The sequence below is a fragment of the Methylobacterium sp. GC_Met_3 genome (assembly GCF_026540775.1).
Taxonomy (GTDB): domain Bacteria; phylum Pseudomonadota; class Alphaproteobacteria; order Rhizobiales; family Beijerinckiaceae; genus Methylobacterium.
In genome coordinates, this window is record NZ_JALNUL010000032.1 from 1 (window position 1) to 48,420 (window position 48,420).

The 48,420-nt window shown below is 65.9% G+C and carries 54 protein-coding genes, 2 tRNA genes and 1 pseudogene; 30 read left to right on the forward strand and 27 right to left on the reverse strand.

Annotated features, from left to right (window positions below; all coding sequences use genetic code 11):
* From OXS27_RS24265 to OXS27_RS24285, 5 genes and pseudogenes are all read right to left on the reverse strand, one after another.
* A partial coding sequence (locus tag OXS27_RS24265; RefSeq protein WP_267359291.1) for a hypothetical protein occupies positions 1-207 on the reverse strand: 207 nt, incomplete at its 3' end.
* Between the two features lie 204 nt (positions 208-411).
* On the reverse strand, positions 412-639 hold the full coding sequence (locus OXS27_RS24270; RefSeq protein WP_267359293.1) for an excisionase family DNA-binding protein: 228 nt from the start codon (positions 637-639) through the stop codon (positions 412-414).
* A gap of 54 nt (positions 640-693) precedes the next feature.
* Positions 694-1,461, reverse strand: a complete 768-nt coding sequence (locus OXS27_RS24275; protein ID WP_267359295.1) for a hypothetical protein — start codon at positions 1,459-1,461, stop codon at positions 694-696.
* Positions 1,454-2,645: pseudogene (locus OXS27_RS24280) on the reverse strand (integrase arm-type DNA-binding domain-containing protein). Before OXS27_RS24280 ends, OXS27_RS24275 begins: the two are co-directional and overlap by 8 nt.
* A 416-nt stretch (positions 2,646-3,061) precedes the next feature.
* Positions 3,062-5,548: a PAS domain S-box protein gene (locus tag OXS27_RS24285; RefSeq protein WP_267359297.1), complete on the reverse strand. Its 2,487-nt coding sequence runs from the start codon at positions 5,546-5,548 to the stop codon at positions 3,062-3,064.
* A gap of 168 nt (positions 5,549-5,716) precedes the next feature.
* Between OXS27_RS24285 and OXS27_RS24290 the strand changes: the two genes are divergently transcribed.
* From OXS27_RS24290 to OXS27_RS24300, 3 genes are all read left to right on the forward strand, one after another.
* Complete coding sequence (locus OXS27_RS24290) at positions 5,717-7,207, forward strand: ATPase domain-containing protein (protein ID WP_243926934.1); 1,491 nt, start codon at positions 5,717-5,719, stop codon at positions 7,205-7,207.
* Complete coding sequence (locus tag OXS27_RS24295; RefSeq protein ID WP_243926936.1) at positions 7,207-8,247, forward strand: sensor histidine kinase; 1,041 nt, start codon at positions 7,207-7,209, stop codon at positions 8,245-8,247. Before OXS27_RS24290 ends, OXS27_RS24295 begins: the two co-directional genes overlap by 1 nt.
* A gap of 589 nt (positions 8,248-8,836) precedes the next feature.
* Positions 8,837-9,142: a hypothetical protein gene (locus tag OXS27_RS24300; RefSeq protein ID WP_346733087.1), complete on the forward strand. Its 306-nt coding sequence runs from the start codon at positions 8,837-8,839 to the stop codon at positions 9,140-9,142.
* 78 nt (positions 9,143-9,220) lie between these two features.
* Here the strand turns inward: OXS27_RS24300 and OXS27_RS24305 are convergent, their stop codons facing one another.
* Complete coding sequence (locus tag OXS27_RS24305; RefSeq protein ID WP_243926938.1) at positions 9,221-10,105, reverse strand: LysR family transcriptional regulator; 885 nt, start codon at positions 10,103-10,105, stop codon at positions 9,221-9,223.
* 185 nt (positions 10,106-10,290) lie between these two features.
* Between OXS27_RS24305 and OXS27_RS24310 the strand changes: the two genes are divergently transcribed.
* From OXS27_RS24310 to OXS27_RS24355, 10 genes are read left to right on the forward strand one after another with little or no spacing between them, the layout of a single operon-like run.
* Positions 10,291-11,331 (forward strand): ABC transporter substrate-binding protein, encoded by a 1,041-nt coding sequence (locus tag OXS27_RS24310; RefSeq protein WP_267359301.1) that lies wholly within the window; start codon positions 10,291-10,293, stop codon positions 11,329-11,331.
* Positions 11,331-12,392: an ABC transporter ATP-binding protein gene (locus OXS27_RS24315; protein WP_267359303.1), complete on the forward strand. Its 1,062-nt coding sequence runs from the start codon at positions 11,331-11,333 to the stop codon at positions 12,390-12,392. The genes OXS27_RS24310 and OXS27_RS24315 overlap by 1 nt, the downstream gene beginning before the upstream one ends.
* Complete coding sequence (locus OXS27_RS24320) at positions 12,389-13,273, forward strand: ABC transporter permease (RefSeq protein WP_243926945.1); 885 nt, start codon at positions 12,389-12,391, stop codon at positions 13,271-13,273. Before OXS27_RS24315 ends, OXS27_RS24320 begins: the two co-directional genes overlap by 4 nt.
* Entirely contained in the window at positions 13,270-14,085 is an 816-nt protein-coding gene (locus OXS27_RS24325; RefSeq protein WP_267359306.1) for an ABC transporter permease, read from the forward strand. The genes OXS27_RS24320 and OXS27_RS24325 overlap by 4 nt, the downstream gene beginning before the upstream one ends.
* Complete coding sequence (locus OXS27_RS24330) at positions 14,082-15,215, forward strand: FAD-dependent oxidoreductase (protein WP_243926948.1); 1,134 nt, start codon at positions 14,082-14,084, stop codon at positions 15,213-15,215. The genes OXS27_RS24325 and OXS27_RS24330 overlap by 4 nt, the downstream gene beginning before the upstream one ends.
* The gene (locus OXS27_RS24335) at positions 15,196-15,516 is read left to right on the forward strand and encodes a (2Fe-2S)-binding protein (protein WP_267359309.1); all 321 of its coding nucleotides are present in this window, start codon (positions 15,196-15,198) and stop codon (positions 15,514-15,516) included. The genes OXS27_RS24330 and OXS27_RS24335 overlap by 20 nt, the downstream gene beginning before the upstream one ends.
* On the forward strand, positions 15,513-16,910 hold the full coding sequence (locus tag OXS27_RS24340) for an NAD(P)/FAD-dependent oxidoreductase (protein WP_267359311.1): 1,398 nt from the start codon (positions 15,513-15,515) through the stop codon (positions 16,908-16,910). Before OXS27_RS24335 ends, OXS27_RS24340 begins: the two co-directional genes overlap by 4 nt.
* Positions 16,907-17,530 (forward strand): hypothetical protein, encoded by a 624-nt coding sequence (locus OXS27_RS24345; RefSeq protein ID WP_267359313.1) that lies wholly within the window; start codon positions 16,907-16,909, stop codon positions 17,528-17,530. Before OXS27_RS24340 ends, OXS27_RS24345 begins: the two co-directional genes overlap by 4 nt.
* Entirely contained in the window at positions 17,527-18,687 is a 1,161-nt protein-coding gene (locus tag OXS27_RS24350; protein WP_267359315.1) for an FAD-dependent oxidoreductase, read from the forward strand. The genes OXS27_RS24345 and OXS27_RS24350 overlap by 4 nt, the downstream gene beginning before the upstream one ends.
* 26 nt (positions 18,688-18,713) lie before the next feature.
* Positions 18,714-19,058 carry a RidA family protein gene (locus OXS27_RS24355; protein WP_243926958.1) on the forward strand — a complete coding sequence of 115 codons (345 nt, stop codon included), beginning with the start codon at positions 18,714-18,716 and terminating at the stop codon, positions 19,056-19,058.
* Between the two features lie 91 nt (positions 19,059-19,149).
* On the opposite strand, the gene OXS27_RS24360 is transcribed toward OXS27_RS24355, so the two are convergent.
* From OXS27_RS24360 to OXS27_RS24375, 4 genes are all read right to left on the reverse strand, one after another.
* The gene (locus OXS27_RS24360; protein WP_243926961.1) at positions 19,150-19,353 is read right to left on the reverse strand and encodes a hypothetical protein; all 204 of its coding nucleotides are present in this window, start codon (positions 19,351-19,353) and stop codon (positions 19,150-19,152) included.
* A gap of 100 nt (positions 19,354-19,453) precedes the next feature.
* Entirely contained in the window at positions 19,454-20,239 is a 786-nt protein-coding gene (locus OXS27_RS24365) for a YfdX family protein (RefSeq protein ID WP_267359318.1), read from the reverse strand.
* A 231-nt stretch (positions 20,240-20,470) separates the two neighbouring features.
* Complete coding sequence (locus tag OXS27_RS24370; protein WP_267359320.1) at positions 20,471-21,835, reverse strand: ATP-binding protein; 1,365 nt, start codon at positions 21,833-21,835, stop codon at positions 20,471-20,473.
* Positions 21,828-22,505, reverse strand: coding sequence for a response regulator transcription factor (locus OXS27_RS24375; protein WP_243926966.1), 678 nt, complete (start codon positions 22,503-22,505; stop codon positions 21,828-21,830). The genes OXS27_RS24370 and OXS27_RS24375 overlap by 8 nt, the downstream gene beginning before the upstream one ends.
* 570 nt (positions 22,506-23,075) lie before the next feature.
* Here OXS27_RS24375 and OXS27_RS24380 point away from each other — a divergent pair.
* Genes OXS27_RS24380 through OXS27_RS24390 form a run of 3 tightly spaced genes read left to right on the forward strand, consistent with a single transcriptional unit; the run spans position 23,076 to position 27,836 of the window.
* Positions 23,076-23,270 (forward strand): polyhydroxyalkanoate synthesis regulator DNA-binding domain-containing protein, encoded by a 195-nt coding sequence (locus tag OXS27_RS24380; protein ID WP_267359323.1) that lies wholly within the window; start codon positions 23,076-23,078, stop codon positions 23,268-23,270.
* Between the two features lie 34 nt (positions 23,271-23,304).
* Positions 23,305-24,639 carry an efflux RND transporter periplasmic adaptor subunit gene (locus tag OXS27_RS24385; protein ID WP_267359324.1) on the forward strand — a complete coding sequence of 445 codons (1,335 nt, stop codon included), beginning with the start codon at positions 23,305-23,307 and terminating at the stop codon, positions 24,637-24,639.
* A gap of 8 nt (positions 24,640-24,647) precedes the next feature.
* The gene (locus tag OXS27_RS24390; RefSeq protein WP_267359326.1) at positions 24,648-27,836 is read left to right on the forward strand and encodes a CusA/CzcA family heavy metal efflux RND transporter; all 3,189 of its coding nucleotides are present in this window, start codon (positions 24,648-24,650) and stop codon (positions 27,834-27,836) included.
* A 177-nt stretch (positions 27,837-28,013) separates the two neighbouring features.
* Here OXS27_RS24390 and OXS27_RS24395 read toward each other — a convergent pair whose 3' ends face one another.
* The gene (locus tag OXS27_RS24395) at positions 28,014-28,724 is read right to left on the reverse strand and encodes a L,D-transpeptidase (protein ID WP_243921771.1); all 711 of its coding nucleotides are present in this window, start codon (positions 28,722-28,724) and stop codon (positions 28,014-28,016) included.
* A gap of 302 nt (positions 28,725-29,026) precedes the next feature.
* On the opposite strand from OXS27_RS24395, the gene OXS27_RS24400 reads away from it, so the two are divergent.
* The 3 genes from OXS27_RS24400 (at position 29,027) to OXS27_RS24410 (ending at position 31,652) form a co-directional block, all read left to right on the forward strand.
* A tRNA-Arg gene (locus OXS27_RS24400) sits at positions 29,027-29,103 on the forward strand.
* 714 nt (positions 29,104-29,817) lie between these two features.
* Complete coding sequence (locus OXS27_RS24405) at positions 29,818-31,065, forward strand: hypothetical protein (protein WP_267359329.1); 1,248 nt, start codon at positions 29,818-29,820, stop codon at positions 31,063-31,065.
* A 50-nt stretch (positions 31,066-31,115) separates the two neighbouring features.
* Positions 31,116-31,652, forward strand: a complete 537-nt coding sequence (locus tag OXS27_RS24410; protein ID WP_267359331.1) for a hypothetical protein — start codon at positions 31,116-31,118, stop codon at positions 31,650-31,652.
* Between the two features lie 57 nt (positions 31,653-31,709).
* On the opposite strand, the gene OXS27_RS24415 is transcribed toward OXS27_RS24410, so the two are convergent.
* Positions 31,710-32,432, reverse strand: a complete 723-nt coding sequence (locus tag OXS27_RS24415; RefSeq protein ID WP_267359333.1) for a hypothetical protein — start codon at positions 32,430-32,432, stop codon at positions 31,710-31,712.
* A gap of 279 nt (positions 32,433-32,711) precedes the next feature.
* Between OXS27_RS24415 and OXS27_RS24420 the strand changes: the two genes are divergently transcribed.
* Positions 32,712-33,131 carry a hypothetical protein gene (locus OXS27_RS24420; protein ID WP_267359335.1) on the forward strand — a complete coding sequence of 140 codons (420 nt, stop codon included), beginning with the start codon at positions 32,712-32,714 and terminating at the stop codon, positions 33,129-33,131.
* 155 nt (positions 33,132-33,286) lie between these two features.
* Positions 33,287-33,784 (forward strand): hypothetical protein, encoded by a 498-nt coding sequence (locus OXS27_RS24425; RefSeq protein WP_267359337.1) that lies wholly within the window; start codon positions 33,287-33,289, stop codon positions 33,782-33,784.
* Positions 33,785-34,271: 487 nt separating this feature from the next.
* Here OXS27_RS24425 and OXS27_RS24430 read toward each other — a convergent pair whose 3' ends face one another.
* The 4 genes from OXS27_RS24430 to OXS27_RS24445 form a co-directional block, all read right to left on the reverse strand.
* Positions 34,272-34,826: a PAS domain-containing protein gene (locus tag OXS27_RS24430; RefSeq protein WP_267359339.1), complete on the reverse strand. Its 555-nt coding sequence runs from the start codon at positions 34,824-34,826 to the stop codon at positions 34,272-34,274.
* A gap of 429 nt (positions 34,827-35,255) precedes the next feature.
* Positions 35,256-35,381: a hypothetical protein gene (locus OXS27_RS24435; RefSeq protein WP_267359341.1), complete on the reverse strand. Its 126-nt coding sequence runs from the start codon at positions 35,379-35,381 to the stop codon at positions 35,256-35,258.
* A 10-nt stretch (positions 35,382-35,391) separates the two neighbouring features.
* Positions 35,392-35,601 (reverse strand): hypothetical protein, encoded by a 210-nt coding sequence (locus tag OXS27_RS24440; RefSeq protein ID WP_267359343.1) that lies wholly within the window; start codon positions 35,599-35,601, stop codon positions 35,392-35,394.
* Positions 35,598-35,792: a hypothetical protein gene (locus OXS27_RS24445; protein WP_267359345.1), complete on the reverse strand. Its 195-nt coding sequence runs from the start codon at positions 35,790-35,792 to the stop codon at positions 35,598-35,600. The genes OXS27_RS24440 and OXS27_RS24445 overlap by 4 nt, the downstream gene beginning before the upstream one ends.
* A gap of 78 nt (positions 35,793-35,870) precedes the next feature.
* On the opposite strand from OXS27_RS24445, the gene OXS27_RS24450 reads away from it, so the two are divergent.
* Complete coding sequence (locus OXS27_RS24450) at positions 35,871-36,137, forward strand: hypothetical protein (protein ID WP_267359347.1); 267 nt, start codon at positions 35,871-35,873, stop codon at positions 36,135-36,137.
* Positions 36,138-36,195: 58 nt separating this feature from the next.
* Here OXS27_RS24450 and OXS27_RS24455 read toward each other — a convergent pair whose 3' ends face one another.
* The 3 genes from OXS27_RS24455 to OXS27_RS24465 all read right to left on the reverse strand — a co-directional run bounded on the left by OXS27_RS24455 (position 36,196) and on the right by OXS27_RS24465 (position 37,776).
* On the reverse strand, positions 36,196-36,393 hold the full coding sequence (locus OXS27_RS24455) for a hypothetical protein (protein WP_267359349.1): 198 nt from the start codon (positions 36,391-36,393) through the stop codon (positions 36,196-36,198).
* Between the two features lie 174 nt (positions 36,394-36,567).
* Positions 36,568-36,705 carry a hypothetical protein gene (locus OXS27_RS24460; protein WP_267359351.1) on the reverse strand — a complete coding sequence of 46 codons (138 nt, stop codon included), beginning with the start codon at positions 36,703-36,705 and terminating at the stop codon, positions 36,568-36,570.
* 15 nt (positions 36,706-36,720) lie between these two features.
* Positions 36,721-37,776 (reverse strand): GGDEF domain-containing protein, encoded by a 1,056-nt coding sequence (locus OXS27_RS24465; protein WP_267359353.1) that lies wholly within the window; start codon positions 37,774-37,776, stop codon positions 36,721-36,723.
* Positions 37,777-38,064: 288 nt separating this feature from the next.
* On the opposite strand from OXS27_RS24465, the gene OXS27_RS24470 reads away from it, so the two are divergent.
* From OXS27_RS24470 to OXS27_RS24480, 3 genes are all read left to right on the forward strand, one after another.
* The gene (locus OXS27_RS24470) at positions 38,065-38,331 is read left to right on the forward strand and encodes a hypothetical protein (RefSeq protein ID WP_267359355.1); all 267 of its coding nucleotides are present in this window, start codon (positions 38,065-38,067) and stop codon (positions 38,329-38,331) included.
* Positions 38,328-38,534: a hypothetical protein gene (locus OXS27_RS24475; protein ID WP_267359357.1), complete on the forward strand. Its 207-nt coding sequence runs from the start codon at positions 38,328-38,330 to the stop codon at positions 38,532-38,534. The genes OXS27_RS24470 and OXS27_RS24475 overlap by 4 nt, the downstream gene beginning before the upstream one ends.
* A 227-nt stretch (positions 38,535-38,761) precedes the next feature.
* Positions 38,762-39,157, forward strand: a complete 396-nt coding sequence (locus OXS27_RS24480; RefSeq protein ID WP_276592573.1) for a MucR family transcriptional regulator — start codon at positions 38,762-38,764, stop codon at positions 39,155-39,157.
* Positions 39,158-39,209: 52 nt separating this feature from the next.
* On the opposite strand, the gene OXS27_RS24485 is transcribed toward OXS27_RS24480, so the two are convergent.
* Complete coding sequence (locus OXS27_RS24485; RefSeq protein ID WP_267359359.1) at positions 39,210-39,470, reverse strand: hypothetical protein; 261 nt, start codon at positions 39,468-39,470, stop codon at positions 39,210-39,212.
* A gap of 567 nt (positions 39,471-40,037) precedes the next feature.
* On the opposite strand from OXS27_RS24485, the gene OXS27_RS24490 reads away from it, so the two are divergent.
* The 3 genes from OXS27_RS24490 to OXS27_RS24500 all read left to right on the forward strand — a co-directional run bounded on the left by OXS27_RS24490 (position 40,038) and on the right by OXS27_RS24500 (position 41,896).
* Complete coding sequence (locus OXS27_RS24490) at positions 40,038-40,817, forward strand: Crp/Fnr family transcriptional regulator (protein WP_267359361.1); 780 nt, start codon at positions 40,038-40,040, stop codon at positions 40,815-40,817.
* Entirely contained in the window at positions 40,814-41,062 is a 249-nt protein-coding gene (locus tag OXS27_RS24495; RefSeq protein WP_267359363.1) for a hypothetical protein, read from the forward strand. Before OXS27_RS24490 ends, OXS27_RS24495 begins: the two co-directional genes overlap by 4 nt.
* A gap of 81 nt (positions 41,063-41,143) precedes the next feature.
* Positions 41,144-41,896: a Crp/Fnr family transcriptional regulator gene (locus OXS27_RS24500; RefSeq protein WP_267359365.1), complete on the forward strand. Its 753-nt coding sequence runs from the start codon at positions 41,144-41,146 to the stop codon at positions 41,894-41,896.
* A 92-nt stretch (positions 41,897-41,988) separates the two neighbouring features.
* Here OXS27_RS24500 and OXS27_RS24505 read toward each other — a convergent pair whose 3' ends face one another.
* Positions 41,989-42,258 carry a hypothetical protein gene (locus OXS27_RS24505; RefSeq protein WP_267359367.1) on the reverse strand — a complete coding sequence of 90 codons (270 nt, stop codon included), beginning with the start codon at positions 42,256-42,258 and terminating at the stop codon, positions 41,989-41,991.
* Positions 42,259-42,584: 326 nt separating this feature from the next.
* Between OXS27_RS24505 and OXS27_RS24510 the strand changes: the two genes are divergently transcribed.
* Positions 42,585-43,049, forward strand: a complete 465-nt coding sequence (locus tag OXS27_RS24510; RefSeq protein WP_267359369.1) for a low affinity iron permease family protein — start codon at positions 42,585-42,587, stop codon at positions 43,047-43,049.
* Between the two features lie 179 nt (positions 43,050-43,228).
* On the opposite strand, the gene OXS27_RS24515 is transcribed toward OXS27_RS24510, so the two are convergent.
* The gene (locus OXS27_RS24515) at positions 43,229-43,531 is read right to left on the reverse strand and encodes a DUF6522 family protein (RefSeq protein ID WP_267359371.1); all 303 of its coding nucleotides are present in this window, start codon (positions 43,529-43,531) and stop codon (positions 43,229-43,231) included.
* A 1,022-nt stretch (positions 43,532-44,553) separates the two neighbouring features.
* On the opposite strand from OXS27_RS24515, the gene OXS27_RS24520 reads away from it, so the two are divergent.
* Positions 44,554-44,629: transfer RNA gene (locus OXS27_RS24520), tRNA-Cys, on the forward strand.
* Between the two features lie 12 nt (positions 44,630-44,641).
* On the opposite strand, the gene OXS27_RS24525 is transcribed toward OXS27_RS24520, so the two are convergent.
* The 5 genes from OXS27_RS24525 to OXS27_RS24545 form a co-directional block, all read right to left on the reverse strand.
* Positions 44,642-44,902, reverse strand: a complete 261-nt coding sequence (locus OXS27_RS24525) for a hypothetical protein (RefSeq protein ID WP_267359373.1) — start codon at positions 44,900-44,902, stop codon at positions 44,642-44,644.
* An 88-nt stretch (positions 44,903-44,990) separates the two neighbouring features.
* Positions 44,991-45,203: a hypothetical protein gene (locus tag OXS27_RS24530; protein WP_267359375.1), complete on the reverse strand. Its 213-nt coding sequence runs from the start codon at positions 45,201-45,203 to the stop codon at positions 44,991-44,993.
* A gap of 722 nt (positions 45,204-45,925) precedes the next feature.
* Entirely contained in the window at positions 45,926-46,174 is a 249-nt protein-coding gene (locus tag OXS27_RS24535) for a hypothetical protein (protein WP_267359377.1), read from the reverse strand.
* A gap of 679 nt (positions 46,175-46,853) precedes the next feature.
* Positions 46,854-47,291, reverse strand: a complete 438-nt coding sequence (locus tag OXS27_RS24540; RefSeq protein WP_267359379.1) for a response regulator — start codon at positions 47,289-47,291, stop codon at positions 46,854-46,856.
* Positions 47,292-47,321: 30 nt separating this feature from the next.
* Complete coding sequence (locus tag OXS27_RS24545) at positions 47,322-47,837, reverse strand: GAF domain-containing protein (protein WP_267359381.1); 516 nt, start codon at positions 47,835-47,837, stop codon at positions 47,322-47,324.
* Between the last annotated feature and the right edge of the window lie 583 nt (positions 47,838-48,420).

A 48,420-nucleotide genomic window follows, 5' to 3' on the forward strand; every position in this document is an offset into this window, starting at 1 on the left:
CTCACCGAGCAACCCAAGGGCGGCCCTGAACTCGGCCGCCGCGCATTTCATCGTGTATCGGAGCCCGGCATCGTCGCGCAGGACGGCGTAGTCGTTGGCCATGTTGGCGCGCATGGCGACCATCGCCATCAGCTCGGCGATGTGGGCCCGGAGCTTGTCCGGATCACCGTAGGCATAATCGGCGGGATTGAGGGTGGAGGCGCTCATGCGCGTCTCCAGTTCTCAGGCAGATCGAAGGCGTGGGCGGCGATGACTGCCGCGACGGCCGGGCTGCATTTCAGACGCGCGCTAATCCGGCGCGCTTGAAGGTCGACGTGGTGTGGGTTATCTCTGAGATCGTCAGCCGCCAAGCAGACATTTCCCAGAGCCCTCGGCGTACCAGCGCCGGGGGTTCTGACGTTGTAGGCCAATCTATGCGGCCTCCGTCTCAAGAGAGCTGAGATAGCCGCGCAAGCTATCCGCAGGGATCAAGGTACGGTTGCCGACCTTGATGGAGCGGAGCTTCTTCTCCTGAAGTAACAGGTAGATGGTCGAGCGGCTGAGGCCGGTGCTGAAGCACGTTTCGGGTACCGTGAAGCAAAGCTTCTCTGTCGACGCGCGCAGGTCTCCCCGCGGCGCCTGAACCGTGTGAAAGTTCATGGCTGCTGTCCTCTTATGTCCATATGCATGGACGCGGACCGAAGATGCGTTGGTTTAGGAGTCGATCAAACCAAGTTTGCTGCTGTATTTGCTGGCATCGAACTCGGAAGGGTTGGACGCGATGAACTCGTTCTTCTGACCGAGGGCATCTTCCAGATCCGTCTCCTGCCGGCCAAATTTTGCCGACCGCCAAGCGTCTGCAAGCAATCCAACGAATGCACCGCTACGACCATTGATTGATTTTTGATAAATACCACTGCCTTTTTGGGATATGAATGTTGCTCTGAGGGCGCAAATAAAGTGTCTTGCAAGCGGATCTGATCGAGATGGTGAAGGGCGGGAAATAGTGAGATCGTCTTTTGTCTCGTTTCTCAATTTACTCAGTTGTTCAATGCGCTCGACTATCCCAGTAATGTACGCGATCGTAGATAAATCCTGTTCATCCTGGATTGAGTAAGCGATGGACAAGTCGTCTTCTGATATAATCTTCCGATCGTGGAGATAAAATCCTGTTCTATTGATGAACCGATCTATCTCGGTTTGTAATTTCCTGGCCGTTTTGATGGCTTCCGGAAGGCTGTTGAGTTCAAAATTTGCTCGTGACAAAGCAATCCTTGCTGCTTTGTCGACTTCATAACGTGCATGGAAGACGGAAAGGTTTGCGTCTTTCGCATGCTTGTCGATGTCAAAAGCATCAAATGGTGCATCTAAATCCAAAAATCTCGCACCGACTGTAGCTCTCGGCCGAGACATGATGTTCTTCAATTCGCGACGGAGGGCTTCTTGGCCATTACTCGTAGTCCGCTTTACAGATTTAGACATGACCCGGAGCCTCCAGCGAACGCTGGCAGTATGCTGACCAAGTCACCATCAGCTCGCGCCGCTTCTGGAAGAGATCACCGCGCCGGTAGGCCGCCTCGACCCGGTTCTCGATGATGTGGGCGAGCGCCATCTCCACCATCTCGTTCGGGAAGTGCGTCGTCTCGGCCGCCCAATCGCGGAATGTCGACCGGAAGCCGTGCACGGTCAGATCCGGTCGTCCCATGCGCTTCAACAATTCCAGCATCGCCATATTGGACAGCGGCTTGCCGCGCTTACCGCCAGGGAAGACGTTCCGGTCGCCGAGCACCTTGAAGCCCTCAAGGATCTCCACGGCCCGGTCGCACAGTGGCACCCGATGTTCGCGGCCACCCTTCATTCGCTCGGGCGGTACGGTCCACGTCTGCTCGGCAAGGTCGATCTCGTCCCATGTCGCCCCGATCACTTCGCCCGTGCGGGCGGCCGTCAGGATCGTGAACTCCAAGGCGAGAGGAGAGGTGCCGCCCTGCCGGCGCAGCTCGGCAACGAACTCGGCGATCTCGGCGAAGGGGAGGGCGGCATGGTGCTCGACGCGCTGAACCTTCGACCGCTTCGGCAGGAGGTTCTGCAGGTGCCCACGCCAGCGAGCCGGGTTGTCACCCTGCCGGTATCCGCGGGTCGCGGCCCAATCCAACACGGACTCGATCCGCCCGCGCACGCGCGTCGCCGTCTCGGTCTTCTCCCCCCAGATCGGCTCGATCACCCGCATTACCAGCCCAGTGTCGATCGCCTGAACGGGGAGGGCCCCGAAGACCGGCGAGGCGTAGGTGCTGAGGGTGTTGCTCCACTGGTCGGCGTGCTTCGCATTCCGCCAGCCCTTCTTGTGCGCCTCGATGTAGGCCTCGGCGCAGGCGTTAAAGGTAATTAAAGGTAATAGTGTTGGCGGCGTCGAGCCGCGCGGCGGCGCGGGTCTTCTCCCGGGCCTCTATCGGGTCGATCCCGTCGAGGCAGAGCTTTCGGCACTCGGTGGCCTTGCTGCGAGCCTCCGCGAGCGTCAGCGTGTGCAGTGAGCCGAGGCCCATTGATCGAGCGCTGCCGTTCAGCATGAACCGGAAGATCCATGAGCGCGCTTCGGCGTTCGTGATCTGCAGGTAGAGTCCGCCGCCATCGGCATAGAGGCCCGGCTCCCGAGTGCGGGAGACCTTCAGTGCGCTAAGCTGCCCTGGAGCCAGTCTCAACTCAGTACCTACAGCACTACCTACAATCAGGGGCCGGATTTTAGCGTGTCCGTGCGTGTACAGAAAGACGGGGTAGGGGAGGGCCTCCCAGGAAAAACAACGGGTTACAGATACGGGCGGACAGGGGCGGACAGTCCTTATAAGGACCCCCTCTCCGCCAGTCATCATAAGAAGCCGCCCTCGGCTTGGCGCGCCGAGCAGGAGGCTGACCTCCTTCAGCGGCCGGTTCGAACTCCACTCTGGGCACGTTCATCGACGTCGGCCGCCGATCGCCTCGCACCTGTTGGTCTGACGGTTATGAAAGCGGACGTCTTTCCTGACCTGCAACCGCCCGTGAACCATCGGCGTGTCAGCAAGACAACCCACGCAGACATGCGCGCGGCGGCTCACGGTCGCTCCGCCTGCTCCCGGCTGCCCTCGATCATCGATCGGATCCGCGCCGCCATCGTCTCGATCGCGAAGGGCTTGGTCAGCACGGCCATGCCGGGCGCGAGACGCCCGTTTCCGAGGATGGCGTTCTCGGCATAGCCAGTGATGAACAGCACCTTGAGGTCGGGGCGCGCCACGCGTGCGGCGTCGGCCATCTGCCGTCCGTTCATGCCGCCCGGAAGCCCGACATCGGTTACCAGCAGGTCGATGCGGACATCCGATTGCAGAACCTTGAGGCCCGCCGCGCTATCGCCGGCCTCGATCGCCGTGTAGCCGAGGTCCTCCAGGATATCGCTGATGAGCATGCGCACGGTCGGCTCGTCATCGACGATCAGCACGGTCTCGCCCTGCTCGGAGCGTGGCAGGTCCGTGACGGGGAAAGCCGTCTCGTCGTCGGCGACTTCCCCGTAGTGGCGGGGCAGGTAGATGCACACCGTCGTACCCTGGCCGACCTCCGAGTAGATCCGCACCTGCCCGCCGGATTGCTGTGCGAAGCCGTAGATCATCGAGAGGCCGAGGCCGGTGCCCTCGCCGATGGGCTTGGTCGTGAAGAACGGCTCGAAGACGCGCGCGATGACCTCGGGCGGCATGCCGGTGCCGGTGTCGCTTACGCACAGCGACAGGTACTGCCCTTCCGGAATGTCGTGTTGGCGGGCGGCCCGGTCATCGAGCCATTTGTTGGCGGTCTCGATGATGATCTTGCCGCCGTCGGGCATCGCATCGCGCGCGTTGATGCAGAGATTGAGCAGAGCATTCTCGAGCTGCGACGGATCGACGAGGGCCGGCCAGCCGCCGGAGATCCCGATGACCTCGACCTGAATCGCCGGCCCGACGGTGCGCTGGATCAACTCCTGCATGCCCGAGGCGAGCCGGGTCACATGGGTCGGCTTGGGGTCGAGCGTCTGGCGACGCGAGAACGCGAGAAGGCGATGGGTCAGCGCGGCGGCACGCTTGGCGGCCCCCTGGGCCGCGGTCATGTAGCGGTCGACATCCGTGAGGCGGCCCTGCTGCATGCGGGTCTGCATCAGTTCCAGCGAACCGGTGATGCCGGCCAACAGGTTGTTGAAGTCGTGCGCCAAACCCCCTGTCAGCTGGCGGACCGCCTCCATCTTCTGGGATTGGCGGAGCGCCTCCTCAGCCTGCCGTAGGGCTTCGGCCTGATCCTTCTCGGCGGTGATGTGGCGCCCGCTCGCGTAGATGAGCTCCCCCTCCGGTGCGGCCACCCAGGAGATCCAGCGAAAGCCTCCATCCTTGTGGCGATAGCGGTTCTCGACGGTCGGCAGCGTCGTCTCCCGCGCGTGCTGCAGCGCGCGATCGGTCAGCGCCTCGTCCTCGGCCAGAACGAACGCGAACACCGCCTTGCCGAGCACGTCTTCGGCCGACCAGCCGAGGATCGTCGTGAAGGCCGGGTTGACGGCTTTGAAGATGCCCTGGCCGTCGATGATGACCTGGATGTCCTGCGTGTTGCGCCAGAGGTGGTCACGCTCCTGGGTGCGTTCCTGAACCTGGAGTTCCAGGGTCTCGTTCAGTGCGCGCAGATTCTCTTCCGCGGTTTTGCGCGCCGTGACGTCGTTGAAGAAGATCGCGATCTGTCGGTCTTCGGGGGCACCGACCCGGATCGCCTTCACGTCGAACCAGCGCCCGAACGCCTCGGCGTAGTTTTCGAAGTTCGCCGGTTCTCCGGTGCGCGCGACGTGACCGTAGGTCTCGAACCAGAAACGCTCCAGGTCGGGTGCGAACTCGGTCACCCACTTGCCGCGGAGGTTGACCCCGGCCTGGCGTTCGAACGCCGGGTTGGCTTCGAGGAAGCGGTAGTCGACCGGGCGGTCCTCGGCGTCGAACCGGACCTCGACGATGGCGTAGGCCGTATCGACGGCCTGGAGGACTGCGCTGAAGCGTTCTTGGCTGACATGCAGGCGTTCTGCGCTGGCTTCGCTCTTGGCCGCCAGAGCGCGGTTCTCACCCTTCAGTTTGGTCAGCTGCGCGAAGTCTGCGCTGACGTCGTACTGACTTGCAAAGAAGTAGGCGACCTCGCCCTTCGCGTCCTTGACCGGAGCCAGGAGCAGCTGGTTCCAGAAGGGCGTGCCGTCCTTGCGATAGTTGTAGATCGCGATCTCGATCGTCTCGAGGGCCGCAACCGCCGCGCGGATGCGGTCCACATCGGCCGCGTCGGTTCCCGGCCCCTGCAGAAAGCGGCAATTCCGTCCGATGATCTCCGTGCGGTCGAACCCGGTCAGCTGGCAGAATGCTTCGTTGACGAAGATGATCGGGTTGTCGTGCTGGCGCGGATCGGTGATCAGCATCGGCATGCGTGTGGCCCGCACGGCCGCGGCGAAGGGGTCGGTGACGTCGACGCCACCAGCGACCTCCGTGAGGATACGGCTGGTGTCACGACGGACCGTCTCTGAGGTCGTCGGCGTCGAGGCTGGGCGGTCGCTCTGCATGATGCGGCTGGCTGTATCAGACACGGCCAAAGGCTGAACACCTCTGCCAGCCGACGGTTCATCGCCGAGCGATGGCCCCGGGCCGGCCTGGAAGCGTTTCGTGCCCACCGCGAATTCGTGTAGGAGCGGACGCCGTCGACCGACGACAGCGCACAGTCTGGAGCGCCAGTGCCCGAACACGATGCAGCGGCGGTTTCCACCGGATTGGTCGGTCTCGACCATATCCTGGATGGCGGCTACGCGTCGCACCGCTCGCATCTCATCGAGGGGCGGCCTGGATCCGGCAAGACGACGCTGGCGATGCAGTTCCTGCTCGATGGCGCGCGGCGCGGTGAGCGGTGCCTGTACATCACGCTCTCGGAGAGCCGGCGCGAGCTTACGAACGTCGCGGAGCGCCATGGTTGGTCGCTCGACGGCATCACGATCTGTGAACTCGTCGCACCGGAACTCAGCCTCGATCCGAGCCAGCAGCAGACCCTCGTCCATACGTCCGATCTCGAACTCGGCGAGACCGTCCGGATGGCGATCGCGGAGATCGAACGCGAAAAGCCGCAGCGCCTCGTGTTCGACAGCCTGTCCGAGATCCGGCTGCTCTCGCAGGGCTCGCTGCGCTACCGCCGGCAGGTCTACGCGCTGCGCAGCTTCCTGCTCATCCAGAACATCACCGCGCTGCTCCTCGACGATCTCACCGCCGAGGCGGACGATCTGAATTTGCATTCTTTGAGCCATGCCGTGATCCGGCTCGAACAGCTCGCGCCGCTCTATGGTGGCGAGCGGCGGCGGCTGCGCGTGATCAAGATGCGCGGCACGCCGTTCCGTGGCGGGTACCATGATTACGTCATTCGGCGTGGCGGTTTGACGGTGTTCCCGCGGCTGGTAGCGGCCGAGCATTGCGCGACGTTTTCGGATGACCGCTGCAGCACGGGCAACGCCGAGCTCGACCAGCTGCTCGGGGGCGGCATCGATCGCGGGACCAGCACGATGCTGATCGGCCCGTCCGGCGTCGGCAAGTCGACGGTGGCCCTCACGAGCGTCACCGCGGCGATCGCCCGTGGCGAGAAGGTGCTGATGCTCAGCTTCGACGAGACGACGGGCGTGCTTCGGCGGCGGGCCGGCGGCCTGTCGATGCCGATCGATGACGCGATCGCGTCCGGCGCCCTTCACGTCGAGCAGATCGATCCGGCGGAAGTGTCACCGGGCGAACTCTCCGACATGGTTCAGAACGCGGTCGAGCACCGCGGCGTCACCATGGTGGTGATCGACTCCCTCACCGGCTATCACAACGCCATGCCGGAGGAGAATTACCTGCTCCTGCAGATGCACGAGTTGCTGACCTACCTGAACCAGCAAGGCGTGCTGACGCTCTTGATCCTGGCTCAGCACGGTATGATCGGTACGATGAGCGCGAGCGTCGATCTCACCTATCTCAGCGACACCGTCCTGCTGTTCCGTGCGTTCGAGGCCGAAGGGCGTCTGCGCCGCGCCATCTCGGTGGTGAAAAAGCGCACCGGTAGCCATGAGGACACGATCCGCGAGTTCCGGATCGACTCCCGGGGGATCTGCGTTGGCGAGCCTCTGAGCCTGTTCCGAGGGGTCATGACCGGCGTCCCGACATACGAAAGTGAGCGGTCTTCGCTGCTGCAGACGCGCGACGCCTGATGACCGACGCCGAACCGCCGGTCCTCGTCTTCGCTCCGACGGGGCGCGACGCGCGTGTGGCGGCGACCATCCTGGGTGAGGAGCGGATCGCGTCGCGCATCTGCGCCGACCTCGCGGAGGTGATGGACGGGCTCGATACGGCGGCCTGCGCCGTCATCACCGAGGAAGCGTTGCTGTCCTCCAATCGTCAGATCTTGGCCGCGTGGATCGCTGCCCAGCCGCCGTGGTCGGACTTTCCGTTCATCCTGCTGACCCAGCGGGGCGCTGAACCCAAAGTCCAGCTCACGGACCTCCTGGGCAATGTCAGCGTGCTGGAGCGGCCGTTCCATCCGGCGACGTTGGTGATGGCGGCGCGCTCCGCCTATCGCGCGCGGCGTCGGCAACTCGAGGCGCGTGCCTACCTGGAGGAGCGCGAGCGGACGGCGGAACGGCAGACGCTCCTGATCCGTGAACTGCATCACCGCGTGAAGAACACGCTTGCGACGGTCCAGGCCCTGCTGGGAGCCTCGTCCCGCTCGGCGACCAGCGTCGAGGCGTTCTACACCGCGTTCTCGGCGCGGGTGATCTCGCTCGCGAAGACGCACAATCTGCTGACCGAGGATTATTGGCAGCAGGCCCCGCTGCGCGACATGCTGATGAACGAGCTGGGTCCCTACAACGACAGTGAGGGATCCCGCATCGTCCTGGATGGCCCGCGGGTCGATCTGATCGGCGATCTCGCGGTCCCGACCGGGATGGCGATCCACGAGTTGACCACGAATGCGGCCAAGCACGGGGCGCTGTCCGTTCCCGAGGGGCGGATCCGGATCACGTGGTCGGTCGAGGCGGAGGCCGATCGCCAGGTCCTGTGCCTCGACTGGACGGAAACCGGCGGCCCGTTGACGAAGCCGCCGACCCGGAAGGGGTTCGGGTCGACCCTGCTTCAGCGCGTGCTGAAGGTGCAATGCGAAGCCGATCTGGCCTTCGATTATCAGCCCACCGGTCTGCGCTTCACCATGCGCGCGCCGCTGCCGGAAAATCGGGTCGTCCCTGCCTACTGATGCGTTGCCGGGACGGCCCGGACCCGCTGGCATGCGCGCATGAAAATGCCCGCACCGGCGAACCGGGCGGGCGAAGGTGGACCCGCGCTTCGGGGGATTACGGATCGATCGTTGCTTTTACCGTGATCGCGCGTGTTCAACAGGTGGGCAAACAGTCCGCCGCTGTCGCAGGTCTGGCCGCAGGATAATACTGGTATCGGCGGGCCGTTCGCCGCGTATTGGATTCTGGACGGCGCTTCGTGGGGGCCTCAGCGGCGTCTCTGCGGTCCGTGTCGAAGCGGCATGGCCTGGATCGATCTGCCCATGCCCGCCATCGGCACTGCTGACCGATCCTGTCCGCCCTCCAGGTCGCAAAGCGCGCGTTGTTCAAAGTCGAGGCGTGCAGTCGGTCAGGTCGTGGGCCTGTCCTTGGGGATGCCGGCATCGCCCCTGTGCTTCAACGCACGCACCTTTTTGTGAAGAAACGCTTTCCTGGGCATGGCTGTTTCATGCCGGTTCCTGGCGAGGCTCGGGAAGTCGACCACGCCAAGTCGGGATCGTCTTGGATCGAGGCCGGCTTCGAAGACCTCGCGTTCGAAAGGAGGCAACAATGCGAATGAAACTTGCAGGCGCGGCACTCCTCGCGCTCGGCACCCTCACCGCATCCGTGGGGATGGCTGAGGCTGCACAGGGCTGCGGTCCCGGGTTCCACCGGGGCTATTACGGCTGGTGCAAGCCCAACTGGCGACCCTACGCCTACCGCCCGGTCTATTACGCCCGGCCGGTGGTCTATGGCTGGCACCGCCCCTGGGGCTACCGGCGTCACTGGGGTTGGCGCCACGCCGGCTGGCATCGCCCCTGGGGCTGGCACCATCATGGCGGCTGGCACCGGGCCGCTTGGCACTACGGGTGGTGAGCGCGTGGGCCGGCGCTCCGGCGCCGGCCCGGGTCGCCGGCCCGTCGCGCTCGAAGCGCGGCCGCAGCGAGGCGCGCGTCATCCGCCGACTTCGTTGCGGACCAGCTTGAGGAACGCCAGGGCGGCGCTCGAGAGCGGACGCCCCGGGCTCCCCAGAATGGTGATCGCGAACGTCACCGTCGGCTGCAGGCGGCGCACGATGACCTGCCCCTTGAGGCCGCTCACGGTCACGGCCTCCGCGATGGCGAATCCGAGCCCCGCCGCGACCATCGCGCAGGCCGCTGCCGCGTTCTGCGTCTCCGCGACGAGGCGTGGCGTCACGCCGTTGACGGTGAAGAGCTCGTCGACCTGATCGCGCAGGCGGTACTGCCGACCGAGCGAGATGTAGGGCTCGTCTTGGAGTTCGGAGAGCGGGACGGACCTGTGCCGCGCCAAACGATGGCCGGGCGGCAGCACCACCAGCCCGGGCAATTCGATCGGCGGTGCGGCGACGAGGGCGCTGCGGCCGACCGGCAGGGCGAAGCCGAGATCGGCATTGCCGGCCTGCACCAGATCGTGGACCTCCCGTGAGCTGGCCACCACGTGCGAGATCCGCACCGGCTGCACCTCCATGGCGAAGCGTGCCAGCAACCGCGGGATGAGCGACAGGCCCATCAGCGGCATGGCCGCGACGCGCAACTCGCCGCTGCCGACACCGCGCATGTCGTCAATGACGCGATCCAGGCTGTCCGCCGCCGCGAACAGGGTCGCGACCGCGCCTTCCAGCTTCACGGCCTCCGGCGTCGGCTGCAGATGCCGCCGCGACCGGTCGAACAGCGGCAGCCCGGTCTCGTCCTCCAGGCTGCGCAGCAGCTTCGTGACCGCGGGCTGCGTGAGCAGCATCCGCTGCGCTGCCCGGCTGACCGAGCCGCTCTGCATCACGGCCCGGAATGCTTCCAGCTGCCGAAGCCGGCTCGGCGTCATCCGGACCCCCTGATTGGCGACCAAAAGGAATGGAACCGCAAAAATTATGAATTTGCGTCTCCCGTCAAGACTGCGCACGTTACACAGCATTCGCGAGCCAATAGGCGCGGGAGATGCTTATCGGACAAGCGTCTTGCCTGTTCAGCACGCAAGAACGGCTTTCCGATTGCTCACGGAGGCAAGCGATGATGCGGTCGTTACTGGGGCTTTTCGCAGCGGCGACCGTCGCGCTGGTCGCAGTGCAGGCTCCGGCCTTGTCTGAGCAGCGCCTCACCGTCGCGGGCTACGGCGGCAGCTACGAGCAGATCATGCGCACGAGCGTCATTCCGACGTTCGAGCGCGAGAACGGCGTCCGGATCGACTATCTGACCGGCAATTCCTCCGACAACCTCGCCCGGATGCAGGCGCAGCGCGGCAATCAGACGGTCGGCGTCGCGGTGCTGGACGACGGGCCGATGGTCCAGGCGGTATCGCTCGGCCTGTGCCGGAACCTGCCCGATGCGGTGCGGGACGCGGTCTACCCGATCGCGGTCCTGGGTGACGACCACGCCGTCGGCACCGGCTTCGGCTACACCGGTATCGCCTACAACACGAAGCTGTTCGCAGAGCGCGGCTTCCCGGCGCCGACCTCCTGGATGGATCTTGCCCGGCCGGAGTACCGGCAGCGGATCGCGATCCCCGGTATCGACAACACCTACGGCGTCCACACCCTGGCGATGATGGCCCGCATCCACGGCGGCGGCGACGGCGACATCGCGCCCGGGCTGAAGGTCATGCGTCAGCAGATCAACCCGAACGTGCTGGCCTACGAAAGCTCGCCCGGCAAGATGAGCGAGATGTTCCAGTCGGGCGAGATCTGGCTCGCCGTTTGGGGCTCGTCCCGGGTCGCCGCCATGCAGCAGGCGGGCTTTCCGCTGGCCATCGCCCGGCCGAAAGAGGGGGCCGTCGTCCTGATGACGGCGGGCTGCGCGATCACCGGCAGCCCGGAGCCGGCGCTGGCCGACAAGTTCCTCGCCTATCTCGTCTCGCCGAAGGTCCAGGAGATCTTCGCCACGCAGTACGGGGCGGGCCCGACCAACCGCACGGCGAAGCTGCCGCCGGAGGTCGCGAGCCGCGTGATCTATGGCGAGGATCAGGTGCGGTCGCTGATCGGCCTCGACTGGGACGTGGTCAATCGCAACCGCGCCGACTGGACCCGGCAGTGGCAGCGGCAGGTCGAGCGCTGATGTCCGCGCCCGCCTTCCTCACCCTCGACGGTCTGGGCAAGGATTACGGCACGGTCACCGCCGTGCGCGACGTCAGCCTCACGGTCGCGCCCGGCGAGTTCCTCGGCCTGCTCGGACCCTCCGGCTGCGGCAAGACCACGACGCTGCAGATGATCGCCGGCTTCGAGACGCCGAGCCGCGGCCGCATCCTGATGGAGGGGCGCGACCTGACCGGGACGCCGCCGGCCAAGCGCGGCATCGGCCTCGTGTTCCAGTCCTACGCGCTATTCCCGCACATGAATGCGGCCGAGAATGTCGCCTTCGGCTTGGAGATGCGCGGCGTGCCGAAGGCGGAGCGGGCCAAGCGCGTCGCCGAGGCTTTGGCCCAGGTCCGCCTCGGCCACCTCGCCGAGCGCTTTCCCCGCAACATGTCGGGCGGCCAGCAGCAGCGGGTCGCCCTGGCGCGGGCGCTGGTGGTCGAGCCGCGGCTGCTGCTCCTCGACGAGCCACTCTCGAACCTCGACGCCAAGCTGCGCGAGGAGATGCAGGTCGAGCTGCGCGAATTGCAGCGCCGGATCGGCGTCACCACGGTGCTGGTCACCCACGATCAGGCCGAGGCGATGGCCCTGTGCGATCGGGTGGCGATCATGCAGGGCGGTCGGGTCGTGCAGATCGACGCCCCCTGGCAGGCCTACGACATCCCGGCGGACGCGTTCGTCGCCGACTTCCTGGGCCGCAGCAACCGGCTGCCGGCGCGGGCCGCCTCCGGCGAGGCGGAGGCGGCGGGCCACCGCTTCTCCCTGCCGCCGGAACTCGCCGACCGCCAGGGCGACATCCTTCTGACGATCCGGCCAGAGCGCATGCGCATCCGCTGCGAGCGGGCGCCCGAGGGGCCACCCGGACTCGAGGGCCGCGTGCAGGCCCGGCTCTTCCTCGGCGGCTACTGGCTCTACACGGTGGCGACGGCCTTGGGCGCCTTCGCCGTCATGGCGCAGAACACCGGCGCGACGCCTCTCGATGAGGGCGCCGCCGTGACGCTGGACTGGGACGCCCACAGCCTGCGGCGGCTAGAGCCGGCATGACCCGCCTCGATCGCCTCACCCCGGCGCTTCTCACGGCGCCCTCCGCCCTCGTGTATGCCGCGGCGCTGCTGGTCCCGCTCGCCGGCGTGCTGGCCTTGAGCCTGCACGGCTTCGACTTCGAAAAGGGCGTGCTGCCCGGCTGGGGGCTCGCCAACTACCAGGATCTCTTCACCGATCCGCTGTTCGGCGAGGCCCTGGCGCGGACCTTCCGCATCGCCGGGCTGACCACCCTGATCTGCCTCCTCGTCGGGGTGCCGGAGGCCTGGATCATCCACCGCATGGATCCGCGCTGGCGCGGGCCGATGCTCCTCGTCGTGGTCGGTCCGCTGCTGGTCTCGGTGGTGGTGCGCAATTTCGGCTGGATGGTGCTGCTCGGCACGAACGGCCTCGTGAACCAGACGCTCACCGCCCTCCACCTGCCGGGCGCTCCCTACCGGCTGATGTTCACGGAACTCGCGGTGGTGATCGGCCTCGTCCACGTGATGGTGCCGCTCGTGGTGCTGTCCGTCTGGGCGAGCCTCGGGCGGCTCGATCCGGTGCTGGAGCGCGCCGCCACCAGCCTCGGCGCGGGGCGGTTCACGGTGTTCACCCGCATCGTGCTGCCCAACGTCATGCCGGGGGTCATGGCCGGGGCGCTGATGGTGTTCTGCCTCTCGGCCTCGGCCTTCGCGACGCCCGCCATGCTTGGGGGCAAGCGCCTGAAGGTCGTCTCCAGCATGACCTACAACGAGTTCCTCAACACCCTGAACTGGCCGCTCGGCGCGGCGCTCGCCACCGTGCTGATGGCGGCGATCCTGCTCGCCACGCTCCTCTGGACGCGGCTCGTCGAAAAGCGGGCGCTGCGGCGCCTCGGCGAAGTCGCGCAGGGAGGCCCGGCATGAGCGGTGATAGCTCCAGCCGCAACGGCCCCCTGGCGCTGGCCTTCCACGCCCTGTTCATCGCCTTCATCCTGGCGCCGCTCGTCGTGGTGATCGCCGTCTCGTTCACCGGCCAGGGCTACCTCGCCTTGCCGTTCGACGGCCTGTCGCTGCGCTGGTGGCGGGCAATCGGCGACAACCCGCGCTTCCTGGAGAGCTTCTGGTACAGCACGCGCCTCGGGGTGACGGCCGCGACGATCTCCGCCCTGATCGCCGTCCCGGCCGCCCTGGCGATCGCCCGCTGGCGCTTCCCCGGCCGGGGGGCCCTCGTGGCGATCCTGGCCTCGCCGCTGATGATCCCGCACGTGGTGCTGGGCGTGGCGCTGCTGCGCTTCTTCTCCAGCTTCGGCCTGTCCGGCAGCTTCGCCGGCCTCGTGGCGGCCCATGTCATCGTGATCACCCCCTACATGCTGCGCCTCGTCGGCGCCGGCCTGTCGGGGCTCGATCCGCGCATCGAGCGCGCCGCCGAGAGCCTCGGCGCCGACCGGTTCACGGTGTTCCGGCGCGTGACCCTGCCGCTGATCGCGCCGGGCCTCGCGGGCGGCTGGATCCTGGCCTTCGTGACCAGCTTCGACGAGCTGACGGTGAGCCTGTTCCTGGCTTCGCCGGCCGCCAACCCGCTGCCGGTGCAGCTGTTCAACTACATCGACCAGATGACCGATCCGCTGGTCGCCTCGGTCTCGGCGGCGCTGATCCTCGTCACCGCCCTGGTCCTCTTGGGGCTCGATCGCTTCTACCCGATCGACCGCCTGCTCACCGGGGAGCGCCGCGCATGACAGCGACCGGACAAGACACGCGCGACGCCATCGTGGTCGGCGGCGGGCTCGTGGGCGCGGCCATCGCCTACGGCCTCCAGCGACAGGGCCTGTCGACCGTGATGCTCGACGAGGGCGACGTCGCCCACCGGGCGAGCCGGGGCAATTTCGGGCTGGTCTGGGTGCAGTCGAAGGGGCTCGGCGCGCCGCATTACCAGCACTGGACCCACGCCTCGGCCCAGGCTTGGCCGGAACTCGCCGCCGACCTCCTCGCGACGACCGGCATCGGCGTCGGGCTGCACCAGCCGGGAGGCCTGCATTTCTGCTTCTCGGATGACGAGATGGCCCAGCGCGACGCGCTGATGGGTCAGCTGCGCCGGGAGGCCGGTAATGCCGGTTACGCGTACCGCATGATCCCGGCCGCGGAGCTGCGCGACATGGTTCCGGGCCTCGGCCCCCAGGTCGTGGGCGCCTCGTGGACACCCTACGACGGCCATGCGAGCCCGCTGCACCTCCTGCGCGCGCTTCATGCGGCGTTTCAGGATCTCGGCGGCCTCTACCGGCCGAACGCCAAGGTCACCGCCATCAAGGCGGCCCCACGCGACTTCACCGTCGCGATCGGGTCCGAGACTGTCCGGGCGCCGCGGCTCGTCCTAGCCTCGGGCCTCGGCAACGCCGACCTCGCGCCCTTGGTCGGCCTGTCGGCGCCCCTGCGGCCCGAGCGCGGGCAGATCCTCGTCACGGAGCGCACCCGGCAGGTGCTGGGTCTGCCGACCCATGTCGTCCGCCAGACCGAGGAGGGCTCGCTGCTGCTGGGCGACAGCAAGGAGGATATGGGCTTCGACACCCTGACACAGACCCCCGCGATCATGCGGGCCATCGCCAACAAGGCGGTCCGGACCTTCCCGTGGATCGCCGAGCTGAACATCGTCCGGGCCTGGGCGGCGCTGCGCGTGATGTCGCCGGACGGCAAGCCGATCTACGACGAATCCGAGCGTTATCCGGGCGCCACCATCGCCAATTGCCATTCCGGCGTCACCCTGGCCGGCGCGCATGCGAGCCTGCTCGCCCCGATGATCGCGACTGGCGCGCTGGCGCCGGAGATGTCCCCCTTCAGCGCGAGACGGTTCGATGTTCAGAAGGCGGCCTGAGGCCCGTCCGGCCGCCGGGGACCAGCTGGTGGAGGTCTTCGTCGCGGGCCAGCCCGTCCGCGTGCCCGAGGGCGCCTCGGCGGCTGCCGCCGTCCTGCTGTCGGGCACGCCGGCGATCCGCACGACGCCGGTCAACGGGGCGCCGCGCTTGCCCTATTGCATGATCGGCATCTGCTTCGACTGCCTCGCCGAGATCGACGGCGTGGCCAACCGCCAGTCCTGTCTCGTGCCGGTCGCCCCCGGCATGCGGATCGAGCCGCAGGTCGGCGCTCGCGTGGCGCGGATCGAGGACGCCGCATGAGCTACGATCTCGCCATCGTCGGCGCGGGCCCGGCCGGCATGGCCGCCGCCATCGAGGCCGCGTCCCTCGGGCTCTCCGTCACCGTGCTGGACGAGCAGCCCGCCCCGGGCGGACAGGTTTTTCGCGCGGTGGAAGCCGCCGCCAGCGACCCGGCGCTCGCCGGCGAGTTCCTCGATGCCGGCGGCGCCCTGGCGGGGGCGTTCCGCGCCACGAAGGGGATCGCCTACCGGCCCAGGACCACGCTCTGGCACCTCGACCCCGATGCGGGCCTGCTGTCCGTCGCCGCGGATGGCGCCACCGCGGAGATCGAGGCGCGGCGCGTCCTGCTGGCGACCGGCGCCCAGGAGCGGCCCGTGCCGATTCCCGGCTGGACGCTGCCGGGCGTCATGAGCGCGGGCGCCGCCCAGATCCTGCTCAAGACGGCCGGCGCCGTGCCGGAGGGATCCGTGGTGATCGCCGGGCAGGGGCCGCTCTGCTGGCTGCTCGCCGTGCAGCTCTTGCGCGCCGGCGTGGAGCGGCTGACGCTGCTGGAGACTGGTGCCGGTGGTGGCCTCCGGGACGCGCTGCGGGCGGGCGGCCTCTGGACCGGCCGCAAGCTCCTCGCGAAGGGCGTGGCCCTGATGCGCGAGACCCGGGCGCGGGGCCTCACCGTAGTGCGCAACGTCCGCGACCTCCGGGCAGAGGGGGATGGACGGGTCTCGACCGTGCGCTGGCACCAGGGAGGCCGCGACCACGCGATCGCCTGCGACACACTCCTCCTGCACGAAGGGGTGATTCCATCGACCCACATCACTCGGGCGCTGGGACTCGATCACGACTGGGACGACAGGCAGCTCTGCTGGCGCCCCCGCCTCGACCCCTGGGGCGCCACGAGCCATCAGACCGTGGCGGTGGCGGGCGATGGCGGCGGCATCGGCGGCTGGGAAGCCGCCGCCGCGGGTGGGCGGTTGGCTGCGATCGACGCAGCCCACCGGCTTGGTCAGTTCGACGCGGTCGCCCGCGACGCCCGCGCCGCGGGGATCCGCAAGGTGCAGCGCGCCGCCCTGGCGCTCCGGCCCTTCCTCGACCGGCTCTATCGCCCTGCCTCGGCGATCCTCACCCCCGCCGACGAAACCATCGTCTGCCGCTGCGAGGAAATCACCGCCGGGCAGATCCGCGGGGCCGCCCGCCTTGGCGCCGCCGGCCCGAACCAGGTCAAGGCCTTCCTGCGGGCTGGCATGGGTCCCTGCCAGGGGCGCATGTGCGGCACCGTCGTCGCCGGGCTGATCGCCGAGACCCGCGGGGCCTCCATGGAAACGGTCGGGGCCCTGCGGCCGCGGGCCCCGTTCAAGCCGATGACGGTGGGCGAGCTCGCGAACGAACGGCCGGACGCAATCCCGGAGCTGACCGCATGACGGCGAAACCTCGCATCGTGATCGTCGGCGGCGGTCCGGCTGGCCGCGCCGCCCTGGCTGCGCTGCCAGGCGCCGTCCAGATCGCCCGGCCCGAGGCCACGGCCTGGCACGCCGAGCCCGGCCGCCTCTGGGTCGAGGGCGACGGGCGGGTCTGGGCCGAGCCGTTCGACGCCCTGCTGGTCTGCGCCGACGAGCCGCTGCTGCTGGCCGCCCTCGGCTGCGCCATCCGGGACGGCCGGGTCGTGGCTGATGCCGATGGCCGGACCAGCCTGCCGGGCGTCTCGGTAGCCGGCCGTGTCGCGGGGGCAGCAGATTCGCAGGAGGCGGAGCGTCAGGCGACCATCGCCGCGTGCGCCCTAGCCGCCGGGCCGTTGGACACGGATGCGCCGATGATCCCGCCCGCCGAGAATGCGCCCGGGCTGCGGCTCGATCCGGTGGATATCGCGGCTTTGCTGGAGCAGCCCGCCGGCCCCGAGCGTGACCGGGCCGCGCTCGCGCAGCGCGCAATCCTGGGTGCGGTTGTGCCGGTGCGTCCCGTCAGCCTCGCGGCGCTGGCCGGCCTCGTGGCCGCGATGCCGGAGGCGGTTCCCCCGCAGACGGATACGGGCGCGCTGGCATGACCGATCCCGACATCCTGATCGTCGGCGGCGGTCTGCACGGGCTGTCGGCTGCCCTGCATCTGGCCCGGGCCGGCCGACGCGTGCACGTGCTGGAGGCCCGGCAGGTCGGCGCCCAGGCCTCGGGCTATTCCGCTGGTGGCGTGCGCACCCTGGGCCGCCATCCCGCCGAGGTACCGCTCGCCCTGGAGGCGATCGAGCGCTGGCACGACATCGCCAAGCTCGTCGGCGACGATTGCGGCTTCCGCCCCGTCGGGCAGGTCCGGGTGGCCGAAACCGAGGCCGAACTCGCGCAGCTGGCCGAGCGCGTCGAACGCCTGCGTGCCGCCGGCTGGACGCACGAGGCGCTGGCGGATGCCGAGACGGTGCGCCGGCTGCTCCCGGCGGTCGCCCCGCACGTGGTCGGCGGCATCGTCGCCCGCCGTGACGGCTTCGCGTCGCCCTTGCGCACGACCCGTGCCTTCGGCCGCGCCGCCATGGCCGCCGGTGCCACGGTGATCGAGGGCGCCCGTGTTGCCTCGGTGGAGCGCCGGGCCGGCCTCTGGCGCCTCCGGACAGATGGGGGCGAGACCCATGCCGCGCCGCGCCTGCTCAATGCCGCGGGCGCCTGGGGCGGTCGCATTGCCCGTGCGGCCGGAGAGTCGATCCCGCTTGGCTTCAACGCCTTCCAGATGCTGCTCACCGACGCGCTGCCGCCACTCCTGACGCCCGTGGTGGGGGCGGCCGGGCGGCCCCTGTCGTTCAAGCAGTCCGACAGCGGCCACGTGATGATCGGCGGCGGCCACAAGGGACAAGCCGACCTCGACACCGGAGAGATCCGCCTCGACGTCCCGCGGCTCGCCTATTCGGCCCGCACGGCGCTCGATCTGTTCCCGGCCCTGCGCGGGGCGCGGATCGTCCACGCCTGGGCCGGCATCGAGGGTGTCACGCCGGACGAACTGCCGGTGATCGGCCGGTCCGCCGTGGCGGACGGGCTGGTCCATGCCTTCGGTTTCTCCGGGCACGGCTTCGCGCTCGCGCCCATCGTCGGTGCGGTCGCCGCCGGCCTGCTGCTCGACGGACCGGAGGCGCACGCCCTCGCGGCGTTCGCGCCGGACCGCTTCACCCTCGGCGGCCCCGCCCCCGAGACCCGCTCGGCCCTGCTTCAGCCGGCCGGTTGATGCGACCCAGACAAGGATTTGTTTCGATGATCGAACGCCATATCCGCACGCCCATCATGCACCGCGTGGTGGAGCATGGTGGCGTCCTCTACTTCGGCGGCCTCGTGGCGGAGGATCGCTCCGCGCCGATGCGGGGCCAGACCGAGCAGATCCTGGCGCGGATCGACGCGCTGCTCGCCGAAGTGGGCAGCGACCGGAGCAAGATCCTGACGGCGACGCTCTACATCACCGACATGGCACTCAAGGACGAGATGAACGCCGCCTGGACGGCCTGGTTCAGCCCCGAGACCCTGCCGAGCCGCTCCACCATCGGCGTCGCCGAACTGGGACCCAATGTCCTGATCGAGGCCGTGATCACCGCGGCGAAATGAGCGTCGGTTGAGCGGCAGGGCTCGGCTGCGGCGCCACCGATCGCCTGATGAGAGCGGCCGGTGTCGCCGGGGCGCGGACCGGCCGGACGTATCACTTTCTGTTCTTGATCAGGCTGTCGACGTTCTTGTCGGCCTCCTTGTTCTCCTTCCGCTGTGCGGCGATGGTGTGCTTCGTATCCTTCATCGACATCTCATCCCGCTTGCCCTGCGGCATCTCGTTCGGTGCCGCCATGGCGGGGACGGTGGCCAGGAGAAAGGCCGTACACAAGGCGGCGCTCACCGTTGTCTTGATCATGATTGGCCTCCACTGATTTGGCTTGGCGCGAAGTCTTGACGATATTGTCCGTCCGATCAGTCTGGATGGCCGGGACTGCTCCCGACCACCCAGCCGTCGATTACTTGCCGGCCTTGGCGCCTGAGGCCGTGCCGGTCGCCATCGGAGACGCGGTGTTCGCCGCTGCGGCCTTGCCCTTCTGCGGCAGGGCGACCGCGTCGATCATGTCGAAGCGCATCCCGTCCTGGGCGGTCTTCAGCACCGCGTTGGCCTCGTAATACTTGCCCTGTCCGATCAGCGTCGCGGCCTGATCGACGTCGGCGATGGTCTTGTCGAGCGGCAGCACCGCCATCGTGAAGTTCACGTCGACATGGGCGAGCTTGAGCTTCTCGATCGCGCCGTTCTGGTCGCCGTGGGCGAGGTTCTTGTTCGCCTCGGTCACGGCCGAGGCCTTCTCGGGGGTGGCCACGAAGTCGTCGCCGAGCGTCAGCTGCGCGTCCACCGGAACCCAGGCAACCTGCTCCTTGGACGGCTTCGCGTCGGTCGTCGCGGGCTGGGCGGTCGCGGCAGGGGTCATCGCCTTGTGGCTGGCCATGTCGGCGGGTGTCTTGAGCTCGGCCTCGGCCTTGGTGAACACGGCATCATCGGTCTTGGCCTTCGTGAAGGCCGCCTGTGTCTTGCCGATCAGAGCCTTGGCCTGAGCGGGATCCGCCTCGAAGATGGCGAGACGCGTGAGTTGAAGATCACGGAACGCCTGTGCGCCATCCTTCGACAGCTTGCCCACATCCTTGTCGATCGCCGTCTGCTGCGCGGCGGGCTGCTGAGCAGCCTGTTCCGCGGCGAAAGCGGTCCCGCCGAGGATGGTGGTGAGCACGAGCGCCGCAGCCATGGATTTGCGATAAGCCATTGTGATAACTCCATCTGAGCGCTTGAACAAAGACCTTTGTATGTATCGGCCTCGTTCTTCGCGTGTTCATATAATATTCATCGGCCGTGTTGGTCGCATGTCCACTGGATTAAAATTCGGACATGTCGGTGCTGGCGCCCCGTAAAGAGTGGGAATGGCGATGTCACAGTCTCGCGATCGATGCCGGATGCCCGCTGAACTTCGATCGGATCTCTTCGGCCAGGACCCGCCTCAGGTGGCCGCTGCGGCGGGAAACATCAGGTCGAAGCGACAACCGCCGGTCGCGGCGGGGTGGACGCTCACGCTCGCGGCGTGGAGCTTGGCGATCGCGGCCACCAAGCTCAGTCCGAGGCCGTTGCCCTGGGTCTGGCGGGCCACCTCCGAGCGGTAGAAGCGCTGGAAGATCTTGTCGCGCTCCGTCGCGGGCAGGCCCGGTCCCGTATCCTCGACGGCGAGGCTGACTGCGCCGCTCAGGTGGGTCAGGCGCACGGACACGGCCCCGCCCTGCGGCGTGAACTTCAGGGCGTTGTCGAGGAGGTTCGACAGGGCCTCGAAGCACAGGTCTCGGTCGCCCCGGATAGTGGGAAGCCCGTCCGCGACCGCGAGGGTGAGGCGCACACCCTTCTCCTCGGCCGACGGCTCGAAGAGGTCCACCGCCGCCGCCGCCAATTCGCCGAGATCGACCGGTGCGAAGGCGGTCCGGCGTCCCTCTTCCATCGCACCGATCCGCAGCACCGCCGTGACCATGGCGAGCGTCTGGTCGATCCAGGCGAGGCCCTGGTCGATCGTCTCGTGGAATTCCGCCACCGTTCGGGCCTGGGTCCGGCTGCGTTCCAGCCGGGCGCGCAGCCGGGTCAACGGCGTGCGCAGATCGTGGGCGACCGCGTCGCCGACGCTGCGGACCTCGCCCATCAGGTGCTCGATCTCGTCGAGCATCCGGTTCACGTTCGCGGCCAGCCGGTCGAACTCGTCGCCCCGGGTGCCGACCGGCAGGCGCCGGCGCAGGTCGCCGCGCATCACCTCGGCCAAAGCCGCCTCGGTGGCGGCCAGCCGCCGGCGGCCCCTCCGCGCCAGCAGGAGTCCGCCGAGCCCCGATAGAGCCAGCGTCGGCACCAATCCGAGGCCGAGCGCCCGCAGGGTCGTCCCCCGCACGCGGTCGATCTCGTCGGAATCGTGGGCGATCACCACGGTGCTGCCGTCGGGCAGCGGCAGGGCGGCCGCCCAGATCTCGTCGCCGAGCCGGCGCCCCGCGACCTGCACGACGGCGCTCACGCGATCGGCGTCCCCGTCGCGGGCGAGTTGATCGGGGATCGCGTCGAGGTTGCCGGCGCGGCGCGCGCCATCGGGACCGAACAGGCCGCCGTAGTGATTGGCGTGCAGGTCCATGGCGGTCCAGGTGTCGACCCGCAAAGCCGCGGAGGCGGGATCGGCGGCGACGGCGCGGACTTCGAGCTGCAGCGTCTCGGCCAGTTCCTCGCGCAGGTAGGCGGCCGTCTGCCAGTAGATGAAGGCAAACATCGTCAGCGCGAGCAGCACCGACCAGAGGGCGATCCCCAGCGCCCAGCGCAGGGTGGTGGAGCGCAGGAACTCAGTCATCGGGCGTGAAGGTGAAGCCGAGGCCACGCACGTTCTGGATCAGGGGTGGTCCTCCGCAGGCCTCGAGCTTCCGGCGCAGGCGCCCGAGATGTACGTCGATCAGGTTCGACTTGGGAGTGAATCGGTAGTTCCAGACCTCCTCGAACAGCATCGCCCGGGTGACGATCTGGCCGGGCGCGCGCATCAGATAGGCGAGGAGCTTGAGTTCGCGCGGCAGCAATTCGAGATTGCGCGCGCCGCGCCGGCCGGTCCCCGCGATCAGGTCGATCTCCAGGCTGCCGACGCGCAGCAGGGTCTCGCGGCTGTCCACCGGACGCCGGAGCAGAGCCTCGATCCGGGCGGCGAGTTCCCCCAGGGCGAAGGGCTTGGCGAGGTAGTCGTCTCCGCCCGCCCGCAGGCCGCGAATCCGCTCGTCTACGTCGCCCAGCGCGCTCAGCACCAGCGCGGGGGTCCGGTCCCCGTCCCGGCGGAGATCCTGCAGGACGCTGAGCCCGTCCTGGCCGGGCAGCATCCGGTCGAGGATGATCGCGCCCCAGGTGCCGCCCCGGGCCGTCCGGGCGCCGTCGGGCCCGGTCGCCGCCCAGGTGACCGCATGACCGCGCCCGCGCAGGTCGTCGAGCACGACGGCTGCCGTCTCCGCGTCATCCTCGATCAGCAGCACCCTCGCCACGCCCGCACCTCCGGCCAGTTTCCTGTGTGCCGCATTTCGGTTCGTTGGTCCCGGCGCGGTCCGAGTGTGAACCCGAATTTAGTGGCGCGGCATCGGCTTCGCCCAACTTATTAGAATGACTCTAGTGCGTACCGGCGCCGGTTTCACGGACCCATTTGTTTGACCGGATTGCCGCGATGCAGACCCCGCCCCGCCGAATGCGTGCGCCCCGATGGGCTCGCTGTGCGGATCCAGGCCTCGCCGTTCGAGGGGAAGAGCTGAGAATTCCGCAACCCTCTCTCGCATCCTCGCCGGATCCAGAGGTCGCGGCCGCCGCTGCGGCGGCAGGATGGCGCGCGGGTCCCCTCTCCCGATCCGGAGAGGGGCAGGGTGAGGGTCGAGAACGTTCAGGAAAAGGCTCGTTCTTCACGCGCGGTCTTGGCGCGCTCGGTTCTGACGCTTCTCATCCCTCACCCCGACCCACTCCCGCACGGGAGAGGGGGCCTGTCGCGCTCTCCCGCCGGCTTCAGCGGCTAACCTCGAAGCCTGACCGTCATCGCCCGGTCCGATGCCATCCCACGGGCACCACGCATGCCTAGGAAGAAGCGTCCCCGGCGCCTGATCAACCGTTACGCCCAGTCCCGTCTCTACGACGTGGAGACGCGGAGCTACGTCTCCATGGACCGGCTGAAGGAACTGCGCAGTGAAGGCTACGAGGTGGTCCGCGAGGTCGAGACCGGACGTTTCGTGAGCGAGGAGGTGCTGCGCCCTGGCTTCGACGCATGAGGTCGCCGATCCCCGGCCAGCGGCGCGTGCGCCCATGACGCTGAACGGCGAGGCGCATGCCCGCGCCATGGAAGCTGAGTCCGTCGAGCCGGAGGGCTTGGACGACGAGGTGGCCTCGAAGCCCGGCCCAGTGGTGCCGCCCCGCCGCAGTGGCGTCCGCGTGCTCCTCCTGCTGGTCGGGACCGGCCTCGCCGCTGCCGGCTGGATCGAGCGCGCACCCATCCTGTCCGCGCTCGGCCTGGCGCCGGCCACGTCGGCGGCCGAGACGGACAAACCCGACGCGGCGCCGGCGAACCCCGATCGCGTCACCCTCGACGCGGAGGGGCAGACGCGGATCGGCCTGGCCTTCGGGACGGCCGAGACCCGCCGGATCGTTCTGCCGGTGCGCGTGCCCGGCACCGTCGCGTTCGATGAGCGGCGTGTGACGCATCTCAAGCCGCGCACACAAGGACGGGTGCTGAGCCTCGCGGTCCAGCCCGGCGACCGGGTCGAGGCGGGCGCGACCCTCGCGACCCTCGACGCCGCCGGGCTGCTCGATGCGCGCAACGGCTACCTCGCCGCGCAGGCCTCCCTCGTCGAGGCGCAGGCGTCCGAGGCGGTGGCGGCGCTGCAGCTCAAGCGCGGTCAGGAACAGCTCAAGTTCGGCGGCGTCGCCCAGGCTGAGGTGGAGCGGCGGCAGGTCGATCTCGCCAAGGCGCAGGCGGCGGTGAAATCGGGCCAGGCCAATGCCGAGATGTACCGGGCGCAGTACCAACGCCTCGCCCCCGCCGAAGGGGCGGCCCCCGGCACGAGCGCGGTCGTGACCCCGATCGGCGGGGTCGTGACCAGCGTCGGCGTGACCCTGGGCGAGGTCGTCGACACCACCCGCGACGCCTTCACGGTGGCCGATCCGACCCGCATCCTCGTGCTGGCCAACCTCTACGGACCGGATACCGCACGGGTGAAGGCGGGCGACGGCGCCTCCGTGGAGAGCCCGGTCCCGGGCCACGATCCGTTCGAGGGCCGTGTCCGCTCGGTGAACGCCGCACTGGATCCCGCCACCAACACGGCGCCCGCGCGTATCGAACTCGCCAACCCGGGCGACCTGTTGCGCGCCAACATGTTCGTCGCGGTCACCATCGCGGCGGATCTCGGCCGCGACGGCGTCACCGTCCCGGCGGCCGCGATCCAGCAGACCGAGCAGGGGCCAATCGCCTTCGTGCGCGTAGCCGAGGACCAGTTCGAGCGGCGCGCCCTGACACTCGGAATCCAGCGCTCCGACTGGGTCGAGGTGCAGAGCGGCGTCGCGGCCGGCGACATCGTGGCGACGAAAGGCAGCTTCGGGCTCAAGGCGATCCTGCTGCGCAGCCTGCTCGGCTCGACGGATTGAGGCCTCCCATGCGGACGTGGTTCGCCCTCCTGATCCGTCGCCGGTTCCTCATCCTCATGATCGCGCTCGCCGCAGCTGCGGGCGGGATCGCCAACCTCGACGGCTTGTCGATCGACGCGGTGCCTGACATCTCGCCCAAGCAGGTGATGATCCTGACCCTGTCGCCGGGCCTCGGGCCGCTGGAGGTGGAGCGGCTCGTCACCTTCCCGGTCGAGAACGCCATGGCGGGGGCGCCGGGCCTGACCGGGATCCGTTCGACCTCGCGGGCCGGCGTCTCGGCGGTCTACGTCACCTTCGCGGAAAGCGTGCCGATCACGGAGGCGCGCAATCAGGTGTTCCAGCGCCTGCCGGCGGCCAAGGGCATGATGCCGGCGGGCGTCGGCGACCCGCAGGTGGGCCCGATGGCGACGGGGCTCGGCGAGATCTACCAGTTCGAGCTGCGCGGGCCCGCCTACACCCCGATGCAGCTCCGCCGCACCCTGCAATGGACGATCGCGCCGAAGCTGAAGCTGACGCCCGGCATCGTCGACGTGAACATCTACGGCGGCCAGATGCCGACCTACGAGGTCCGGGTCTCGGCCGACGCATTGCGCCGCTACGGCATCACCCTGGCCCAGGTCTTCACGGCGCTCGCCGACAACAACGCCGCCCGGGGTGGCGCCTATATCGAGCACAACGACCAGCAGGAGACGATCCGCGGCCTCGGTCTCGCAAAAAGCCCGGAGGACATCGCCAACATCGTGGTCGCCACGGGACCCGGCGGCGTGCCGGTGACGCTCGCGACGCTGGGCCGGGTGGTCGAGGCGCCAAAAGTCCGGCTCGGGGCCGTGACCCACGACGCGCAGGGCGAGACGGTGGTCGGCATCGCGCTGATGCAGATCGGCGAGAATGCCAGCGCGGTGGTCGGGCAGGTGAAGAAGACGATCGACGACCTGCGACCGCAACTGCCGCCGGGCATGGATATCGTTCCCTATTACGATCGCAGCGCGCTGGTGGACCGCACGATCCACACCGTGGCGCACAACCTCCTCGAAGGCGCGGTGCTCGTCATCGGCGTCCTGCTGCTGCTGCTGGGCAACCTCCGCGCCGGGCTGATCGTGGCGGCCGCGATCCCGCTTGCGATGCTGATGGCGTTCGCCGGGATGCGGCTGCTCGGCCTGTCGGGCAACCTGATGAGCCTCGGCGCCATCGATTTCGGCCTGATCGTCGATGGCGCCGTGGTGATGGTCGAGAACGTGCTGCGCGCCCGCGGCGAGCATCCGGACCGGCCGCCCGAGGACCTGATCCGGGACGCTGCCGCCGAGGTGGCCAAGCCCGTGATGTTCGCGGTGGCGATCATCATCCTGGTCTACGTGCCGATTCTCGCGCTGGAAGGTGTGGCCGGCAAGATGTTCGTGCCGATGGCGCTGACCGTCATCCTGGCCCTGTCGGGCTCCCTCGTTGTCACCATGACGCTGATGCCGGCGCTCGCTGCGATCTTCCTCGCCGGCCGCGGCGTCGGCGAGCGCGAGACCCGCCTCGTCCATGGGATGCGGGCCGCCTACACGCCGCTGCTGAAGGCGGCCGAGCGGCACGCCGGGCTCACCGTGCTGGCGACGCTTGCCCTGTTCGCCGGCTCCTGCGTGCTGGCGACGCGCCTCGGCGGCGAGTTCCTGCCGAAGCTGTCGGAGGGCTCCATCGTCATCACCTCCGAGAAGCTGCCGGGCATCGATCTCTCCGCCTCGCTCGCCACAGTGACCCGCATCGAGCGGGTGCTGAAGTCGTTTCCGGAGGTGAAGCGTGTCGTCTCGCTCACTGGCAGCGCCGAGATCCCCACCGACCCGATGGGCGTCGAATCGACCGACAGCTTCATCACCCTCACCGACCCCGCCACGTGGACAACCGCCGGCACGCAGGAGGGCCTCGTGGCGGCCTTCGACAAGCGCCTCAAGGAGGAGGTGCCGGGCGTAGCCTACAGCTTCTCGCAGCCGATCCAGATGCGCATGGACGACCTGCTGGAGGGCGTGCGCGGCGACGTCGCGATCAGCCTCTATGGCGACGACCTGAAGGTCTTGAAGGACACAGCCGACGCCATCGTGCGCACCGTCTCCGGGATCGACGGGGCGGCGGACGTGAAGGCCGAGGCGCAGGCCGGCATGCCGGCGCTGTCGATCCAGGTCGACCGCGCCAAGGCAGCCCGCTACGGTATCAACGTGTCGGACGTGCTCGACATGGTCGAGAGCATCGGCGGCCGGACCAGCGGCGTCGTGTACGGCGACGACAATTCGATCACCGAGATCGTGGTCCGGCTCGACCCGGCCGACCGCAGCGACATCGAGCGGATCCGCGCCCTACCGGTCGGCCGGTCCGGCGGGGATCCCAGCCGGCAGGCGGGAAGCCGGATGATGGTGCCGCTGTCGATGGTCGCCAGCGTGGATGTGGCCTCCGGCCCGGCACAGATCAGCCGGGAGCGCCTGCAGCGGCGGATCTCCGTACAGGCGAATGTCCGCGGCCGCGACGTGCAGAGCTTCGTGGACGCCGCCAAGGCCGCGGTCGCCCGGCAGGTGACCCTGCCGCCGCGCTACGCGCTGGTCTGGAGCGGCCAGTTCCAGAACCTGCAGGAGGCGACCGCCCGGCTCACCGTCGTGGTGCCCGCGGCGCTCGGGGCGATCCTGCTCCTGCTGGTGGTGATGTTCGGCGACATCCGCCTCGCCGGGCTGATCTTCCTCAACGTGCCGGTCGCTGCGACCGGCGGCATCCTGGCGCTGACGCTCCGTGACATGCCGTTCTCCATCTCGGCGGCGATCGGCTTCATCGCCACCTTCGGCATCGCGATCCTGAACGGTGTCGTGCTGACGAGCTACATCCGCGACTTGGAGGCGACCGGCCTCGACCCCCGGGAGGCGGCCACCCGGGCGGCCGAGATGCGACTGCGCCCGGTGATGATGACGGCCCTGGTGGCGGCTTTGGGCTTCCTGCCGATGGCTCTGTCCACCAGCGCAGGTGCCGAGGTGCAGCGCCCGCTCGCCACCGTGGTGATCGGCGGGCTGATCTCGGCGACCCTGCTCACCCTCGTGGTTCTGCCGGCCGTCTATCCATGGGTGGCGGGCCTGCGCCTGCGTCGGGTGAGGGCTGACCGCAGTGCGGAGGCGGGCCGGTCTCGCCCAGGCGCGGCGGCGTCGGCTCCGCCACCTGCGGGGCGCCGAACAGCCCGCTGAGGTACCCGTAATAGACCGGCTGCTTCCAGTGCATCTCTTCGCGGCGGGACCGGCTCCGGACCTGATCGTGCTCGACGATACAAAGTTGCATTGGCACGCCAACGCATCCTCCGCTTATATCCCTGTCCGCTCGCAGGTTTTCATCGCAAAGCCGGCTGTCACTTTCGCGAAACCTGCTTACGCCGGCAGGACGACCACCTTCGTCTTGACCGGCGTGCGCGCGTAGAGGTGGATCATGTCCTGGCTGAGCAGGCCGACGCAGCCGCTCGTGATGCCAGTGCCGATCGATTCGGCATCGCTGCTCGCGTAGATCGTGTAGAGCGTATAGGCGCCGTTCTGGTAGAGGTGGAGCGTTCGGGCGCCGAGCGGGTTCTCGAGGCCGCCCGGCATGCCGCGGGCGTATTTCGCCGCTTCGGGCTGGCGCCGGATCATCTCCGCGGGCGGCGTCCAGGTCGCCCATTCGGACTTGCGTCCGACATAGGCGTCGCCGTTCCACAGGAACCCCTGGCGGCCGACATTGGCGCCGTACCGGGTTGCGGTGCCGTCGCCCTCGACGCGATAGACGTAGTAATTGGCGGGATCGACGATGATCGTGCCGGCCGCTTCCTTCGTGTCGTAGCTGACGGTCCGGCGATAGTATTTCGGATCGACCTTGCTGATGTCGGCCGCCGGGATCGGGAACTTCTCATTCGGCATCGGCCCGTAGGTCTTCGTCGCCTCGGCGAGGAACAGGGTGTCGGTTGTCCCGCACCCGCCGAGCGCCAGGGCGCCGACCCCGAGGGACGACCCGGCCAGGAAGGCCCGGCGGCTGAGCAGGGCCGCCTGTGACCCGGGTCGCGCGGACGCATCCATTGCGCCGGCACCGGTCTTCCGAGCGTCGATCGTCATGTCTCTGGACGTCCCATGTCCCGCCGCGCAACCGTCGAGCTGAATGGTGCTGCGCCGCGGCGCAGCGGGTAAGCTCGGCTGTCTACAGTCGAAAGCAGGGGGAATGCGTCGGGAGTGTGGCCAATATCGGTTGTCGTCCAGAGTTGATCGGCCAATGCAATGAAATGGTGCGCTGACCACGGGTCTTCATGCCGCGCGCACCCGCTCGATCAATCCCTGCGGATGGCATGGCCGCCTCGTGGGTGCGTTCGGGGCCTGATGACAGGCGACGGGGTGGCTGCTACGAACCCGGCCCGGCACCAGACCCCGTAGCTCAGCTGGATAGAGCAGCCGCCTTCTAAGCGGCAGGTCGTAGGTTCGAGCCCTACCGGGGTCGCCAGCAAAAAGATCAGTTACATCAGGAGTTTGGCTTGTCCCTTGGCAGTCAAGGGACAAGCCAAAATACGGACCAGAAGCGGAACAAAGCGTTCCGATAGGAGGCCTTCGGTACAGAAAGTCCCGAAGAAAGTCCCGAATACGTTCTGGGTTTGTCTGGTCCGCGAGAGAAATTCCGCGCGTTCGGAGCATCCTCAGCACTCTGGCACGGTGCGCATGCACGAGATCGTAGCGGGGGTGACGCGGGAATTTTCGAAGAGCAGCCCGTCCAAGCTCGCGTTTCCCCATGGCGCCCATGGTCTGCTTCCGCACGCACTGATTCGGCGAGCGAGCCCGCTGTGAACGGCGCTGCGCCTGAGTTCAGCTTGTGGCCGGTTTCAAGTAGCCCTCGTGTCAGCTGCCCACTTCGAAATAGCTGGGCTGCAGTCAGGCTACCCGCACGCGTAGGCACGAACTGCGATCCAGCCAGGCGAGCCTATCCAATCGCATAGTGTGGCGGAACCACGCAGAGCTTCTCGGAACCCATTTCAGGTGACCATTCGCCTGGAGCTCTAGCACGTCTCAGCGGGATCAAGTTAACCACACCGAACGGCTTACCGGCATAATTCGCTTCCCAAATTTTCGGTCTTTGGCATCATTTCGAAATTAGATCGTCAGCCGCGTTTGAGGCCGCTTGCGATTAGTCCTTGCGGATCATCCGTTTTTGTGGAGAAATACGTTGAACTTTGACGTCCCCATATTTGAAAGCGGCCCAAAGACCTTTCGTCAGCCCGCACCGATCATCGGCTGGGCGCTTGAGCCACTGATGCGCCTCGATCGGGCCGGCGCGCGTGGCCTCGTCTCCGACCTCATGGTCTTCAGCCCGTTACGACGGCAGGCAGCTTTCGCCACCGCTGCGGAGATGCTGAAGCACGGGCAGTCGGCGCTCCACGCTCTCTGCTCACCGTTTGGCCTCGCCACCAGTGAGGTGTGCGTTGGCCAAGTCCTGCGACAGCACCGCGCTCGCGATGTCATCGGTGCCCTGTACGGCATTCAGCCAAGTGCCGTGCCGGGCGGATATCTGCGCGCACTCCTACGTGTTCAGGAAGCAAAAGCGGAGGGCGCTGGTATTGAGCCCTTTGCCCAGCCCACCGCTTATCGGCGGCTTTTCGAGATTTACACTCAGGATGGGCACGGACCGGCCGCACATGCCATTCGGTTTGTCGGGCGATTGCGCGCCCTGCATCTCCGCGCCGTCGATCAGCTGGACCCCGTACTGATCTTGCCCGAGGTGCTGAAGGGGATGCATGGGCCGGACACGATCCAGGCGGCCAATCGGCTTCTAAAGTTGCTGCGGGTCTCGGTCCCTTCTGCCGACGATACCGCTTTCCGGGCCGCATTGCGGCAGTCGCTCAGCCGCGACGAACCACTTCGGCAATTCGGATGTAGAATGCTCGAACGGGCGGATCGCCTGCCCGTCCCGGACCTGCCGCCCTTGGAGGGCCTACGCGTCCTCGGGAGCGCAGCCGAGGTTGAGCAGTTTGCGGAAGAGATGTCGAATTGCGTCGCGTCTTACCTCGTCGAGGTTGCCATCGGCCTCAAGCTGATCTGTGCCTACGACTTCGCTGATGAGGCCGGCGCAACGATCTCCTTAGCGATCCTTCTCGCGCCGATGACCGACGGCGGCTGGGAGATCGATCAGATCGCGGGCAAGAACAATGAGGGTCCGGCCAAACCCGTGTTGCGCGCTGCCTTGCAGCGCTTGATGTCGATCGGTCTGCGCGTGTCGGGACCGGCTCCAGGTGGCGTCTACGATCGGCGTATGGCCGAGCTTCTTGGGCACCATCCTGGCTATCGTTACGGCGACACGCTCGCTGATGCCCTCGGTGAGCCGGACCGTGACCTGCCCGGCTCGCGGGGTGGAGGTGCAGCCAAGCGGCTCGTAGGGATTGAGGAGGCGCCGAGACCAATCGTGGAGGCCGCCTGATGACCGACATCATCGCGCCTCGCCATCCTACACCGCGGTGGTGATCAGCCATGCGGGCCCTCGTCGGCAACGGCCTCATGGTGGTCGAGCAGAGGCTGGCGACTCTTGATGAGGTCGAGTTGCGCCTCATCGTGGGCATAGTCGCTGCCGCGATCCTCGCCATCTGCCCCAACTATGTCGCTCTGGTGCTGGGCTGGGGCGGTCTCATCCGCTACGCGCCACGCGCCATCGGGGGCAGCCAAGAGCTTGATCAGCTACGTGCAGCCTGTGCGGCCGCTCAAGCAGCCGCTACCGAGGCCGGAACCGCGCTCGACGACGCATGCGAACGCATAGTTGAGCTGGAGCGCAATCTGGCCGCGGCTCGTGCTGCGGTCCGGCCGGCGCAAACCTCAAACCTGCTCTACCATTGCGTCGGGCTGCACGAGGGTAGCCCGACATTCCTGATTGAAGCGGCCCGAAGAGCGTTCCGGGCACGTTTACACCCGGACCGGCACCCACCGCGACACCACGCGGAGGCGCATCGGCGCTTTGTGCAGGCCGAGCAGGCGTTCGCCGTCATCTTTGCCAAGCGCGGCATCAAGGGATGAGGTCGGCGCAGGCGCGATTGGTATCGCGCCCGCACCTGGATCTCGCGGCGCCGGAAGCTACGAGCGCTTGACACGGAGCCGCGTGATGAACCTGGACGCGCCCAGGTTCTCCATAGCCCCATAGAAGCGCTCCAGCCGCAGCTCCATCGCCTTACCCGCGGCATCCCTGTCAAACGGTCGCCGCGAGTAGGTCGGTCCGTGCGGCGCGCGGAGCGCCTCCAGACTGTCGAGCGTTGCCTGTGCCGTGACCTTGCGCCTCGGTCCGTTCGTCCATCCAGCGCCGATCAGACGGGCGACCCGGTTGTCGTAGTCGGTCGAGACGTACCACGACTCCCCGTCAGCAAAATCCCGGATCACGCACCAGTCCATCCCGCTCTCAGAGCTCGCCAGCGTCCCGCGCAAGCTCGGGTAGCGCTGCGCCAACGTCTTGACGATCCCGCAAGGGCTGCCCCAAGCGGTATCGAACCGGCAATCGTAGAGCGCGTCGCCGAACAACCGGCCGTTGAACCCTTGTGGCTCGCGGGAGGTGCCCCACACCTTCATGGCCCAGTCGTCCATGTCCTCGTAGCCGGTCGCCTTGCGAGCGGCGTCGCGGTTCTCCCGGCTGTAGACGCTCATAGTCGCGGTGATCTCAGGAGGCACACGGATGATGCTGGCGAAGTCGAGGGCCGGATCGTCCACCTCGGACCCCGGCGTGACAAAGACGTGCTCGTTGAGAAAACGGGTCAGTTCGTCGGCCGGTCCGGCGATGATCAGGCGGTTAGAAGCGTAGTTGGTCATTGGCAATGTCTTTCTTGTCGGCAATGAGCCTTGTTACTAAACATCCGCCCAAGAAGGCAAAATCTTTGTTCCAAAGCGGAGAACATGAGACCTATGCAAAAATAAAATTTGCCTGCTTTGGGAGCTGTGCAGCGAAACTTCGCCGTCGCTTATCCTCAAAAACAATTCGACTCGCGGATTGCGGATGTGATTTTCTGCTTTTCGTCAATCTGTCTCTGCCGACAGACAATTGTCGAAGAGTTTTTTACAATGGACTGCTTTGTTCGTACCGATCGTTCTATGAACGATCACTACATTGAAACGCCGGGTTACTGGTCTGGGGCCATCGTCGAGATGACGCCGCTCTGGCTCGACGAGACGACTTTGCAGGTTGCTTTGAGCGACAATGACCGTTGGTGCACTCACAACTCGTACGCGACGCGAGCTCGCCTCGCCAATGTTCGGAAATGGGTGCCGGACCTTAGCGATGCGCTGCGGTGGTGCGCTGAGCGCCGCCTCGCTACGAAGCTGGTTTGCGTCGAGGGGGCCATGAACGAGCGTCTCGCCAGGACTTTGAGGGACTGGCAGGCGCGCAACAGTTTCAATAGCTTAAGCAAGCCTGCTGATACCTTGCTGTCTCCCGGCTATCGCTTCGCCTCGCATCAGCTGCAATTCAAAAATTGGAAGCGCGCGTTTGAGTTTCGCATGCGGTGGTACTGATATCCCCTAGGACGGCACCCTTCAACGGAGGCGCCATCTTTCCATTCGACCGTTGGTCGCGGCCTTGAAAATAAATTTCGACTTTCAGCCGGTCGACGCGCTTTCTGGTCCTCGTTCATCGCCGCGGTTCGCGACCTTCATTTTCGAGGATCACCATGTTTCAGAGCGCCCTGCCTCAGCACATTCCGCACTACGGACTCGTCACGCACGTTGATCGGCAGACCGCGGCGGTGAACGCATTCAAGGTCTGGGACCTGCCCGTGGTGCGCAAGGAGGAGCAGCGCCTGTGCAAGATCATCGAGCGGCAGATCGCGACGGCTCCGATCGCCGAGCGACCGAAGCCGTCGCTGGGCTGGTCCAACACGATCGTGGAGCACCTGGGGGCCGATGTGGGTACGCCGATCATGTTGAGCGGCAGCCCGCACAACCTCACCTTCGCCATCAAGATCTCGGCGCAGATGATGCTCCACAGCGCTGGCATGGGCCTGCTCAAGTACCTCGGCTACCGCTGCGTCCTCATCGTCGATGAGCCGATCGGGTACAGGTACATCAAGTTGCCCGGCACTGCCGACGAGAACCTTGAGCGGTTGGAGCGCGACGGCGTGTGGGGTTTGGCGGAACACGCTCTGGGTAAGACTCCGGCTAAGGTCTGAGCTGAGGCCGGTGGTCGACCGAATCATTACGCCGCGGCGTGCCGGGGATGCTCCTGCTCACGCCGCAGATGCATTCGGCATCCGCGGGTCTTCATACCCGGCGCTAGGAATACTGCAAACGTGTCGGATTATCGCCAGGCTGCGTCAGCAAAGGTCTAGGGGGGACCGCAACACCAACGTACCTTTACACTCAGCGGAGAAGCGGACGTTCAGCTTCGCGCCCATCCTGGTCATTCAGATGGTTTTGACGACCTCCCGTAAGCGGACGCAACGGGCTCCGACGAGTGATGTGACGACCGAGCAGAGGGGTAGCGGGACCGGGCATTCATCCTCCTGATAGGAGTGATCGAAGCTCAGGCGTGTAGGCCGGGTTCTGCCATCCCGCGTTCGAGCATGTGAGAATACGAACTTCTGTCCTTGATTGCACAACGCTCAAGGCGTGAGGCCCACAAGCCCGCAGCACTTACTGTAAGCGAAGCTGCGGTGCTCAGTGAAGGTTGCCGCTCGGATCGGGTGTGATCGTGTTGCGCGCCAGCGACCTGCCCACTGTCATCAGCGCGTCCCGAAGCACCGGCAGCATCTCCTTGGCGCCGTCCTGCTCGATCAGTCCGTGTGCCATCAGCAGGTAGTCGGCGACGCGTTCCAGCGTCGAGCCGGGCGGGGTCGTCGGGCTCATGGGTGGCGGGACGAAGCGCGAGAGGGTGCCGTAGGCGGTCAGCGGCTCCGTGCTGCTGGGGCTGATCTCCGTCAGTGAGCCCAGATAGCCCAGGAAGGTGCGGTCTGGTGGCCCGTAGGAGGGAACGGCGCCAATCATGACCCAGGCGTAGGTGCCATCAACCCGACGCAGGCGAGCGCGCAGGCTGTACTCGCTCTGCTGATCGCGGGCGCTGCGCAGGAAAGTGGCGGCGGTCTCGTAGTCCTCGGGATGTATGCACGCGAACCAGCCGTGCTCGACGGCCTCGGTAGCGGCCTGGCCGGTGAAGGCGCTCCATTCGGGGCTGACGTAGGTCACGCCGCCATCCGCCTTCGTGACGAAGATCATCCGGAACGCTCCTCATTTCATGCCTCCAAGGGACGCCACAGTGCGAGCGCCGATCCTGAGGCCTGATGTCTATCGAGGGCGATACCAGTACGTTTCAATCAATTTCGCTGATGCTCGATCGCGGCTATGAACCGGAGAATAATTTTCTCTAGCACTGGATCTCCGAGTCATCATGAACACGGAAGCTGAGCTCAATCAGACAGTGCTTCAACGGCTTGCTAATAGTCTGGGCATACCCGTTGCACGGTTCTTCGCTGACGCTCCCGCCCTAGACTCTGTGGCGAATGCGGACGAGTGCCTGCGTTTATGGTCTAGGATCGAGACAGAGGCTGGGCGGCAGCAAGCTCTGGGAGCCCTGCGGAGGATCGCCGATCATGAAGGAGCGCAGTCAGAGCCTTAGGACACGTGGGACTAAGACTGCCCGGTGATCTACCGCCCGCGTCGAGCCGCTTCGTAGCGATCCTGCCGGGCGGTAAACCAATAGACGAAGCCACCTGCCGCGAGCACCGCCAAGGGCGCGGCGAGTTGAAGCCAGAAGAAGCCGTCGCCGTCCATGGGGCGTCCCTCAATCGGCCGAGGATGGCGCGTGCGAATAGATGCGGTACAGACCGACGACTATCCAAGCCGGGACGAGGATCGCTGCGAGCCCGAAGCCGATGACGCCCGACGCCGCGGCGATGGTCGGACTGATCCCGCCGACCGCCACGGCCGCAGCCGCGATGCTGTTCAGCCACGTTGCGGTCAGCTTCGTGCGCTCGTTGTGGATGAGGCTCACAGGATAGCGATCTCTTCCGACTCCCACAGCGGCCGGTCACCCTGTCGGGCGCTGGTGTCCTTCGGGGCAGGTTCGACAATGACGGTGCCGTCGTTAAAGACCGCCCGCACATCCGGGTAGCCAGCGGCGCGCATTGCTCGGATTGCACGCGCGAAGTCGGCCTGTGTCGATTGGGCTGGCCGGCGGGGCATGGCCTAATCCTTCGAGCGGCAAGTGCGACTGCTTTCGGTTGTGCTGGACGGAGCAGGGCCCCGCCATAGCTCCTCGCCATGGCCAAAGAGATCCCCAGCGTCGGCGACCTGCGTCGCAAGTCCGAGGTGACAGACGACGAGATCCAGGCGGCAACGAACGCCTACCTAAAGGACGAGAAGGCCGGACCTTTCGCCTTCAAATCCGGCCACACCATCGACGTCGCCACGGCGATTGAGCACCATCCGCAGGCCAAGAAGCTGCTGGCTGACAAGGCCACTACGCCCGGCCTGCGCCGGACCATGGTAATAACCGCCGTCATCATAGTCTTTCCGGTTCAAGGATGAACGAAGGGCTGGAACCAGCCGAGATCGACGATCGCGTGGTGGCCCATATCAGCGAAATTCATAGCAGTGCGTCCAGGTAGGCGACGACAGCCCGGCTGCCCGCATCGTTCTGCCCGGTCAGCCTGTCCCGGATGGCCAGGGCATCTGCCCGTTGCGCCCGTAATTTGGCATCGAACCGGCCCAGCAGTTGAGCTTTGAAGGCGTCCGAAGAGTCCACCCCAAGCTGGCGTTTCAGATCGGCGGCCGTGAACGCCATGCGTTCGAGAACGCTCCCCTTACCGCTAACCATGAGCGCCTCGCGATCCTATGGCGAGAAAAGGTCTTCCTTATGGACGGCGGGCGGCGAGGCGGCTGGCCCGGCATGCGAGCCGCAACGGCGGCCACTAAGGACTTTAGATCTGTGCGCATGCTGACATGCAGCATGGAAGGATCAATCAGGCGGCCGCCATGTCCGCGGCAGGTCGGTCTGCGCGACACGCTCGACACTCAGCGCTAGGGAAGCTCGGAAGCGCACGACGCCTGTCTCATCGCGCACGGTGGCGGTGAGCACGAATGCACGGGCTGTCATCCCGGCATAGCTCCGTCAGGCCGCCGTCGAAGCTGCCGCAGCGCAGACCCTGTTCCGGCCGGTCCGCTTCGCCTCGTACAGAGCGCCATCCGCCCGCTCGATCAAATTCGCGCTGCTCTCTCCGACGCGGTGCTCGGCTACGCCAATCGAGATCGTCACCCGGCCAACCGTCTCACCGGTCCCACGTTTCACCAGCACCTGTGCCGCGAGCCGTTCGCACATCTGCCACGCGACCGTCCGAGCTGCCGCAAGGTCTGCACCGGCAAGCAGGACCGCGAACTCCTCGCCGCCGAACCGTGCTGCGATATCCCGGCCCTTTACATTGTCCGCGAGCATGCGGGCGACCCGACGCAAGACAAGATCGCCGGTCTTGTGTCCGTGCGCGTCGTTGAAGCGCTTGAAGTGATCCACATCGATCATCAGCAGCGCGAAACGGCTGGACGGGCCGGCGGCGCCATCTCTGATTGCCCGTCGCAGCCTGGAGTCGAACGCACGCCGGTTGGCGATCCCTGTCAGTGCGTCTGTGGCAGCTTCCTGGCGCACCTGCAGGAGATCCTCGCGCAATCCAGCGATGCGCCCGGCTGCGGCCGAGAGTTGCGCCTCCAGTGTACGATTGCGTGCGCTGGCCCGTTCGGTCTCAGCCGTCAACGCGGCTACTGCACGAAGCAAGTCCTCCGCACCCGTGCCTGCGTTCAAGCGAGTGCGATAGAGGTCGAGTGCGCCGCCGTAGGCGCGGATCGCGTCACCGCCGCGGGCGACCTGCTCGACGATGCCATGGGCAAGTTCGGCGAGATCGTCAGCACCTGCAACGACCGCGGCACCATCATCGGCGCCGTCAATGCATTCGCGGTGAAGCGCCTCGATGTACTCGGCGGTGAGCGGCTGGCCGCTGGCCTCACAGCTGCGGACACGCTCTATGAGAGATCGGTTGCCACCGTCGAACAGCGCGTAGAACACCTCGAAGTTGCGCGGTATTGGCGGGATGCCCTGCTGACGCAGAGCGTTCCAGGCTCGTTCACCGATCGAACGTACATCCGACCGATTGTGATTTGAGGTCGCGTTGTGGCTCATCAGTGTTCGCAGCAGGAAACTGTTTCCAGACATTCCGGTGCACTAGTTACAGTTGCGTGAACGTCGCTCTGCGGCGGCGCAACGCAACCACTGGTCGTGTTGGACTGACTGTGGCTCGAGGTGCCCCGCAGAGCAGCAATGCCAACACAGGCCGGGTGCTGGATCAAGAATGTCGGTGGGTAATGCTGGTCGGGAGCGGCAGTCCGTCCAGACTCAGATTGAACGGATTGCACTCGGCATCAAGGAGCGCTGGTGGACGGGGCCGATGAGCCGTCATAGCTTCTCGCCATGGCCAACGAGACCCCCAGCGTCGGCGACCTGCGCAAGGCTGCCGTGATCGCAAACGACGAGATCGATGCTGCGGCTTATGCCTACTTGGCGACCCCAAAGGGTGATCCGTTCCGCTTCTCATCCGGCCACGAGATCGACCTTGCTGCGGCGGTTGATGCGTACCCGCCCGCCGTCGCGGCCGTAGCCGATTCCGACCGAACACCGATGTTCAAATGGACGATGGTCCGGACCGCGATCCTGTTGGCGCAGCCGGTGAAAGGATGAGCAACGATCCAGAAGCCGCGCACGAGCGGGCCGCGATCCAGTACATGATGCGTCGCCTGGACGGGTTCGCGCGCGGTCTAGGCCTGGACGAGGCGACTACGCGGCAGGTCGTTGAGAAGGTCGCCGCCGACATGCCGATGCGGTCGGTTGGGGAGCGGCTGGAAACCGCTCGCAGGTACTTGTTGGCCGCGGCATCGGCGTAGCGATGCTCACCGAACTGAGGGCGCCGAACGGTTATTCTCTAAAGCTGTCGGATAATACTGCTCATTCTGCGTCAGGCATGCTCGTTTGGTATGGCCATAATGTCGCGAGAGCGACCTGATTTCGTTTGCATTCCCTGTCAAGAAGCTACATCTGGCGAGTCTCAAGGCAATTAGGATCACGAGAAGTCACTGTGGAAACCTCAGATCGCGCGTCGAATTTCACCGAATTGACCGGTGAGATCGTCGCCGCATACATCTCGAATAATCCTGTCCCGGTCGCTGAGCTTCCGCAGCTGATCCAGAACGTGCACAACGCGATATCGGGGCTGGCCTCCGGTAGCGCGCCCGCCGCACCCGCTTCAGCCGCCGAGGTCGGGAAGCCCACCCCTGCTCAGATCCGCAAGTCGGTTCGGGACGACGGCATCACGAGCTTTATCGACGGCAAGACCTACAAGACGCTGAAGCGCCATCTGACCAGCCAGGGCCTCGATCCGCGCAGCTACCGCGAGCGCTTTGGCCTGCCCGCTGACTACCCGATGGTCGCCCCGAGTTATGCCGCCCAGCGCTCGGCGCTCGCCAAGGCGATCGGTCTTGGCGTGCCAGGAAGGCGCAGGGTGGCGTAAGGATGGGTGGACCGGCGGCTTGATGCCAGCGGGCTGCCGCCGCTTCTAGACCTCAGACCGGCAGCAGCCGCACGACCACTCCCGCCGGTGCGAGGCGCGCCGGCCGGCCGAAGGTGTCGGCCCAGCTCAGCTGAATGATGCGAGCACAGGGCACCTCGATTGCAGCGGCTGCGAGCTGCTTCGGGAAGCGGCGCTTAGCGGCACCGATCCAGCGCACGACCCAGTTCCCACGCCCACGGCGCAGGGTCGGTGCTGACTCAGGCTTGGTCCAGCGCTGAGCCGAACGGATCTTGGCATGCTTAACCGGAGGCATGAGCGAGACTCCCCTGACTGGGGTTTCGGGCAGCTACCAATAACGCGTCCGCAAGCTGCGCTGCATCACATATTCGAAGTAGGCGGCACGGCGTGATTACCTACCGAGTCAGCTCCGCACCGCCGCCCGATCCGATCACGGGCTACCCGGGGCAGGACCGACCGGCACGCTTGGCACCTACCGAAATCCGGCCGCAATCTGCTGGCCGCCCTCGGGATCCACGAGGACGCCGAGCCGCGAGGATATGGGTTGCCCGGCGAGCCTCACGTGTGGGACGCGCGGGTTTAGCCGAATCCAGATACCGTCACAGCTGATGAACTTCGCAGCACAAGATAATTTACATTAGACTGAACGTATACTACTCGACGCTTGCGGCCGTGCGATGTCAGGTACACTTGCCGCCAGGAAGCTTTAATCCAAATCAAGCCCTCTGGATGGATAGTACGGTGTAGAGCGCTCCGTATCGCAGGAGGCAGGTCGCGTCGGTGATGGGTAAGCCGCGGCTCATGGACCTGGCTGCCCAGCTCATCCATTCGGCAGTTCCACGCTCGACATGGGTGAGAGGCAATGCAGAACAACGATATAGCAGGTGCCGGTGACGGCACTGCGCCGCTGCGTCGGGACACCGAGAACCCCTTGATCCTGAAGCTGGAGAGCCTCGCCACGCTCTCCGATGATGATCGCGCGGTGCTGGAGCGGATCAGCGCCAAGCCGCGCCTGGTCCCGGCTGGCACGGACCTGATCAGCGAGGGCGACAAGCCTGACGGCGTCTACCTGATCCTCGATGGCATCGCCTGCCGCTACAAGCTCCGGGCCAGCGGCGCACGCCAGATCATGGCCTACCTAGTCCCAGGCGACTGCGGCGACCTCGACGTGGCCCTGCTCAAGGCCATGGACCATTCGATCGGCACGCTGTCGGCCTGCCAAGTCGTCCGGATCGATCTGGCCACCATCCAGAGCCTGTTGCAGGATCACCCCGGCATCACGCATGCGCTGCGGCTGGCCACGCTGGTGGACGAGGCGACCTTGCGCGAGTGGCTGCTCAACGTGGGTCGCCGGACCTCCGAGGAACGCATCGCGCATCTCATGTGTGAGCTGCTGCTTCGGCTGCGTGCCGTGGGCCGGACGACAGGTGACGGCTACGCGCTTCCGATCACCCAGGAGGATCTGGCCGACACCACCGGCCTGACCAGCGTGCACGTCAACCGCATGCTCGGGACCTTGAAGCAGCGTGGGCTGATTGAACTGTCAGGACGGCAGCTGCAGATTGCGGATCGGGCCGGCTTGGAGGCGCTGGCCGAGTTCAAGCCGAACTACCTGCATCTGGGCGGGAGAGACGCGGCATGAACCTTCGCCTTCAGCCCGTGCAGGTTGCAACGGGCAGTGACGACAAGGAGAGCCAGCTCGTGTTCCACGACGGCTTCCTAGTGGCCATCCTAGTGCAGCTCTCCGACCAGCACGAGACGGATGCCGGCAAGTGGTTCCTAGAGGCTGGGTTCGGCCCAGTCACCGACATATCGGGCCCCGTGTTCTCCGACATCGACGCCGCGCAGGCTTGGATCCAGGGCAGACTCGGGTTGCCTTCCGTCTGAACCGCGGCAACGTACTCGAATGTCGACACGTTAAGCTTGGTGCCAGAGGAATAACGTCCTCGTGCATAGGGTGGGGACGTGATGACCGGATTTCACCACCAGCCTGACAAGCATCCGTTCTTGCGCAAGCTGGAGAGCATCGCGCTCTCCCCTCTGTCCGCTGACGAGCGTGCGGCGCTCGTCGCTTTACCCATGCAGGTTGTGGCGTTCGAAGCGAACAAGGACATCGTGCGCGAGGGTGACCGGCCCTCACAAAGCTTTGCCGTGCTGGACGGGTTCGTCTCGGTCTACAAGTCCACGACTGCGGGTGCGCGCCAGGTCATGGCCTACCACGTCCCCGGCGATGTGCCCGACTTTCAGAGTCTGCACCTGAAGGTGCTCGACAACAGCATCTCGGCGGTCGGTCCCTGCCGAGTCGGGTTTGTCCAGCACGACGCGGTGCGAGCGCTATTGCGTGCTCAACCTGGGCTGGTGGACGTGTTCTGGCGGGCAACGCTGATAGACGCCGCCTTCATGCGTGAGTGGATGCTGAACAACGGTCGACGTGAAGCTTACGCCCGTTTGGCCCACTTGTTCTGTGAGCTGATCACCCGCCTGGACGCGGTCGGACTAGCACCTGACCGGACCTGCTCGCTGCCCATGAGGCAACCCGATCTTGCCGACGCGCTCGGAATTACTCCGGTCCACGTCAATCGCGTTCTGAGGGACCTGAGGACCGCTGGATTGGTAACGGTCGGCGGTAGACAGCTGAAGGTGCACGACTGGGAGGGGCTGGTGGCCGTGGCCGGGTTCGACCCGACATACCTACACTTGGGTAGCCGCGATGCTGAGTAATCCTCAGCTTCGACGGCTTGAGGCTGCTGTATTGCCGAAGGCAACCGACGAGCGCCCGCAGCCAGGAAGCAGCTATAGGACGAGGCGACCAGTCAGGCGGCTGCCTTGTCTACGGCGGTTCGATCAACACGTACTCGCTCGACGCTCAGCGCCATAGAAGCTCTGAAGCGCATGATGCCCGCCTCATCGCGCACCGTTGCGGAGATCTTCCGCCAATCGCGCGCCGGGTACCGAGATTGAACCATCTCGGGCAGTGAGCGCAGCGCCTCATCCTCGGCACTCGCCAAGTCTCTGTATTCTCGGCCTTCCTCGTCGATCACGAAAGAGCATCCATCGTCGGTGTCAATATAGAAGCGCGACATGTGCATCCTCGAAAGCTGGTTCAGGCGCTCCGCTTCCCTGCGACAACCAGTCATCCGAGATAGTTAAGCAGCCATTAACGTTGCTGGCTATGGGGCAGAACGGCCTGAGGTCGAGCCACGACGCAAAAGGCCGCGGTTAAGATCACAAGGCCGGGGCACCCGGCCGCTACGCCAAATCAATGGAGGACTGCTTCCGGCTGTAGGCGACCTGTGTCAGCCGCGCTGGGCAGCTGCCAGCGCCGCGCACAGAGCAGTCTGCTCGTAGAAACCATCTAGAGATACGCGTCCGGCCAAGTCGTGCCTGGAGTGTAGACCGGGTACGATCCATGAAAGCACCGAGAGGCTTCGCGGAGTTCGCCTCGCGTGTGGCGCGCGCAGCGGGTAGGCCTCTCACCTTCGCGGTGAGCATCGCGGTGATCTTGGTCTGGGCGGTTTGCGGACCTGTCTTTGGCTTCTCGGACACGTGGCAGTTGGTGATCAACACCAGCACAACCATCGTGACGTTCTTGATGGTCTTCCTGATCCAGAACACCCAGAACCGCGATGGGGCTGCCATCCAGGCAAAGCTCGACGAGCTGATCCGTGCGAGCGCGGCGCATAACCGCTACATCGGCATCGAAGGCCTGACGGGGGAGGAACTCGACCACCTGCGTGCTCACTGCGCGAGCCGTGCGGCGCGGGACATGCCGGAGGAGTTGCTCGACGCGGCGGAGCGGGCAGAGGACGAGGCGAACGAGAAGGCGCAGGCGGCGGCGGCTCGGGTCGCTGGGGCAGCTACTTATCCAAGCTGAAGCCTCCGCTGAACAAAAGCCCCGCCGCCCGATCTGATCACGGGCTGGTGGAGCTCGGTGCCGTTCTCCCCGGCGAGGGGCCAGAACGCGACGCGATCCGGGATGTAGGGTGAGGATGGCAGTTAGCCGACTTCAAGCGGCGTTGGCTCATCGTCGTGTCGTAATGACACCCAATGGAACTACCTCTGGATCCTTTCCGCCGCCCTGCGCCTATTGACGACCATGGCGCTCGGCTGGGGCTCCCACCGGAACTCAGAGAGCAGGCGGCCATCAGCGAGGAAGATACCCTGCCAGCCGAATTTGCCGACGATGACCGTCACACGGGAGCGGCCCTCATCACGGCCGTACCCACGATCAAGGCGGCTATCGATGTGGCCGAGAATAGCTTGCCGCCGTAGAGCGTACTCTTCCATCCCGAGCCGACGAGCTAGTTCGGCTGGTGTGACCAGCCAACCGCCCCGCCCATCAAGGTCTAAGCGCACGCACTGATCCTCCGCGACTCGGAAAGATTGGTGCAAGCAGCGGTCCAAACGGCCGGCGGAGATTTCAGCTGCGTATCAAAGCCCTAACCAGGGTCGAGGCGTAGGTGTCGCTTTACAAAGCTGTCGAGCAGATCGTGGACACAATCGACGGGCTGGCCGAGGTCGTGACCGGCGTGGGTTCTACCAACAAGACGCGACCGAGCCGGGAGACACCCTGGCGCCGGTTAAGTCGCGCACCGTCGCGTGATGTTCGTAGTCCGTCAGTCGTTCGCCTCGTTGTCAGGCATAATGATGTACATATCTTCGTCCCGACATCCTAAGTCGTGACGCTCCAGATCCGAATTTGCTTGCGCGCAAAAGGTTGTGAGCGCCGTAGTGAATTCCTCAGACTGCGCAGCCGCTGATACTAGCGAGAACACTGCAACGAGTACAGAAAAGCGCATTGGACCCTCCTGCAAAGATTGGAATCCCGATTGTGCCGCAGTAAAAGACTTTACGCATCCCCCATTTAAGGGGTCGTTCGGGAATTTGGCCAGTCATCACATGGAAATCAGATTTCCCCGGCCTACGCCAACTTCTAAGCGGCGCGCCTTAAGCCGCCCAAACCCCGCATCGCGAAGACCTATGTCTTTCGCTCCCGGAACCGGATCCCGGCCCCGCCGCCTTTCTCAGGGGTGAACTGTAGGCCTGAGATCATTGGGCGGTGGCCCACGTCAGAAGGGTCGCTACGACGGCCGCAGCAACGCAATCCCCCAAGGCTTCCTCCACGCCATCGGCTTCCAGCGCTTGAAAAGCGCCGAAGAAGACAATGAATGGCTACGCCGATCGTCACGAGGCGCTTCGAGATCACCCCTCGGCCCTACGCTCCCGGAACCGGATCCCGGCCCCGCCGCCTTTCTCAGGGACGATCTCCAGGCCGGCGGCCACGATAGGTAGGAGAACGCTAAGGCTCTCGGCAGCCATCTGAGGATCCTTTGTCGCTTGGCCTAGACCCACTCCTAGCAGGGTGCTTCAGAGAGGACGGCCAGGTGGGTGAGTGTCCAGCCAGGAGCCTGCAAAGCTCCGCACGTCCGGTTCGACTCCGGACCCCGGCCTCCAAACTGGGCCCCCTCATCGGCTCGCCTCATTAGCACCCTCGGCTACGGGCCGGATGCCGAGCCACTCCAACGCTGCCAAGCGCGAATGGAAGGTATGGCTCTGCGCTGTGAACGGCGTGGGCCGATCTGCCGAAGGATCCTCCTCAAGCAGGTCGATTTGCCATTGATCGCTCAGCCCCTCGCGCTCGACGACGCGCACCAGAGCCGCAGTCAGAGCGCCATCCAGCAACACGTCGTAGCTGCCGGGTGCGAGTTGCTCGACGGTGTAGGTCATGGGCTCCACGAACAGGCCTGAGGCCCCGAACTTGGCCGATCGAGATCGGAATGCACGGGGCTGGTAGCTTACACGTGGTCGAGAAGCTTTAGCGACGCCCGCCGCCGCCGTCAGCGCCCGGCTTCATGGCGCGCTCCACAGCCTCCATGGCGCTCTCAAACGCCTTCGCCTCACTGCGGTGCGGGCGATCGGACCTCTCGCTCAGCTTGCCGCTCTTGCGGATCGCCCACTGAAAGTGGCCCTCCGGCTTGGTGAGCGGCGAGACTTCGATGGAGAAGGGGTGCGGGACGGCGTCGGACATTAGTCCGCTATGCCAGCCTTGTCTCAGGGATGCCAGTAACTGGCCTGAACCCCGTCGCCCGATCTGATCACGGGCTAGCGGGGGAGGTCGTCTGTCTCACTGGCGTGCGGGCAGGATGTCCCTCGGCGGTTGACCGAGCGTGAACAGCCTCCTTAGGCGGTTGTCGCCGCTTGGCAATGCACGCGTGTCGCGCGGATTAGGGCAGAGCGCTTCATAACCAATCGCCGGTTGGACTCGCCAAGCTTCATGATTGGGCCGGGAGGCACCCGCTACCGGGGAAATAGCGAACCCTCAAGTAGCTCAGGATCGCGCAATGCCTCGATCAGCTACCAGGAGAAAAACGAGTCGAAGCCTGGCAGCATGAAGACCATCTTGCCCCCCGCCCCGAGGACGCCCGCAATCATCACAACAAATTCCACCACGGCACCCTCCAACAGATTGCGCACAATCAACTAGGGGGCTTGGGTGAAAGTTTCAGAGGTAACTAATTACAATCTCCAGAACCGATCAAATGCCGGTAGGGCAGCGACGGTGATCGCGACGGCCCCAACGGCTGCCACGAGCATGACGACAAGAGACAGGGACAAGGCACGCACCTCAAAACCTATGTTTGGATCAACAGGTCCAGGGTGAAATCGGCGCTGTGCGGCAGAATGACCTTCCGACAGAAAGCGTTGATGACCGCCGTCATCATGAGCTTCCCGGCCCAGAGATGAGTAGAGTTAGCTTCGCGTCCACTCGACGGGGTCGGTATCGAGAGACATCCTGAAGCGCCATCGCACGGCGCCCTCGGCGTCGCGAACAGCGGCCACGTAGTCTTGCCGGCCCGGGCTATCGCTGAGGCCTTGCGCGATCCGGATCATGATCCTTACCGCCTGCGCACGCGCTGCATCTAGATCGGGCAATTCATACCCATCTTTGTCATGGGCAACCTCAGTCCCATCGTGCAGGTCGATGAAGAAGCGAGGCATCAAGCGGCTCGACGAATGCGGGGTACGCCCAGCTACGCAGGTTCTGCGCCGTAGCGGATACGCCGTTCGCCTGAGATGCAGACGGCTTCACGGATGCTGCTTTACGCGCTCGCAGTCGAGATCCAACGTCGCGAGGAGGCGCAAGCTTTGTCGTCTGAAGACGACTGAGGGCGGCCTCACCGCTCTCGGGTGGGGCCGCACGCCGTGTCTTGTGGGCTGTAAGCGCGACTGCAACGGCGAGGCCGCATCGGCTAACCAGGACGATGCTGCTCTGCTGTTGCTCAACCTGATGGCTGGTCGCATCCGCATCGTCCGGCCATATGGTTATCAATTTGTTACCGCTCGACCACATAGGCGCGCTTGGGCAAACGCGGTAACCATTGATTAACCGTACTTCTTAATCCTCTGTAAAGGACTTGAAATCGGGCGAGCGGCTCATGCTGGATACGATCGTTTGGACAGCGATCTTCGTAAGACACTTCTTTGGGATCGTGCTGATCTGCATCGACCCACTAGAAGAGTGGGAGTACCCGATCGATAGGATCAGATATATCCCACCCAAAAATCCGACGGCGCAACTGAAGTAATTGGCTCAGCAGCTTGCGAGGACGTAATCGATTAGCTGCTGATCGTACTGTGCCTATTTCTGTCTGTTGCGAACGGCGAAGGGCCAGCTCGGCTAACTGATTGCCACGACGTTCTGCTCAGACTGATCCCATCTCTTGCGAGGGAAGGCCTGCCTCTTCCCGGTCGCGGCAGCGATCTCGGCTCTCAAATCGCCCGGCGTAAATGGCTTCAGGAGGACGCCATCGACGCCGGCCTCAGATGCCGCCTCTACTGCTTCAGCGGTTCTCGATGTGGTCATCAGGAAGGTCAGTGCCCGACCATCCGTCAGTCTTCGTACCAGCGTGATGAAGGCGGTGACGCGCATTGGGGCAGCGCGTGCATCGATCACCACGACATCGGGCGTATCAGCCTCGATCTGCCCACGAGCGGTGAGTGTATCGAAAGCGACGTCGGTATTCGACAGGCCGGCGCTGCCACAGATTTTGGCTACGAGGCGCGCGACTGCAACCTGACCGTCAACGATGAGAACGCGAGCGTCCGAGCGCAGCATTGCGCAACCCTTTCGAAATGGCCGAAGAAATCAGGCGCATTGCTGCTCGGCATAGCGTGTGGCCTGCCGCACCCAGATCTCGCCCGCGACTCGGTCGGCCAAGTGTCGCAGGCTTTCGACGTCAACTTCATCTGCTGCGCGCGGCCGCTGATCGATGATGCACATCGCTCCTAGTCGAACACCATCTCCGTAGTAGAGCGGCGCACCAGCGTAGAAACGCACGTGCGGCGGGCCGACCACGAGCGGATTGTCGGTGAACCGTGGATCCTGGCGGGCGTCAGGAACGATCAGCACCGAGTCGTGCGCGACGACATAATTACAGAACGAGGCATCACGCCTCGTCTCGCAGATATCCAGGCCGACGCGAGCCTTGAACCACTGGCGGTGCTCATCGAGCAGAGTGATGAGCGCGATCGGGGCGTTGAACGCCCTTGACGCCTCTCGGCATAGATCATCGAACGCCGGATCCTGGGGGGTATCAAGCAGCTCCAAGTTTTTCAGGACGGTGAGACGTTCGAGTTCATTGGATGGAATAGGATATTGCATTCTTGAGAACCCAGACGCCGGTCATTTGGAGCTGAACATAAGGCGGTCTGGGATAAGAAACGGTTAGGCCGACCACGCCCCACATGGCTGATGGACCGCAAGGAAGTCGCCATGCTTCGCCGTCCGGCCGTCCCCGTCCGCCTTGCGCGCCATCTTGGCTTGGTCGGTCCCTTTCGCCCCGAAAAGGGGGTCTTTTAGGGGGCGTGGAAATATGGGCGTTACCCAGGGGGTGCCCCTATTTCCGAAAAAAAATGTGGTCGCTTTTTATGTGATGCCTCACGACGGTTCAGCAGTCATGGTGCGCCCGCAGGCGGAAGCCGCTCAACTACCCTCACCGCACTCAGCTTGTAAGGATCCACCACCACCTCCCCCTCGTCGTAGTAACCTTTGTCCTCGCGCTTGAGGTGCACGGTAGCCAGGACGAGGCCGACACGCAGCGCAGACGAATGATGCCCCGCCGCCCGATCTGATCACGGGCTGACGGGGAAGGCGCGTACCGCGCTACGCCGATTTCTGTTCGAGGTAGGCGTGAACGATGTTGGGCAAGTTGCTCCCAAGCCAATCGCCCATTTCTTGCTCCTCC

Coding starts and splice junctions, on each gene's coding strand:
- OXS27_RS24270 (WP_267359293.1), bottom strand. CDS start 639: ATGAACTTTCACACGGTTCAGGCGCCGCGGGGAGACCTGCGCGCGTCG.
- OXS27_RS24275 (WP_267359295.1), bottom strand. CDS start 1,461: ATGTCTAAATCTGTAAAGCGGACTACGAGTAATGGCCAAGAAGCCCTC.
- OXS27_RS24285 (WP_267359297.1), bottom strand. CDS start 5,548: ATGCAGAGCGACCGCCCAGCCTCGACGCCGACGACCTCAGAGACGGTC.
- OXS27_RS24295 (WP_243926936.1), top strand. CDS start 7,207: ATGACCGACGCCGAACCGCCGGTCCTCGTCTTCGCTCCGACGGGGCGC.
- OXS27_RS24300 (WP_346733087.1), top strand. CDS start 8,837: ATGCGAATGAAACTTGCAGGCGCGGCACTCCTCGCGCTCGGCACCCTC.
- OXS27_RS24305 (WP_243926938.1), bottom strand. CDS start 10,105: ATGACGCCGAGCCGGCTTCGGCAGCTGGAAGCATTCCGGGCCGTGATG.
- OXS27_RS24310 (WP_267359301.1), top strand. CDS start 10,291: ATGATGCGGTCGTTACTGGGGCTTTTCGCAGCGGCGACCGTCGCGCTG.
- OXS27_RS24315 (WP_267359303.1), top strand. CDS start 11,331: ATGTCCGCGCCCGCCTTCCTCACCCTCGACGGTCTGGGCAAGGATTAC.
- OXS27_RS24320 (WP_243926945.1), top strand. CDS start 12,389: ATGACCCGCCTCGATCGCCTCACCCCGGCGCTTCTCACGGCGCCCTCC.
- OXS27_RS24325 (WP_267359306.1), top strand. CDS start 13,270: ATGAGCGGTGATAGCTCCAGCCGCAACGGCCCCCTGGCGCTGGCCTTC.
- OXS27_RS24330 (WP_243926948.1), top strand. CDS start 14,082: ATGACAGCGACCGGACAAGACACGCGCGACGCCATCGTGGTCGGCGGC.
- OXS27_RS24335 (WP_267359309.1), top strand. CDS start 15,196: ATGTTCAGAAGGCGGCCTGAGGCCCGTCCGGCCGCCGGGGACCAGCTG.
- OXS27_RS24340 (WP_267359311.1), top strand. CDS start 15,513: ATGAGCTACGATCTCGCCATCGTCGGCGCGGGCCCGGCCGGCATGGCC.
- OXS27_RS24345 (WP_267359313.1), top strand. CDS start 16,907: ATGACGGCGAAACCTCGCATCGTGATCGTCGGCGGCGGTCCGGCTGGC.
- OXS27_RS24350 (WP_267359315.1), top strand. CDS start 17,527: ATGACCGATCCCGACATCCTGATCGTCGGCGGCGGTCTGCACGGGCTG.
- OXS27_RS24355 (WP_243926958.1), top strand. CDS start 18,714: ATGATCGAACGCCATATCCGCACGCCCATCATGCACCGCGTGGTGGAG.
- OXS27_RS24360 (WP_243926961.1), bottom strand. CDS start 19,353: ATGATCAAGACAACGGTGAGCGCCGCCTTGTGTACGGCCTTTCTCCTG.
- OXS27_RS24365 (WP_267359318.1), bottom strand. CDS start 20,239: ATGGCTTATCGCAAATCCATGGCTGCGGCGCTCGTGCTCACCACCATC.
- OXS27_RS24370 (WP_267359320.1), bottom strand. CDS start 21,835: ATGACTGAGTTCCTGCGCTCCACCACCCTGCGCTGGGCGCTGGGGATC.
- OXS27_RS24380 (WP_267359323.1), top strand. CDS start 23,076: ATGCCTAGGAAGAAGCGTCCCCGGCGCCTGATCAACCGTTACGCCCAG.
- OXS27_RS24385 (WP_267359324.1), top strand. CDS start 23,305: ATGACGCTGAACGGCGAGGCGCATGCCCGCGCCATGGAAGCTGAGTCC.
- OXS27_RS24390 (WP_267359326.1), top strand. CDS start 24,648: ATGCGGACGTGGTTCGCCCTCCTGATCCGTCGCCGGTTCCTCATCCTC.
- OXS27_RS24395 (WP_243921771.1), bottom strand. CDS start 28,724: ATGACGATCGACGCTCGGAAGACCGGTGCCGGCGCAATGGATGCGTCC.
- OXS27_RS24410 (WP_267359331.1), top strand. CDS start 31,116: ATGCGGGCCCTCGTCGGCAACGGCCTCATGGTGGTCGAGCAGAGGCTG.
- OXS27_RS24415 (WP_267359333.1), bottom strand. CDS start 32,432: ATGACCAACTACGCTTCTAACCGCCTGATCATCGCCGGACCGGCCGAC.
- OXS27_RS24420 (WP_267359335.1), top strand. CDS start 32,712: ATGAACGATCACTACATTGAAACGCCGGGTTACTGGTCTGGGGCCATC.
- OXS27_RS24425 (WP_267359337.1), top strand. CDS start 33,287: ATGTTTCAGAGCGCCCTGCCTCAGCACATTCCGCACTACGGACTCGTC.
- OXS27_RS24430 (WP_267359339.1), bottom strand. CDS start 34,826: ATGATCTTCGTCACGAAGGCGGATGGCGGCGTGACCTACGTCAGCCCC.
- OXS27_RS24435 (WP_267359341.1), bottom strand. CDS start 35,381: ATGGACGGCGACGGCTTCTTCTGGCTTCAACTCGCCGCGCCCTTGGCG.
- OXS27_RS24445 (WP_267359345.1), bottom strand. CDS start 35,792: ATGCCCCGCCGGCCAGCCCAATCGACACAGGCCGACTTCGCGCGTGCA.
- OXS27_RS24450 (WP_267359347.1), top strand. CDS start 35,871: ATGGCCAAAGAGATCCCCAGCGTCGGCGACCTGCGTCGCAAGTCCGAG.
- OXS27_RS24455 (WP_267359349.1), bottom strand. CDS start 36,393: ATGGCGTTCACGGCCGCCGATCTGAAACGCCAGCTTGGGGTGGACTCT.
- OXS27_RS24460 (WP_267359351.1), bottom strand. CDS start 36,705: ATGACAGCCCGTGCATTCGTGCTCACCGCCACCGTGCGCGATGAGACA.
- OXS27_RS24465 (WP_267359353.1), bottom strand. CDS start 37,776: ATGAGCCACAACGCGACCTCAAATCACAATCGGTCGGATGTACGTTCG.
- OXS27_RS24470 (WP_267359355.1), top strand. CDS start 38,065: ATGGCCAACGAGACCCCCAGCGTCGGCGACCTGCGCAAGGCTGCCGTG.
- OXS27_RS24475 (WP_267359357.1), top strand. CDS start 38,328: ATGAGCAACGATCCAGAAGCCGCGCACGAGCGGGCCGCGATCCAGTAC.
- OXS27_RS24485 (WP_267359359.1), bottom strand. CDS start 39,470: ATGCCTCCGGTTAAGCATGCCAAGATCCGTTCGGCTCAGCGCTGGACC.
- OXS27_RS24490 (WP_267359361.1), top strand. CDS start 40,038: ATGCAGAACAACGATATAGCAGGTGCCGGTGACGGCACTGCGCCGCTG.
- OXS27_RS24495 (WP_267359363.1), top strand. CDS start 40,814: ATGAACCTTCGCCTTCAGCCCGTGCAGGTTGCAACGGGCAGTGACGAC.
- OXS27_RS24500 (WP_267359365.1), top strand. CDS start 41,144: ATGACCGGATTTCACCACCAGCCTGACAAGCATCCGTTCTTGCGCAAG.
- OXS27_RS24505 (WP_267359367.1), bottom strand. CDS start 42,258: ATGTCGCGCTTCTATATTGACACCGACGATGGATGCTCTTTCGTGATC.
- OXS27_RS24510 (WP_267359369.1), top strand. CDS start 42,585: ATGAAAGCACCGAGAGGCTTCGCGGAGTTCGCCTCGCGTGTGGCGCGC.
- OXS27_RS24525 (WP_267359373.1), bottom strand. CDS start 44,902: ATGACCTACACCGTCGAGCAACTCGCACCCGGCAGCTACGACGTGTTG.
- OXS27_RS24530 (WP_267359375.1), bottom strand. CDS start 45,203: ATGTCCGACGCCGTCCCGCACCCCTTCTCCATCGAAGTCTCGCCGCTC.
- OXS27_RS24535 (WP_267359377.1), bottom strand. CDS start 46,174: ATGCCTCGCTTCTTCATCGACCTGCACGATGGGACTGAGGTTGCCCAT.
- OXS27_RS24540 (WP_267359379.1), bottom strand. CDS start 47,291: ATGCTGCGCTCGGACGCTCGCGTTCTCATCGTTGACGGTCAGGTTGCA.
- OXS27_RS24545 (WP_267359381.1), bottom strand. CDS start 47,837: ATGCAATATCCTATTCCATCCAATGAACTCGAACGTCTCACCGTCCTG.